Raw genomic sequence first — 55,699 nt, 5'->3', positions numbered from 1 at the left:
GCCGATCGCCAGCGGCTCGGTGGAGCCGTCGGGGTGACGCAGCATGACGAGCACGTTCTTGAGCGTGTCGGCCGCGGTCCACGGACGGTCGTCGCGCGGGAACGCCTCGTTGGCGTGGGCGACGAGCGTCTCGATCGTCGGGGTGTCGGGGGTGTCCTCGACGTGCGACGCCGGCAGCCCGTCGAACGGGATCGGGTCGGGCACGACCGTGGTGACGGCCTCGACGTTGGCCGCGTAGCCGCCGGGCGAACGCACGAAGGTGTCCTCGCCGTTCTCGGAGACGACCAGGAACTCCTCGCTGGCCGAGCCGCCCATCGCGCCGGAGTCGGCCTGGACGATCGCGTACTCGAAGCCGAGACGGTCGAACACGCGGATGTAGGCCGCGCGGTGCGCCTGGTAGGCCGCCTCGAGGCCCTCGTCGGTCACGTCGAAGGAGTACGAGTCCTTCATGATGAACTCACGGCCGCGCAGGATGCCGGCGCGCGGACGCGCCTCGTCGCGGTACTTGGTCTGGATCTGGTAGAGGATCGCGGGCAGGTCCTTGTACGAGCCGTACAGGTCCTTCACCAGCAGCGTGAACATCTCCTCGTGCGTGGGCCCGAGCAGCATGTCGTTGCCGCGACGGTCCTTGAGCCGGAAGAGGTTGTCGCCGTACTCGGTCCAGCGCTCGGTCGCCTCGTAGGGATCGCGCGGCAGCAGCGCGGGGAACCGCACCTCCTGGCCGCCGATCGCACCCATCTCCTCGCGGACGATCGCCTCGACCTTGGCCAGCACGCGCAGGCCGAGCGGCAACCACGAGTAGATGCCGGGGGCGACGCGACGGACGTAGCCGGCGCGGACGAGCAGCTTGTGGCTCGGCACCTCGGCATCGGCGGGATCGTCGCGCAGGGTACGGAGGAACAGCTGGCTCATGCGCATACGACGAGGTTATCCGTCCGGGCCGGCAACCCGGCGGGCACCCGACCCGTTCAGGGCGGCGCTGGAGCGCGCCAGGTTGAGCGCCGCACGGATCAAGGGCCACTGCAACGGCAGGCGGGCGAGGACCCCCGCCTTGAAGGCCGGCGAGGCACGGCGGCTGCCGACGACGTCGACCGCCATCTGCACGTTGGCGGGGAACACCGCCGCCAGCAGGCCGGCGGACGCGAGCGCCCCGACCCGCCGGGTCCGGGGCGCGAGCACGGCCGCGGCACACACCAGCTCGGCGACACCGGACACCAGCACGAGGTCACGGCGCCGCGGCAGGAAGCGGGGCACGATCCGCTCGAAGGTCTGGGGCCGGACGAGGTGGACGACCCCCGAGACGGCGAACGGGACGGCAACGAGCGCCAGATCGGTACGACGAGGCATCGTGACCTGCTTTCGGGAGGGGCGGTGCGAACCGTGGAGTGTCACAGCAGGATCGAGGCGAAGGTCTCGACCTCGCGGAAGCCGACCCGCTCGTAGGCACGTCGCGCCGGAGTGTTGTGCTCGTTGACGTAGAGCGTGACCGCCGGGGCGACCGAGCGGCGCACCTGCCGGACCACCGACGCCAACGCCGGGGCGGCGACGCCGGTCCCCCGCAGCTCCGGGTGCACCCACACGCCCTGCAGTTGGCAGCCGGTGTCGGTCGCGGCACCGACCTCGGTCTTGAACAGCACCGTGCCGTCCTCGATGATCGCGTAGGACCAGCCCATCGACACCAGCTGCGTCACCCGCGCGCGGTACCCGTGCGGGGAGCCGACGGACTCCGGGTGCACGCCGACCTCCTCGGTGAACATCGCCACGCAGGCGGGATAGAGGTCGTCGACCTGGTCCAGCCGCACGGGCTTGACCCGAGGGTCCAGCTGGACGTCACTGTCGTGCTTGAGCACCATGAACGGCTGAGCGGGACGGGGCGACCGCGCGGGTCCCCATTCGTCCTTGACGAGGTCCCACAGCGGCAGCACCGCGGCCGCCGGCCCGACCAGCGAGCTGGGCTTGTGTCCGTGGGACAGCAGGCGCGCCCCGAAGGCCTCGATCGCTGCGGGCGTGGCCTGCGCCGGGACGACGTTCGCGCCCACGTGCAACAGCGAGATCGCCACGCCGTCCTCGAAGTAGCCCCACAGCTCGGCACCGAACCACCGGCGGTCCAACCGAGTGGAGTCGACGCGGTGACGCACGAACATGTCGATCAACGGCTCGCGGTCGAGCACGTCGTGGACGATCTCCAGGTCCGCACGTCCCAACGGCCTCACATAGGAGGACGTCGCCGCTGACTGGTCACAGACCTCGGTCATGGCACGAGAGTACCCGCGGAGGCATCGGATCAGCGTCCGTCAGGACACCGAAACCGACGCGCCGCCGCCCTCGACCGGCTCCATCGTCTCGGCGATCCGCATCGCCTCTTCGATGAGGGTCTCGACGATCTGGCTCTCGGGCACGGTCTTGATGACCTCGCCCTTGACGAAGATCTGTCCCTTGCCGTTGCCGGACGCCACGCCGAGATCGGCCTCGCGGGCCTCGCCCGGTCCGTTGACGACGCAGCCCATGACGGCCACACGCAGCGGCACCTCGAGCCCGTCGAGTCCTGCGGTGACCTGCTCGGCGAGCGTGTAGACGTCGACCTGGGCGCGGCCGCACGACGGGCAGGAGACGATCTCGAGCTTGCGCGGGCGCAGGTTCAGCGACTGCAGGATCTGGATGCCGACCTTGACCTCCTCGACCGGAGGCGCCGACAGGGAGACGCGGATCGTGTCGCCGATGCCCTTGCTGAGCAGGGCGCCGAACGCCGTGGCGCTCTTGATGGTGCCCTGGAAGGCCGGGCCGGCCTCGGTCACGCCAAGGTGCAGCGGCCAGTCGCCCCGCTCCGAGAGCAGCTCGTAGGCGCGCACCATGACCACCGGGTCGTTGTGCTTGACCGAGATCTTGAAGTCGTGGAAGTCGTGCTCCTCGAACAGCGAGGCCTCCCAGACGGCCGACTCGACCAGCGCCTCGGGCGTGGCCTTGCCGTACTTCTCGAGCAGACGCTTGTCGAGCGAGCCCGCGTTGACGCCGATCCGCAGCGAGACGCCGGCGTCCTTGGCCGCCTTGGCGATCGCGCCGACCTGATCGTCGAACTTGCGGATGTTGCCCGGGTTGACGCGCACGGCCGCGCAGCCGGCGTCGATCGCGGCGAAGACGTACTTGGGCTGGAAGTGGATGTCGGCGATCACCGGGATCTGCGACTTGCGCGCGATCGCCGGCAACGCCTCGGCGTCGTCCTGGCTGGGGCACGCCACGCGCACGATGTCACAGCCGGCGGCGGTCAACTCGGCGATCTGCTGCAGCGTCGAGTTGATGTCGGAGGTCAGCGTCGTGGTCATCGACTGGACCGAGATCGGGGCGTCTCCACCGACGTCGACCGAGCCCACCTTGATCTTGCGCGTGGGGCGCCGGGGAGCCAGGACCGGCGGCGGCGCCTCGGGCATGCCGAGGTCGACCCCGCTCACGAGAGTCTCACCGGATTGACGATGTCCGCATAGATCAGAACCACACCCATGACTATAAGGACGAGCCCAACCACGTAGGCGACCGGCAGCATCTTGGCGACGTCCACGAACCCCGGATCCGGCTTCCCACGCAGACGGGCGAAGGTACGCCGGAGCTGCTCCCACAGGGCCCCCGCGATGTGCCCGCCGTCCAGCGGCAGCAACGGGATGAGGTTGAACAGCCACAGGAACAGGTTGAGGCTCGCCAGCAGGCTGATGATGCGCTGCGCGCGCTCCCCCCAGCTGGGGTCGTTGTACGTCACGAGCTCGCCGGCGACCCGGCTCGCGCCCACCACGCTGACGGGCCCGTCGGACTCGCGCTCGCCACCCAGGGCGGCCTTCACGACGCCCACCATGCGCGCGGGGAGGTGCACCAGGGCGTTCGCGGTGGCGCCGATCATCTCGCCCATCTGGTCGACGACGTAGACCGGTCCCTGGCGCTCGGTCGCGAACTCGGGCGCCACGCCCAGGAAGCCCACGTTCTCGACCCGCTGCGGATCGTCGACGGAGGCCCGCGCCAGCACCGAGGTGTTGACCGTGACCTCGTTGGCCGCTCCGTCGCGCTCGTAGCCGATCGTGGCCTCGCGGTCGCCATTGCGGCGGATCAGCGTGGTCAGCTCGTCCCAGTCGTCGAGCGGCTCGCCGTTGAAGGTGGTCAGGACGTCGCCGGGCTCCAGCCCGGCCTGACGCGCCGGCGTGATCGGATCCTCGTCCGTGCACGCCCGGCCCGCCTCGGCGTCGGTGATCGCGCAGTCCGAGACCTGGGCGACGGTCGTCGTGGGCGTCGGCACGCCGAACGCCATGAACGAGATCGCGAACAGGACCGTGGCGATGAGCAGGTTCACGGTCGGGCCGCCGGCCATCACGATGACCTTCTGCCACCAGGGCTTGCGGTAGAACAGGCGGTCCTCGTCGGCCGGGTCGACGTCGACGTACTCGGCGGCCCGCGCGTCCGTGGCCATCTGGGTGAACAGGCCCGTGTCCGACGAGCGGAGGACCAGGTGGCCGTCGTGATCGCGCTCCTCACGCTCGGGCGGGAGCATCCCGACGAGCTTGACGTAGCCGCCCAGCGGGATGGCCTTGAGGCCGTACTCGGTCTCGCCGCGCTTGACGGACCAGACGGTGCGGCCGAAGCCGACGAAGAACTGGGTGACCTTGACACCGAACTTCTTGGCCGGCCACATGTGCCCGACCTCGTGCAGGGCGATCGACAACGCGACACCGACGAGGAAGACGATGACTCCGAGGGCGTACATCATCGGCCCATCACCTCGGCTCGGGACGCGACGACGGTGCGGGCCCGCTCACGCGCGGCCGCGTCCGCCTCGAGGACCCGCTCGACCGTGAGGTCGCCGCTCGCCCAGTCGGGGTCGGCCAGGTGCTCGTCGACGATCTCGGCGACCGTGTCGACGATCCCGAGGAAGTCCAGGTCGCCGGCCACGAACGCATCGACACAGACCTCGTTCGCGGCATTGAACACCGCCGGTGCGGTGCGTCCGAAGGCACCGGCACGGCGGGCGACGCCGATCGCCGCGAAGGCGTCCTCGTCGAGCGGGAAGAACTCCCAGGCGGTCGCGGAGGTCCAGTCGCAGGGGGCGACGGCGCCGGGGAGCCGGCGCGGCCAGGACAGGCCCAGCGCGATCGGCAGCTTCATGTCGGGCGGGGACGCCTGCGCCATCGTGGAGCCGTCCACGAACTCGACCATCGAGTGCACGACGGACGTGGGGTGCACCACCACGTCGATCCGCTCGTACTCGATGCCGAACAGCAGGTGGGCCTCGATGACCTCGAGACCCTTGTTCACGAGCGTGGCCGAGTTGATGGTGATGACCGGGCCCATGTCCCACGTCGGGTGCGCCGCGGCCTGCTCGGGCGTGACGTCGCGCAGGTCCTCGCGGGCGAGGCCGCGGAACGGACCGCCACTGGCGGTCAGGACGAGGCGGCGCACGTCGTCGATCTCCTCGCCCCGCAGGGCCTGGGCCAGGGCGGAGTGCTCGGAGTCGACCGGGACCAGCTGCCCGGGCTTCGCGGCGTCCAGGACCAGGGAGCCGCCCATGATGAGCGACTCCTTGTTGGCCAGGGCCAGCGTGGCGCCGGACTCCAGTGCCGCGAGGGTGGGCAGCAGGCCGACGGCGCCGGTCATGCCGTTCAGGACGGTGTCGGCGGGGATCCGGGCGGCCTCGACGGCGGCGTCGGGCCCGGCCAGCAGGCGGGGCAGGCGGTACTCCCCCGCGGACCAGCCGCGGCGTTGCGCCTCGGCGTAGAGGGCCAACTGCACGTCCTGGGCGGCGGTGGCGTTGGCCACGGCGACGACCTCGACCCCGAACTCGAGCGCCTGGGACGCCAAGGTGGAGGGATCGGCGCCACCGGCGGCGATCGCCACGACGTCGAATCGGTCGCGATGGGCGCGCACGACGTCGAGCGCCTGCGTGCCGATCGAGCCGGTGGAGCCCAGGACGACCACGCGAGAACTCATGGGGTCCATTGTGGCACCGGGCCCCGAAGCGCGGACCCGGCCCGATGAAGTGCTCAGGTCAGCGTGCCGCCGTGCAGCAGCGTGGCCAGGACGTCGCCGAACCGGCGCTCCATCCGCTCGCCGTAGTCGCCGGAATCGTGGACCTCCGCGGCGGCCGGATCGACGCGCCCGGCGCGCAGGACGAGATCGAGCTCGTACTCCTCGCCACCGACGTTGATGACCGCCGGATCACCGGTGATGGTGAAGGAGGCCCGCTCATCGGGCTCGGCGCCCAGCCGGACGATCGCCAGCACGCTGACCACCCAGACGTGCCGGTCGGGCACGTCGAGGTGGACTGGTACCCCGGCACGCAGTCCCAGCTCGCGCAGCCCCCCGGCCAGCGATGCCGACTCGTGCAGCAGCTGGGCGTACGAGAGCGTTCCGGTGGGGGTCACCAGCGCCGAGTCGTCGGCGCGACCCCGGATGACGTTGAGGTCCAGCGCCCGGAAGGCCACGCTGTGGGGTCGTGCCATCAGTGTCCCCTGAAGATCGGCTCGCGCTTCTCGGCGCGGGCGGTGGCGGCTTCCTTGACGTCCTCACTGGCCCAGACGTCGGCGAAGCTCTGGGCGATGCGCTCGTCGTCCTGCGTCGAGCCGTTGAGCACGAGCTTGTTGTGCGCCAGGGTCAGCGGGGCCAGGCGGGCGATCTCCTGGGCCCACGCGATCGCGTCGTCGAGGGTGCCCGCCCGGTCGGCGAGCCCGCACGACAGTGCCTCGTCGTGACCGATGGTGTCGGCCGCCAGCATGACGCGGCGGGCGCGGCCGGTACCGGCGAGCTGCGCCAGGGTGCGGATCGTCCACGCGTCGACGGCCATGCCGTTGCGCGCGGTGGGGACCGCGAACCGGGCTCGCTCGTCGACCACCCGCAGGTCGCAGGCGATCGCGAGCTGCGTGCCGGCCCCGATCGCCGGCCCGTTGACCGCGGCGATGACGGGGACCGGCACCAGGGTCAGACCGTGGAGCATCTCGTAGAGCGCGGAGATGAACGCGTCGCCGTAGACCCCGTCCAGGTCGGCGCCGGCACAGAACGCGGTGCCCTCCCCCGTCACCACGATCACGCGGGCGCCGGACTGCACGGCGTCGGCCGCAGCCGCGTGCAGCGCCTGGCACAGCTCGAGGTTGAGGGCGTTGCGTCGGTCGGGACGCCGCAACGTCAGGACGACGACGTCGCCGTCGCGCGCGGTGGTCAGCAGGTCGGACATGCGATCCAACCTAGCGACCGACCACCGCGCGGACGGCGCTGCCTCACTTGACCTCGGTGCTCCGCACCCGCAGGAAGCCGAGCGTGCCGGGGATGACGATCCACAGCACGAGGGTGACCACCAGTCGCAGGTAGTCGACCGGGCCGACGTCGATCGGATCGCCGAGGAACGTCGTCCCGTCGCGCAGCATCATCAAGGCATAGTCGATGTTGATCCACGGCAGCAGGTCCTGCGCCCAGCCGAACAGTGCCATCAGGATCGGGTAGACCATGACCGGCAGGATCAGCGCCACGATGTAGAACACCGCGATCGCGGCAGGGGTGTTGAGCAGCAGCATCGCCAGCGCGAAGGCCATCCAGAAGAACAGCAACTGCGACGCGACAGTCCAGGCCAGGTCCCCGATCGGGACGTTCCAGACCACGTCGTGCGGCGTGATGATTCCGTAGATGACGTTGCCGAGGGCACCGAACGCCACGGCGATGACGATCGTGGCCAGCGCGAGCACGCTCACGGCGACGAACTTCGCCAAGATGACCCGCCCGCGGTTGGGCTGGAGCGTGAACGTCGTGAGGTGGGTGCGCTGGCTCCACTCGCTGCTGACGATCAGGATCGCGAACACCGGCAACAGGAGCGAGACCGGCAGCGCCATGATCTCGGCGAATCCGCCCGCGGTGATCGTGACGTCGTCGTTGAGTCCGATCACCAGCAGGGTCAGGGCCATGGCCAGCAGGATGAACACCCCGGTCAGGCCGAACAGCCAGATGCCGCCGCGGGTGTCGATCATCTTGCGGACCTCGACCTTGACCTCGCGGCCGAACGGGACGCCCGGACGCGAGAGGTCGATCGTGGGGTTGGTCGTGGTGGTGCTCATGCGAGGGCTCCTTCTGCGGCGATGACGTCGCGCTGGTCGTCGGCGGTCAGCTGCAGGAACTTGGCCTCCAGGCCGGCCCCGTCGGCCTCGCGCAGTTCGAGCAGGGGGACGCCGGCGGCGGCTGCCGCGAGACCGACCTCTTCGGGTGTCGCCGGCGAGGTGACGGCGTCGGATGTCTGGACCGCCTCGAGGCCCGCGGCCTGCATCGCGCGGATCAACGCGGCGTTGTCGCGCGCACGGACCCGTGAACCGGTGGTCCTCAGCAGGTCGTCCTTCGTCCCCATCGAGACGATGCGCCCGTGACCGATGAGGATCAGGTCGTCGGCGATGATCTGGATCTCGTGCAGCAGGTGCGACGAGAGCATGACGGTGCCGCCGCGGTTGGCGTACTCGCGCAGCAGTTGGCGCATCCAGTGGATCCCCGCCGGGTCGAGCCCGTTGGCGGGCTCGTCGAGGATCAGTACGCGCGGATCGCCCAGCAGCGCATGGGCGATGCCCAGGCGCTGACGCATGCCCAGCGAGTAGTTGCGCACGCGGCGCTTGGCCTCCTTGGGCGTGAGGCCGACCAGGGCGAGCATCTCGTCGACGCGGGCGCTCGGCAGGCCCATGGTCTGCGCGCCGATCGTCAGGACCTCGCGGCCCGTGCGACCGCCGTGCTGCGCGGAGGCGTCGAGCAGGACGCCCACCTGGCTCGCGGGGTTGGGGATGTCGGCGTAGTTGACGCCGCCGATCGTGGCGGTGCCGGACGACGGGCGGGTCAGCCCGGTGATCATCCGCATCGCGGTGGACTTGCCGGCCCCGTTCGGGCCGAGGAAGCCGGTGACACGACCGGGCTGGCAGACGAACGAGACGTCGTCCACGGCCCGGAAGTCGCCGTACGACTTCGAGAGGTTCTTGACTTCGATCATGGCTCCACCCTGCCCGATCAGGTGGCCGTCCGGCAGTCTCCGACACGCTCGGACTGTTAACCGAAGGTAGGGGGTCGGGTCGCCGAACGCTCGACGCGTCCGACCGGTCGGCGCGCCTATCCTGAGGCCGTGACGATGCCCGCGCCCCCGATCTCGCGGTGGGGCCACGCCTGGCGGATCGCCCTGGTCCTGTCCATCTCGCTCGTCGCGTGGGTGCCCCTGGCGGAGTACCAGTGGGACCGCGTGCGCTGGTGGTTCTGGCTGGACCTGGCCGTCGGCGTCCTCTCCTTCGTCGCGGTCTTCTGGCGGCGGCGGTTCCCCGTCGCGGTCGCCCTCACCACCAATGTCGCGGCGGGCTTCTGTCTGAGCGCGGGCGGCCCCGCCACGCTCGCCCTCTTCTCGCTGTCCACGCGCCGGCGGTGGCGCGAGATCCTCCCGGTCAGCGCGGTCAGCTTCGTCTCCGGCGCATGCTTCATCCTGTTCGCCGACCCGAACGCCGATCGACGCGAGCTGATCCTGGTCGACCTGGCGTTGATCACCACGATCATCGCGATCACGGTCGGCTGGGGCATGTACGTGGGCTCGCGGCGGGAGCTGCTGGCCACGCTGCGCGACCGGGCCGAGACCGCCGAGTCCGAGCAGGCGGCCCGCGTCGCGCAGGCGCGGATCGCCGAACGGGCACGCATCGCGCGCGAGATGCACGATGTCCTCGCCCACCGGATCTCCATCGTCACGATGCACGCCGGGGCCCTGTCCTACCGCGACGACCTCTCGGCCGAGGAGGTCAGGACGACGGCGGCCACGATCGAGCAGAGCTCGCGACTGGCGCTGGTCGAGCTGCGCGAGGTGCTGGGCGTCCTGCGCGAGGGAGCCGGCGACGCCGAGCCGGAGCCCCCGCAACCGACCGCCGCGGCGATCCCCGACCTGATCCAGCGATTCCGCGACGCGGGGATGAACCTCGCCGTGACGGGGTCGGTCCACCCCGTGGACATTCCGGCGCCCACCGGTCGCACCGCCTACCGCGTCGTGCAGGAAGGGCTCACCAACGCGGCCCGGCACGCACCGCGCACGCGGGTCGAGCTGACGATGTCCGGCGGGCCCGAGACCGGGCTCGCGATCGAGGTGATGAACCGGATTCCGGCAGGGACCCGGGCCTCGGACCCGCCGCCCGCGTCGGGTCTGGGTCTCATCGGCCTGACCGAGCGAGCGGCGCTGGCCGGCGGATCGCTGGAACGCACGACGACCGCGGACCGTCACGTCCTGAGGGTGTGGCTACCGTGGGCACCGTGATCCGCGTCCTCATCACCGACGACGATCCGCTCGTGCGGGCGGGCCTGAGCCTCATGCTCGGTGGAGCCGCGTCGCTCGAGGTCGTCGCCGAGGCCGCCGACGGGCGCGAGGCGGTGGCGGCCGTCCGCGAGCATGCGGTGGACGTCGTTCTCATGGACCTGCGGATGCCGGTCATGGACGGCATCGAGGCCACGCGGGCCATCGTGGCCTCGCCCGAACCACCCAAGGTGCTCGTCCTGACCACCTTCGACGCCGACGACTACGTCGTCCGCGCGCTGTCCGCGGGCGCCGCCGGCTTCCTGCTGAAGGACACTCCCCCGCCGCAGATCGTCGATGCGATCCAGAAGGTCGCGGACGGCGAGCCGATGCTCTCACCGACCGTCACCGAGAACCTCATCCGGCGCGTCACGGCCGACTCCACGGACACCCGGCGCAGCGGTGCGGCCCGACTCGTGGACACCCTCAGCGAGCGCGAGCTGGAGGTCGCCCGGGCCATCGGTCAGGGCAGCTCCAACGCCGAGATCGCCGCCGAGCTGTTCATGAGCGTCGCCACCGTCAAGGCCCACATCTCGCGCATCTTCACCAAGCTCGACGCCGGCAACCGCGTGCAGGTCGCGATCACCATGCACGAGGCCGGCCGGCTGTAGTCGCCCGACTTTCGGCCTCGCGCCGTCCCCCTGCCCGACTTTTGGAAAGCGTTTCACCCTTCCCGCCGGGAAAAGGGTGAAACGCGTTCCAAAAGTTCCGCGGGATGTCGCCGGTCCTACTCGGACGCCGCCAACTGGCCGCAGGCCGCGTCGATCTCGTCGCCGCGGGTGTCGCGGATCGTGGTGCTGATGCCCTTGGCCACGAGACGGCGGACGAACTCGTCCATGTCCTCATCGCGCGACCGGGTGAACTTCGAATCCGGGATCTCGTTGAGCGGGATCAGGTTGACGTGGACCCAGCCCCAGTCGCCGTACGAGTTGAGCACGTCGGCGAGCAGGTCCGCGCGCCAGGCCTGGTCGTTGATGTCGCGCATCATCGCGTACTCGATCGAGACGCGGCGCTTGGTGGTCTTGGCGTAGTTCCACGCCGCCTCGACGGTCTCGGCGACGCTGGAGCGGTTGTTGATCGGGACCAGCTCGTTGCGCAGCTCGTCGTCGGGCGCGTGCAGGCTGAGCGCGAGGGTGACGGGGATGCCCTCCTCGGCCAGCTGGCGCATGCGCGGCACGAGGCCGACGGTCGAGACCGTGATGTTGCGGGCGCTCATGCCCAGGCCGTCGGGCGCGGGGGCGACCATGCGGCGGACGGCGCCGATGACGGCCTTGTAGTTGGCCATCGGCTCACCCATCCCCATGAACACGACGTTCGAGAGGCGGCCCGGGCCGCCGGGCACGGCGCCGGACTCCATCTGGTGCGCGGCGTCGACGACCTGGTCGATGATCTCCGCCGTGCTCATGTTGCGCTGCAGACCGCCCTGGCCGGTGGCGCAGAACGGGCAGGCCATGCCACAACCGGCCTGGCTGGAGACGCAGATCGTCGCGCGGTCGGGGTAGCGCATGAGCACCGACTCGACGAGGGCGTTGTCGAACAGCCGCCACAGGGTCTTGCGGGTCGCGCCCTTGTCGGCCTCGAGCACGCGCACCTGGTCGAGAAGCTGCGGCAGCAGCGCCCCGACGATCGCGTCGCGCTCCTTCGCCGGCAGGTCCGTCATCAGCTCGGGGTCGCGCTCGTGGCGCGCGAAGTAGTGGTGCGCGACCTGCTTGACCCGGAACGGCTTGAGACCGAGCTCCTCGGCGGCGGCCTTGCGTTCGTCGCCCGAGAGGTCCGCCAGGTGTCGCGGCGGCTTGCCGCGCCCCCGGGCCGGAGCCATCACGAGAGGCAGCGGCTTGGGGTTGACTTCCGCCACATCGACCTCGTTCGCCATGACTCCAGTCTCCCAGACTGTCCCCACTGAGGACGAATCCGCGAGATCAGGCGACCTGGTACCGCGGCGACAGGGACGCGACGAACTCGAGCTTCTCGAGCACCGGCGCCGCGATCACGAAGGGGTACAGCGGCTCCTTGCCCATCGAGCGGTTGATCTGGTTCAGCGCGACCGACAGCGGGATCCAGACCCCGGCGACGAGATCACGGAACGAGCGGAACGCGCTCGGGTCGACCGTCGTGAGGCCCAGCGACTGCGCCGTGTCGATCGTGTCGGCGATGTGCAGGAAGTGGGCGAAGGTCTCGGCGAAGTCCTCCCACGGGTGCATCGTCGCGTAGGCGCTGATGTACCGGGCCCGCCACCCCGCGGGCGGGCCCTCGGCGTAGTGCCGGTCGAGCGCCTCGCCGTAGTCCTGACGCTCGTCGCCGAACAGCTCGCGCGCCCGATCCAGCAGCTCGTCGCGGACCAACAGCGCCTCGTAGTAGTGGCCGGTCTCGTGGCGGAAGTGGCCCAGCAGCGTGCGGTACGGCTCGTCGAGATCACGCCGCAAGCGCTCACGGTGCACGCTGTCGCCCTCGGCCAGGTCGATCGTGACGACCCCGTTCTGGTGTCCCGTCGTGACCGGCACGTTGGCGCTCGAGAGCAGGTCGAACGCCAGGCCGTTCTCGGGATCCTGGGCTCGCGTGACGATCGGCAGCTCGAGCGCGTCGAGCTCGACGATGAGGCGGCGCTTCGCGGACTCGGCCGCCGGAAAGGCCTTCATGCCTGCAGCGTCGGAGTCGGCGGGGCGGGTGCGGGTCAACGCGCAGTTGAAGCACAGGCTGCCCTTGGCCTGGGTGAGCCAGGTGCACGCCGACAGCTCGCGATTGCGGCACAGCCACCAGGTGTCGCCCTCGGCGTCCATGTAGCGGCCGTCGTCGTCGACCGGGACGATCGCCTTCTCCTCCCGGGAGAACCCGAGTGCCGATCCGCAGGAGACACACGTGGTGTTCTCGAAGTACAGGACATTGCCACACTGACGACACTCGAATGCACGCACGCCACCACCTTGTCGTCCCCGGACGGTGTCTGCCAGTCCGGGGACGGAGATCACACGAGGGGCGCGACGTCGACCTGGACGTCGAGCGTGGAGGACTTCGCGTCGGTGTAGATGATGCCCTTGACCGGCGGGACGTCCTTGTAGTCCCGACCCCACGCGACCGTGACGTACCGGTCGTTGACCCACTGGTCGTTCGTCGGGTCGAGGGCCAGCCACGTGCCGTCCGGCAGCCACACGGCCGCCCAGGCGTGGGAGGCGTCGGCCCCGACGATCCGCTCGCGACCGGGCGGCGGCGTGGTGGCGAGGTAACCGCTGACGTACCCCACCGCCAGACCGTGGGAGCGCAGGCAGGCCAGCGTCAGATGCGCGAAGTCCTGACAGACCCCGGCCCGCTGGGCGAACACGTCGTCAATCCGGCTGGTGACGGTGGTCGCGCCCTTGTCGTACGTGAAGTCGGCGTGGATCCGGTGCATCAGATCCGTGACCGCCTCGCCGACGGGCCGACCCGGGACGAGCGACGCGGCGGCGTAGTCGTGGGCCTGCCGTGTCTGGTCGACGAGGGTCGACGGCAGCGCGAGGTCGACGGCGCGCCAGGCCCCCTCGACGCCGGGCCGTTCGGCGGGCCGGGCCTGCTCCCACGGCGTGGCGAGGGCGGCCGGACTGTGCACCGGCAGGCTGACCTCGACCTCGCTCGTGGCGTCGACCACGAGCGTCCGGTGCGGCGAGGTCACCTGGAAGTAGGTGACGGTGTTGCCGTAGTAGTCGGCACTGCGACTCGTGTCGGCGGGGGTGGGCTCGATCCGCACGTCCACCGACTCGACCTGCTGGAACGCCGAGGTGCGAGGCACCACGTGCGCGATGCCGTAGCTGTTCGAGACGTCCTCGTCGTAGGTGTACGTGGTCCGGTGCCACACGCGGTACCTCATGCGTCCGTCCCGCCCGTCGAGAAGCCGAGGGACCGCGGCGTCGGGCCGGTGGCGAAGTGCACCTCGGCGACGGCGTCGGAGAGCCGCATCAGGTGCTGCGCCGTGGCCTGGGCGAACCGCACGAAGTTGGGCCGGGTCTCTCCGTCGAGATCCAGCAACGCCCCGACGTCGAGCCGGTCCAGCTCCGCCAGGAGATCGTCGACCAAACGCTCCGGGCGGGTCGACCCGCTCGACCCGGGCAGGGTGGCGAGGGACGCGTCGATGGCCAGCAGGTTGAACCGCAGCGAGCGCGGGTTGGTCTCGTCCAGCAGCAGCAGGTCCAGCACCGACGCGGCGCGCACGACGCCACGGTGGCGACGCCGATGCGTGACTGCACTCTCGGCCACCTGGAGCACCGCCTGGTGGACGTCCCGGTCGACGTCGAGGCCGCGACGCACCGACAAGGTCGGGCCGATGAGCTGGCACAGCTGCAGGCTGCGCTCGATGCCCCGGCCGATCTCCATGAGGTGCCAGCCCTCGTCACGGACCATGTTCCCGGTCACGCCGTGCAGGGACAGGATCGCCGTCAGCATCCGCCCCGCGCTCTCGCCGATCTGCCACCCGTGCGGGTTGGCGGCGAGCAGACCTCGCGCCCGGTCCATCGCGCCGAAGACCCGGAAGAGGTCGGGCGAGACCTGGTCACGCACGCTCTGGGCGATCTCCTTGAGACGCATGACCGTCTGGCCGACCGAGCCCGACCGGTGGGCGTCCAGCAGCAGGGACCGCAGATCCCCCTCGAAGTTCGCGGGGTCGTACGAGGACGGGCTCAGCGACCGCATCACCCCGGCCACGACCGCCAGCGTGCGTCCGCCGCTGGAGTGCGGTCGGCCCTGGAAGTCCTCGGCCAACTCGTGCGTGGCGATCGCGAGGCGCAGCAGGTCCTCGACCCGCTCGGCATAGCGGCCGAGCCAGAACAGGTCGTCGAGCACGCGCGGCACCGGCGTGACCGGAGCGCGGGCGTGGGTGACCGGCAGGACGTCCGGCAGGCCCTGGTCGGGCTCGTCGGGCGAGCCCTTCAGCACCCACACGTCCTTGCTGACCTCGATCTGGTCCGCGGACGAGCCGACCGGCGCCGCCGTGGCGAGCCCGCCGATCATCGGTCGGTAGCTGGAACCGTGGCGCAGCGTGAACGCGCGCAGGGTCAGCGCGTGGGGCTCGAGACGCCCCTGGTCGAGCGTCGGCGAGACGGACACGCCCACCGGCTCCTGCCCGACGTAACGGTAGGGCTCGGCCACGATCGCCTCCACCAGCCGCTCGCGCGACGACGTGTCGACGTCGAACGGCGGATCGATCCGCCGGACCGTCAACTCGTCCAGCCGGTCCAGCAACTGGTCGCGACCCTCGGGAGTGCCGGCCCAGACGGTCGGTACACCGGGCAGGCGCAGCGGCTCGTCGAGGAGCTGCTCGCACATCTCGGACATGAAGGGCATGAGGGCCGCGTTCTCGACGACGCCCGAGCCGAGTCCGTTGATGACGGTCACCGTCCCGCGGCGCACCGCCTCGGTGAGGCCGGTGACGCCCAGCTGGGACTCGCCGCGCAACTCGAGCGGATCGCTCCACTCCGCATCCACGCGGCGCAGGATCACGTCGACGCGCTCCAGGCGGCCGAGCACGCGCATCCACACCGCGCCGTCCCGGGCCACGAGGTCCGTGCCCTCGACCAACGGGAAGCCGAGGGTCGACGCGATGAAGGCCTGGTCGTAGGCCGTCTCGGAAGTCGGCCCGGGCGACAGGACGACGACGCGCGGATTCTCGACGGTGGGCGGGGCGGCCTGCATGAGCGACACCCGCAGCACCTGGAAGAACGGGGCCAGGCGGTGCAGGCCCGCCTCGCGGTACGCGACCGGCAGCACGCGCGAGAGCACCCGGCGGTTCTCCATCGCGAAGCCGATGCCCGACGGGGCCTGCGCGCGGTCGGCGAGGACCTGCCACTCCCCCGTCGGAGTACGGCCCAGATCGGTTCCGGTGATCACGAGCTGGCGTTGGTGCGCCGCCGTCGCCCGCGCGACGGCGCGCAGGAAGCCGCTGTGGCCGAACACGATGCCCGGCGGCAGCGTCCCGCGCGCGAGCAGCTCCTGCGGGCCGTAGAGGTCGACGAGGATCGCGTTGAGCAGCTCGGCGCGCTGCGCCAGGCCCTTCTCGAGCGTCGCCCATTCGTCGGCCGAGATGACCAGCGGGACGGGGTCGAGCCGCCAGGAGCGCTGTTGGCCACCCGGCGGCGTGTAGACGACGCCCTCGTCGGCCAGCAACCGCGCGATCTCGTCGCTTGCCCGGGTGAGCTCCGGCAGGGTCACGTCGACCGCCTCGGCCGCCAACCGCTTCCAGGCCGCGCGCAGAGTCCCGTCGGGACTGGCGACCTCGTCGTAGGGGGCGGCCGACTGGCCCAGCGTCGGCTGGATCACCGAGGCGGCGTAGTCGCGCAGGACGGTCATGGCCTCAGACCAGGAGGTACATCACCAGGTACGCGACGGGCGCGACGGCGATGAGCGAGTCGAGCCGGTCCATGAGTCCACCGTGGCCGGGGAGCAGGTCGCCCATGTCCTTGATCCCGACGTCGCGCTTGATGAGCGACTCGCACAGGTCGCCCAGCGTCGCGAAGCAGACGCCTGCGATGCCCAGCACCAGACCGGCCCACCACGGGCCCTCGAGCGCGAAGACCACGATCAGGATGCCCGCGGCGACGCTGGCCACCATGGAGCCCGCGAAGCCCTCCCACGACTTCTTCGGCGAGATGGTCGGAGCCATCGGGTGCTTGCCGAAGAGCACGCCGGCCGCGTAGCCGCCGATGTCGGAGGCGATCGTGACCAGGATGAACGCCACGACCCGCCAGGGGCCGTCGTCGGCGGTGAGCATCCGCAGGACGAACGTGCCCATGAGGAACAGGTACGACAGCAGGAAGATGCCCGCGGTCGCGTCGCGCACGAACCCGGCGCTGCCCGACCGCAGCCGCCAGGCCATCGTCGCGATGACCGTCAGGGCCATCACGGCCGTGGCGGTCTCCATGTCGTCGTAGTAGCCGACGACGAGCATCGTGACGCCGCCGGCCAGCACGGGCGGCAACGGCACGCGGATGCCCGCGGTGGCGAGCGCCCGGGAGAGCTCGAACGCCGCGACGACGAGCGCCACGACGACGACGATGCCGAACAGGTCCTTGAACCAGATCAGCGACAGCAGGACGACGGCGACGAGGGTGACGCCGACGGCGATCGCGGCCGGCAGGTCCCGACCGGCACGGCCGGTCTTCTTCTGCGCGGCCGGATCGGGTGTCGGGACGTCAGACGTCAAGGAGCTCTGCTTCCTTGGACTTCAGGGCCTCGTCGATGATGTCGACGTGCTTCTTGGTCAGCGCGTCGAGGCGCTTCTCGGCGCCGGTGACGTCGTCCTTGCTGATCTCGGAGTCCTTCTCGGCCTTGTCCATCGCCTGCTTGGCGCTGCGGCGCACGCCGCGGACCGCGATGCGGCCGTCCTCGGCCTTGGACTTGGCGAGCTTGATGTACTCCTTGCGGCGCTCCTCGGTCAGCTCGGGCAGCGTCACCCGCAGCACCTTGCCGTCGTCGGAGGGGTTGACGCCGAGGTCGGAGTCGCGGATGGCCTTCTCGATGGCGGACTTCGCCCCGAGGTCGTAGGGCGCGATGATCACGGTGCGCGCCTCGGGGACCTGGAAGCTGGCCAGCTGCTGCAGCGGCGTGGGCGTCCCGTAGTAGTCCGCCGTGATCTGCGCGAACATCGCGGGGTGCGCGCGGCCGGTCCGGATTCCCTCGAATTCGTCGCGAGTGTGCTCGACCGCCTTCTTCATCCGGGTCTCGGCATCGCGCAGTGTCTCGTCGATCACGTCATGCTCCGTTGCATCGTCGGGTGCCCACGCTCACGCGTGGACGAGTGTTCCGATCATCTCACCACGCAGGGCACGGGTCACCGCACCCTCGTCGTTCATGTTGAACACCATCATGGGCAGTTCGTTCTCCATGCACAGCGCGAAGGCGGCCGCGTCGACCACCTGCAGGTTGCGCTGGAGGGCTTCGTTGAAGGTGATGCTGTCGAAGCGCTGGGCCTCGGGGTTGCTGCGGGGGTCGGAGTCGTAGACCCCGTCGACGCCGTTCTTGCTCATCAGCACGACGTCGGCCTTGATCTCCAGGGCGCGCTGGGCCGAGACCGTGTCGGTCGAGAAGTACGGCATGCCGGCGCCAGCGCCGAAGATCACGACGCGGCCCTTCTCCATGTGCCGGATGGCGCGGCGCGGGATGTACGGCTCGGCGACCTGCGCCATGGCGATCGCGGACTGGACGCGCGTCTCGACGCCCTGCTTCTCGATGAAGTCCTGCAGCGCGAGCGCGTTCATGACGGTGCCCAGCATGCCGATGTAGTCGGCGCGGGCACGTTCCATGCCCCGCTGGCTGAGCTCGGCCCCGCGGAAGAAGTTGCCGCCACCGACGACGATCGCGACCTGCACGCCCTCGCGGACCGCCTGGGCGACCTGCTCGGCCGCGTCGTTGACGACGTCCGGGTCGATGCCCGTGGCTCCTCCACCGAAGACCTCACCGGAAAGTTTGAGAAGAACACGGCGAGCCATGGGTACGAGATTATCCGATGGCGTCCCCGCTGGTGCACGCAGCGTCGACTTCGGTGCCCGCGCACTGGAGTGACTGCCGAGAAGCCCGGGAAATGCACGAGGGCCCCGTGGATCGCTCCACGGGGCCCTCGTCGATCAGGTGCGGCTCAGGCGCCGACCTCGATGTGGCTGAAGCCCTTGATGGTGATGCCGGCTTCCTCCGCGACGGCCTTGACCGTCTTCTTGTTGTCGGTGACGCTCGCCTGGTCCAGCAGCACGTTCTCCTTGAAGAACCCGTTGACGCGACCCTCGACGATCTTGGGCAGAGCCTGCTCGGGCTTGCCCTCCTCCTTGGCCGTGGCCTCGGCGATCTCGCGCTCCTTGGCGACGGTCTCGGCGGGCACGTCCTCGCGGGTCAGCCAACGCGGGCGCATGGCCGCGATCTGCATCGCGATGCCGCGGGCGGCGTCCTCGTTGTCACCCTCGTACTCGACCAGCACGCCGACGGCCGGCGGCAGGTCGCTGGCACGACGGTGCATGTAGGTGGCGACCTGCCCCGACCGGGCGCTGACGCGACCGAGCTCGAGCTTCTCGCCGATGACGGCGGCCAGGGCGCTGATCGTCTCGGCGACCGTCTTGCCGTCGTCGAGGGTGAGGTTCGCGAACTCCGCGGCGTCGGCCGGCTTGGCGGCATCGGCCGCGGCAGCCAGGCGCTCGGCCAGGGCGATGAACTGGTCGTTCTTGGCGACGAAGTCCGTCTCGGAGTTCAGCTCGACGAGCGCCGAGCCCGAGTTCGCGACGAGACCCGACGAGGCCTCACGCTCGGCGCCGCGCTTGGCGGCCTTGGCGGCACCCGAGATCCGCAGGATCTCGACGGCCTTGTCGAAGTCGCCCTCGGCCTCGGTGAGGGCCTTCTTGGCGTCCATCATCCCGGCGCCCGTGGCGTCGCGGAGCTTCTTCACATCGGCAGCGGTGATTGCCATGTTTCGTCCTCGGTTCTGGTGACGCCGGCCCGACGGGTCACGTCGGGCCGGCAGATGGTCAGGGATGGCTCAGGACTGGGCGGGCGTCTCGGCCGCGGGGGCCTCGGCGGCCGGAGCCTCAGCAGCGTCGGCCGCGGGGGCCTCGGCAGCGGGGGCCTCAGCAGCAGGCGCCTCAGCGGCGTCGGCAGCAGGCGCCTCAGCAGCGTCGGCCGCGGGGGCCTCAGCGGCCTTCGAGGCGAGCAGCTCCTTCTCCCAGTCGGCCAGCGGCTCCTCGGCGCCGAGCTCCTGGCCCGGGGTCTCCTCGCCGGTCTTGGCGCCACCACGCGACATGAGGCCATCGGCCACGGCGTCGGCGATGACCCGCGTCAGCAGGCCGACCGAGCGGATCGCGTCGTCGTTGCCCGGGATCGGGTAGTCGACGTCATCGGGATCGCAGTTGGTGTCGAGGATCGCGACGATCGGGATGTTCAGCTTCTTGGCCTCGTCGACCGCGAGGTGCTCCTTCTTGGTGTCGACGATCCACACAGCGTTGGGCACGCGGCCCATGTCGCGGATGCCGCCCAGGGTGCGGTTGAGCTTGATGTACTCGCGACGCATCTGAAGGAGTTCCTTCTTCGTGCGGTTGGAGCCCGCGACGTCGTCGAAGTCGACCTCCTCGAGCTCCTTCATGCGCTGCAGACGCTGCGACATCGTCTGGTAGTTGGTCAGCATGCCGCCGAGCCAGCGCTGGTTGACGTAGGGCATGCCCACGCGCTTCGCCTGCTCCTCGACGGGCTCCTGCGCCTGGCGCTTGGTGCCGACGAACAGAATCGTGCCGCCGCGGGCGACCGTGCTCTTGACGAACTCGTACGCCGAGTCGATGTAGGACAGCGACTGCTGCAGATCGATGATGTAGATGCCGTTGCGCTCGGTCATGATGAATCGCTTCATCTTGGGGTTCCAACGACGGGTCTGGTGCCCGAAGTGAACGCCGCTCTCGAGCAGCTGACGCATGGTGACGACGGCCATGGCCGTACTTCCTTTCAAACCAAGTTGACGCACCGCCGGTCGACGATGCCCTGGTGTCCGACGCGGGCCACCCGACGAAATCAGGACCCGGGCCGCGCCCCGTTCGGTTCTCACGTCACGGGAGAGGACACGCGAATTTCCGCCCCGGAAGGCAGATGGGTCAAGTCTAGTGCACGGCCCACGTCCCGAGGAAATCGGCACCACCGGAGGGCGAAGCGCGGGCCGTCCACACCGGCCGGGGCCGTCGATCGGCCCGTCCACAGGGGTCGGCGGCCGGGTTCCGCCGGGGACTCCCGGGCGCTTGGCTCGTCCTCATGGCCCGACTCCGCCTGCTCCTGCTGACCGTCCTCGTGATGGCGATCGCGTCGCCCGCTCACGCCTCGCCGTGGCAGTGGCCCCTGGGCGACCACCGGATCGACCGCCCCTTCGACCCACCCGCGTCGGACTACGGAGCCGGACACCGCGGCGTCGACATCCCCGGCCGTGCCGGCCAGACCGTCCGGGCCGTGGCCGCCGGGCGCGTCACCTTCGCCGGTCGGGTGGCCGGGATCTGGACGATCACCGTCACCCACGGCGACGAACGGTCCACCTACCAGCCGGTCTCCCCCGCCGTTCGCGTCGGCGACGCCGTGACCGCCGGTCAGCCGTTGGGCCGGTTGCTGGGCGGCCACCCGTCGTGCCGACGGACCTGTCTGAACCTCGGCCGGCTGCGTGGCGAGCGATACCTCGATCCGGCCGACCTGCTGGCGACGTCCGGCTCCTACCGGTTGATCGATCCGGAGGGGACGCCGCCCGACCCACCGGACCTCGTCGGCGGCGACCTGCCCCTCGACGGCCCCGTGACCTCCGCCTACGGGATGCGCCTCCATCCGCTCACCGGCGTGCGCAAGCTCCACGACGGCGTCGACATCGGCGCGCCGTGCGGCACCCCCGTCCCGGCCGCGGGCGCCGGACAGGTCGGTCGTGCCGGCGCGAACGGCGCCTACGGCCTGCAGGTCGAGATCCGCCACGCGGCCGGCGCCGCCACCTCCTACTCGCACCTGTCGTCCCTCGCGGTGCGCGTCGGGGAGCGGATCGGGGCCGGCACCGTCGTCGGGCGGGTCGGCTCGACGGGCGCCTCGACCGGGTGCCACCTGCACTTCATGCGGCTCGTCGACGGACGGCCCGTCGACCCGCTGGGCCGTCCGGGTGCGGGTCAGGCGCGGGGGTGAGCCTGGGTGAAGGCCGCGCGCAGCCGGTCGGCGCTCACGTGGGTGTAGATCTGCGTCGTCCCCATCGAGGCGTGCCCCAGCAGCTCCTGCACGGACCGCAGGTCGGCTCCGCCCTCGAGCAGATGGGTGGCGGCCGTGTGGCGCAGGCCGTGCGGACCGACGTCGGGCGCGTCGGGCACGGCCGCGACCCGCTCGTGCACGATGCGGCGCACGACCCGCGCGTCGATCCGTCCGCCCCGCGCACCGAGGAAGAGCGCCGGTCCGCTCCCGGCCACGGCCAACGCGGGTCGTCCCCGCTCCAGCCACGCGGACAGGGCGTCGGCAGCGGGCACCCCGTACGGGACCATCCGCTCCTTGGCGCCCTTGCCCAGGACGCGCAGCACCCGGCGCGACGTGTCGAGGTCGTCGACGTCGGCTCCCACCAGCTCGCCCACCCGGACACCGGTCGCCCACAGCATCTCGATGATCGCGAGGTCCCGCAGACCGGTGGGACCGTCGTCCTCGACGGAGTCCACGATCGCGTCGACGACGGCGCGCATGTCGATCTGGTTCAGCGCGGGGGGCAGCGTGCGGTGGGCCTTCGGAGCGGCCAGGAGGGCCCCGGCATCACTCGTCGCGCGACCGGTGCGCTCGAGCCAGGCCGTGAAGACCCGGGCGGCCGTCGAGCGCCGGGCCATCGTGGTGCGCGCGCGACCCCGCGTCTGCAGGTTCGCCAGCCAGCTGCGCAGCGTCCGGATCGTGAGCTCGGCCGGGTCGGCCACGTGCAGCAAGGTCGCGTGCTCCGCCAGACTCGCGAGGTCGGTCAGGTAGGCGCGCACCGTGTGCTCCGACAGGTCGCGCTCCTCGCACAGGTGCCGCTCGTAGTCGGCCAGCGTGCGCGCCCAGGCCTCGGAGAAGTCACCCACGGACCCACTCTCGCATCGCCTCGGCCCGGATCCACGGACGTGGGTCGCGGCGGGCGGCGCCGCGCCCGCTACAGCTCGGTCCCGAGGTGCAACAGCATCCGCATCGTCTCCGCGTCGGCTGTCGACGATCACACCGGGTCCAGGCGGACCTCCGTGGCCTTGATGCTCAGCCAGACGTCGTCGCCGGGGGCGAGCTGCATCTCGGCCGCCGCAGCCGGGGTGACGTCCGCGATCCAGCCGGAGACCTCGATCCGGCACGTCGCACCTCGGGACTCGATCGCGCCGACCGTCCCCGGCAGGACGTTCCGCGGGCTGCCCGCCGGCCGCTCGCGGTGCACGGCCACGGCCGTCGGGGCGAAGGTCGCGGTGGCCCTCGCACCGACGGCCAGCGGTGTCACGGCGATGCCCGTCAGCTCCCGGCCGTCCGCCGCGCGCAGTCGGTCCGCGCTCGTCGCCACTCCCTCGACGAGGTTCACACCGGCCAGTGCCGCCCCGAACGCGCTGCGCGGGTGGAGCAGCACCTCACGCGTCGGCCCCTCGTGGACGATCCGGCCGGACTCGACCACGACCGCCCGATCGGCGAGCGACAGCGCATCCAGGGGATCGTGCGTCACCAGCACGGTGGTGGTGTCCTCCAGGACCATCCGCAACAGCCGCCGCAACGCGGGCACCGCCTCGACGTCGAGCGCGGCCAGCGGCTCGTCCAGCAGGACGACGTCCGGCTCGACCGCCAGGGCCCGGGCGATCGCCACGCGCTGGGCCTGTCCACCCGAGAGCTCGCGCGGGCGCCGATCGGCGAGCGCCGAACCGCCCACCCGGTCGAGCCAGGCGTCCCCGCGCACCGTCGCGTCCGCCAGCCCTCGGCTCCGCGGGCCGAACGCGACGTTCTCGCGCACGGTCAGATGAGGGAACAGCCGAGGCGCCTGACCCAGCAGCGCCACCGAGCGTCGGTGCGGAGGCACCCACACGCCCGTCGCGGCCAGCACCCGCTCCCCCGCCATCACGTGGCCGTCGGCCGGTCGCCACAGCCCGGCGATCGTCGCGAGCAACGTCGACTTCCCCGCTCCGTTCGGGCCGAGGACCGCCAGCGTCTCGCCGTCGGCCACGTCGATCTCCAGCGCCATCGCCCGTCCCGGGTCATCCACCCGGGCGGTGAGGCTCACCACGGGGACCGCCCCGGACGGTGCACCAGAGCGATCACCACGAGGGCCACCGCCACCAGCAGGAAGGACAGCGCGATCGCGGCATCGGGGTTCACCTCACGCTGCAGGTAGATCTCGGTGGGCAGCGCGCGGGTGACCCCCTGGAGGCTGCCGGCGAAGGTCACGGTCGCGCCGAACTCGCCCAGCGCACGGGCGAACGACAGCACGGTGCCGGCGATCAGTCCCGGCGCCACGAGTGGGAGCGAGACCCGGGTCAGCACCCGCGACGGCGCGGCTCCGAGGGTCGCGGCCACGTCGGCATAGCCGGGATCGACGGCACGCAGGGCGCCTTCGAGTGTCACCACCAGGAAGGGCAGGGAGACGAACGTCTGCGCCAGGACGACGGCGACGGTCGTGAAGGCGATCTCGATCCCGAAGGCCTCCAGGTGCTGACCCAGCCAGCCCCGGCGGCCGAACGTCGCCAGCAGCGCGATGCCCCCGACGACGGGCGGCAGCACCAGCGGCAGCAGCACGAGCGCCCGCACCACCGACGCCCAGCGCGCCGACGAGCGGGCCAGCGCCAGGGCGAGCGGCACACCGAGGACGACGCACAGCGCGGTGCTGGCCACCGCGGTGCGCAGGCTCAGCCCGAGGGCCGCGCGTGACTCCTCGGTCGTCACCAGCGAGAGGAAGTCGCGCCACTCGACGCGCAGCACCAGCCCTGCCACCGGAAGGACCAGCAGGGCGAGGCCGACCAGGGCCGGCACCATGACCCACGCGGGAACGTCGGTGCGCTTCACGGCGTCCCGAAACCTGCGGTGGTGAGCACCGTCCGGGCCTCGTCGCCGGACACGAAGTCGACGAACTCCGCAGCCAGCGCGGATCGGTCAGGCCCGCCCAGCGCAGCGACCGGATAGCGGTTCACCACCGCCGCGGCCCCGGGGACCTCGATGCTGCGCACCCGCTCACCCGCCGCCAGCGCATCGGTGCGGTAGACGAGGCCCGCGTCGGCCTGGCCGGCGGTGACCTTCCCCAGGACGTCGGAGACGGACTGCTCCTCGCTGACCGGGTCGACGCGCGTCCCGGTGGCCTCGAGCAGCCGCCGCGACGCCGCTCCGCACGGCACCTGCTCCGCGCACAGGACGAGCCTCACCCCCTCGTCGGAGAGGTCCTCGACCGACGTGATGCGGGCGGGGTCGTCCGCCGGCACCACGAGCACGAGGGTGTTGGTGGCGAAGACGACCGGGGACAGCTCGGCCACGCTGTCCTGCTGGACCCGCGCCATCGTGGGCTCGTCCGCCGACGCGAACACGTCCGCCGGCGCGCCGTCGAGGATCTGGGCGGCCAGGGCGGACGAGCCCGCGAAGGAGAGCCGCACGTCCACGCCCTCGTGCCGGTCCTCGAAGTCCCGGGCGATCTCGGCGAACGCCGGAGCCAGTGAGGCGGCGGCGAACACGGTGACCGTGCGGCTGTTCGTCTCGGCACTCCCCGCCCCACACGCGGCGGTCCCCCACAGCACGAGCGCCGCCGCGGCAGCCGCGAGTGCTCGCCTCACGGGGCTCCGCCGGGGGTCTCCAGCGCCACGTTCGTCGCCTTGACCACCGCGACCGCCACGACGCCGGGCTCGAGCCCCAGCTCGCGCACCGACTCGGTACTGACCAGCGAGACGACCCGGTGGGGACCACACTGCAGCTCGACCTGGGACATGACGCGGTCGCTGATCACCTCGGTGACGATCCCGACGAACCGGTTGCGTGCCGACCTGCGCACGGCGGTCGGGTCCGTGACGGACCGGCCCTCGGCCCGCACGTACTCCGCCAGGGCACGCCCGTCGACCACCGTGCGGCCCGAGGCGTCCTTGTCCGCGGGCAGTCGGCCGGCGGCGACGAGTCGGCGTACGGTGTCGGTGCTGACACCGAGGAAGTCCGCAGCATCTGAAATCCGCACCTGAGCCATGAAATCGATGTTATCGGCTCAGATGCGACATCGACAGGAGTCGAGATGAGCAGATCGGTCGACGAGCACGCCCGTGAGGTCGCGGCGATGATCTCGCGTGCCGCGCACCGGCGAGCGCAGGACCGACCCGTCGAGCAGCCCGTGACCGCCGCCCTCTCCGGCCGACTCGCGGCACCCGCCGTCTCCCGTCTCGACGTCCCCGGGTTCGACAACAGCCAGATGGACGGGTTCGCCGTGCATGCGGCCGACCTGGCGCGCGCGGGAGAGGCTCCGGTGGCTCTGCCGACCGTCGCGCACGTCGTCGCGGGCGATGCCGCTCCCCCGCGACTCGCTCCCGGCACCGTCGCACCGATCATGACCGGCGCGCCGCTGCCCCCGGGCGCGAACGCCGTCGTCCCGGTGGAGAGGACGCGGTCCGGTGAGTTCGGACCCGTCGACGGAGGCGCCCTCGTCGAGTTCACCGAGCCCGTCGCGTCCGGCACGTTCGTCCGAGGACGCGGCACCGACGTCCGGGAAGGCGAGGCCGTCCTGGAGGCCGGCACTCCCCTGCACCCCGCGGCTGTCGGCGCCCTGGTCGTGGCCGGCATCGACACTGTCGAGGTCGCCCCTGCCCTGAGACTGGCGATCGTCGCCACCGGCGCGGAACTGGTCAGCGGCGCAGTCCCGGACTCGAATTCGCGCGTCCTGCTCGCCCACGCCCACGAGCTCGGGCTGGAGGCGAGCGCACACCTCGTGCCGGACGACCCGGGAGAGCTCGAGGCGCTCCTGGACCGGTTGGCGCCGCAGACCGACCTCATCGTCACGACCGGCGGTGTCAGCGCCGGGACCCGCGAGGTGGTGCGTCAGGTGTTCGAGCCCCGTCCGGGCGCATGGTTCGACCACGTCGCGGTGCAGCCCGGCGGACCCCAGGGCCTGGCGGCGTGGCACCACGACGACCGGGTGGTGCCGGTCGTGTGCCTGCCGGGCAACCCGGTCAGCGTCCTGGTCTCGTTCGAGCTGTTCCTGCGCCCCCCTCTGGCCCGGGCGGCCGGCCGCATCGCCCAGCGCCCGTCCGGGACCGGGCCCTTGGCCGAGCCGCTCACGTCGCCGCCGGGCCGCCTGCAGGTCCGGCGCGGCCGGCTGCAGCCCGACGGCAGCGTGAGTCTCGTCGGTGCGGCAGGATCGCACCTGCCCGTCTCCTACGCGCGGGCCGAGCTGCTGGTCCTCGTGCCCGAGAACGTCACGGCATGCGACGCCGGGGATACCGTGGAGTGGTGGAGGATCGCATGAGTGAGGGAGCCGGCGACGCGGGACTGTCGCACTACCGCGCCGATGGCAGCGCGCACATGGTCGACGTGTCCGGCAAGGCCACGACGCGGCGCGAGGCCAGGGCCTCGGGACGGCTGCGTACGCGTGCCGACGTGGTCGCCCGGATCATGGCCGGCGACCTCCCGAAGGGCGAGGCACTCGCGACGGCCCGGATCGCGGGAATCCTCGCCGCCAAGCAGACGCCGTTCCTCGTGCCGATGTGCCATCCGCTGCCGCTCTCGGCGATCACGATCGACTTCCGCGCCCTGGCGGACGCCGTCCACATCGAGGCGACCGTCGCCACCACCGCGCCCACGGGCGTCGAGATGGAGGCGCTCACCGCGGTCAGCGTCGCCGCGCTGACCTTGTTCGACATGGTCAAGGCCGTCGACGCGACCGCCGTGATCGAGTCGGTCCGCGTCGAGTCCAAGTCGGGCGGCACGCACGACTGGGAACGCGATGACTGAGTCGGCCCGGCGTCGGCTCGGGGTCGTGGTCTCCTCGACGCGTGCCGCGGACGGCCGGCGCGAGGACCTCACGGGACCCCGGATCGCCGACTGGGGACTGGCCCACGGCTTCGACGTCACCGGGCCGCACGTGGTGCCGGACGGTCCCGAGGTCGAGGCCGTGCTGCGCCGACTCGTCGACGAGGGATGCGCTCTGGTGCTGACCACCGGCGGCACCGGCCTCACGGCGGACGACCACGCTCCGGAGGCGACCGCCGCGATCATCGACCGCCCCGCGCCGGGGATCGCCGAGGCGATCCGGGCCCGTGGCCTGCTCACGACGCCGCACGCCGCCCTCTCACGAGGCACGGCTGGCATCAGTGGAACGACCCTGGTGGTCAACCTCGCCGGGTCGACGGGGGCCGTGCGCGAGGGTCTCGAGGTGCTCGAGGGGTTCATCGACCACGCGCTGGAGCAACTCGGTCACGGCCGCGCGTCGGATCGACCGCTGCACACCTGAGGCGGTCGCCGTCGCTCAGGTGCGCTGCAGCAGCAGGACGCTGTCCCGGAGCACGACCTCGTCACCGTTCGGCGCGAACGCGCGCCGGTCACGGACCTCGGCGATCACCGTGCGCCAGGAGTCGGCCGGCAGGTCCAGCATCTGCAGATCGTCCGCCGGCGACGGGAAGTCCGCGGCGTCGACGGGTGCGTGCTCATGCTCGTGGTCATGGGCCCACGGCGGCGCCTCGGCATGGGCGATGACCAACAGGTGCCCGCCCTCGGCGACGCGACCCGCGGCGGACCGTAGGATCCGGGCCCGGTCCAGCCGGACCGGCGACTGCAGGAACGAGGCGGTCACGAGATCGAATCGTCGCGGCGAGGACCAGGTGTCGAGGTCCGCGGCGACCCACGTGACTCGCTCGCTCAGGCCGGCACGCTCGGCGGCCACCTCGGCCCGGGCCAGGGCCGTCGGCGAGATGTCGATGCCGGTGACGTCCCACCCCCGCTCGGCCAGCCACAGGGCGTCCCCGCCCTCTCCCGCACCGAGGTCCAGAGCCGTGCCCGGCGTCAGGTCGGCAGCGACCCGTGCCAGCGCGACGTTCACGTGACCGGACCAGACTCCGTCGCGGGAACTGTACGTCCGCTCCCAGTGGGCGAAGACCTCATCCGCCTCAGCGGGATCCATCGCCGACCATTCGTTCACGGGTATCAACCTACCCGCCCGGGTTCGGTGGGACCCGTGATGTCGCGAGACCATCCGGCCTCCGTGACCAACACCACGCCGTGCCCGCGCAACTCGCGCAGGGCCCGATGGACCGCGACGGGACTGAGACGCAGTGCCGAGGCGATCTGCCCGGCCGGCTGCGGTTCCGCCTCGAGCCGCACCCAGACCCGCCGCGCGGCCGGGCCCACGTGCGGCAGCCCGTCGTCGACCAGGCCGAACGTGTCGGCCACGACGTCGCGGCCCGAGGTGACGAGCAGCGCCTTGCCCTCGCGGATTGCCCGATGCGTCCCACAGGACGCCTGCGCCGTGATCGGTCCAGGGACCGCCATGGTCGTGCGTCCCAGCTGGTCGGCCCAGTGCAGCGTGTTGAGCGATCCGCTGCGCCCGGCCGCCTCCACGACCACCACCCCGACGCTCAGGGCCGCGATGATCCGGTTGCGTACGAGGAAGCGGTGCCGCTGCGGTTGCGCGCCGGGCGGGAACTCACTGATCACGAGGCCCTCCTCCGCGATGCGTCGCAGCAGTGCGGCGTGGGCGCGCGGGTAGTCGACGTCGACGCCGCAGGCCATCACCGCGACGGTGGGACCACCGCCGAGCAGGGCGCCGCGGTGGGCGCACGCATCGATCCCGAAGGCAGCGCCGCTGATGACGGCGTGACCCTGGTCGGCGCAGTCGGCGGCGATGTCGCTGGCGGCCTCGGCCCCGTACGTCGTGCACCCACGTGCCCCGACGACCGCGATCGGTGCCGAGGCGATCGACGTGAGGTCACCGCCGCCGCGAACCCACAGCCCCAACGGGGCCCCGGTGACCTGTCCGATGCCCTCGAGCTGGTCGAGGTCATCCAGGGCCACGGGCCATCCCGGCGAACCCGGGACGACCCACCGCGCCCCGACCACGTCGGCCCGGCGCAGGGCGGCGTCCGCCTGCCGCGGCGCGGCCGCCGCGCCGTCATGCCACCGGTCCGGGATCTCGGCGCCACCGCGCACGACTGACTGCCACAGCTCGAGGGGGTCGCATCGCTCGCGCCACGTCACGAGCCGGGGATCGCCCGCCTCAGCCACGAGCGAGAGCATCATCGCGGCGCGGGCGGGACTCCTGGTCACGCGGCCTCCAGGAGTCGCGCGACGTCTCCGCCGATCGGGCTGCCCCGGCGCAGGTCCAGCGCCGTCTGCACGTCGTCGATCGTCGGCCGGTCGTGGCCGCACAGGTCGGCGATGCTCCAGGCGAGCCGCAGGACCCGATCGGCTGAGCGCGGGGTGACCTTGTGCCCGCGCACCTGGTGCTCGAGCAACCGGGTTCCCTCCACCTCGGCCGGCCACCCCTTGCGCAGATCCACTCCGGGGACGGCCGCGTTGACGCGCCACGGGGTGCCCATCAGACGACGCCGCTGACGAGCGCGGGCCTCGGCGACCCGAGCCGCCAGGTCTGCCATCGCGGGACGGGCGCCGAGTCCGTGGACGAGCTCGCGCCGCGACGGCTCGACCAGGGTGCGGTGGATGTCGATCCGGTCGCGGATCGGCCCGGACAGGCGATCGGCGTACCGACGGCGGGTGGCCGCCGAGCACTCACACCGCTGCATAACCGATCCGGCGTGTCCGCACGGACACGGGTTGGTGGCCAGGACGAGTTGGAAGCGAGCCGGGAACACCGCCGTCTGAGCCGAGCGCGAGACCACGACCAGTCCGCTCTCGAGCGGCTGGCGCAGCGCCTCGAGCACGTTGATGGCGAACTCGGGAGCCTCGTCGAGGAACAGCACCCCGTGATGGGCCAACGACATGGCACCGGGGCGGACCACGCGACTCCCGCCGCCCACCACCGCTGCGGCGCTGGCCGTGTGGTGGGGCTCGAGGAACGGGGGCCGGATGAGCATGGGCACGTCCGACGGCAGCACGCCGGCCAGCGAGTGCAGCGCACTGACCTCGAGGGAGTCCTCCGGCTCGAGATCGGGCAGCAGCGCGGGCAAGCGCTGCGCCAGCATCGTCTTACCGACACCGGGCGGCCCCGTGAGGAGCAGGTGGTGGCCACCGCTGGCGGCGATGACCGTGGCCAGGCAGGCGTCGTCCTGACCGACCACATCGGTCAGGTCGAGCCGACCGGACGGGATCACCCGGCTCCAGGCGGCATCGGCGGACTCGTCCAAGGGCGGCACCGGCGGATCGTCCGGCTCCTCCTCGCCGCGCAGCATCGCGACGACCTGGCGCAGTGAGCGCACCCCGACCACCTCGATGGCGGGCACGAGACGTGCCTCGGCGAGGTTGGACTCGGGGACGAAGACCCGCTCGAAACCGGCCTCGGCCGCGGCGAGCGTGGCCGGCAGGACACCGCGGACCGCCCGCAGTCGTCCGTCGAGCGCCAACTCACCGAGGAACACGGTGCGCGCCAACCCCTCGGTCGGTACGACCGACTTGGCGACGAAGACCCCCAGACCCATCGCGAGGTCGTAGTGCGGACCGCTCTTGGGCAGGTTCGACGGCGCGAGGTTGATCGTGACGCGCGTGTCGGGCCACGCCGTCCCGGAGTTCACGACGGCGGAGCGCACCCGGTTGCGGGCCTCGCTGACGGTCGTGTCGGCCAGGCCCACCACGACGGTGGCGGAGAGGCCCGAGGCGATGTCCACCTCGACCTCGACGGGTCGACCCGCGAGGCCGTCGAGCGCGATCGATGCGATGGCCGCCATCAGGCCACCCCGGCGATGCGCTCGACCTGCGGTCCCCCGCTGCGCGGCACCCACACCGTCACGACGTCGATGCGGACGCCGTCCGGGTGGACCTGGTGCAGGTCCAGCCACCGCGAGAGCGAGCGCCGCAACTGGGTGAGCTTGCGATCGGTCACCGACTCGAGGGCCGTGCCGTGACTCGTGCTGGTCCGGGTCTTGACCTCGCACACCACGAGCGTGTCCCCGTCGCGGGCGACGATGTCGATCTCGCCGTGGTGGCAGGTCCAGTTGCGGGCCAGGATCACCATGCCGAGACCCCGGAGGTGGTCCGCGGCGATGCGTTCGCCGTAGGCACCGAGGGCTTGGTTGCGCGCGTAGGTCATGGGGCGAGCCTTCCGGCTCGGCGCGACCCCGAGAAGGCTCCGCGGAGGGCCTGTGGACACGCTGGACCCGGGCCACGGGACTGTGGACGGACCTCAGGGGTCGGAGGATTCCGCGACGACCTCACCGTCGCGGTAGCGCTCGGACAGGATCCGGTACGCCCGGGTCCCGAAGGCCGCCAGCGCCAGGAACACCATGACCAGGCCCGCGAACCAGAAGATCAGCGCGATCCCCCGTGCGTCGCCGTGGCCCACGAGCCACGCCCACTGCTGCGCTCCGGTGTCGGAGTCGAGGTGGGGAATGACCCAGAACTCGGCGATCGGCGCAACGAGGAACGACGTGACCGGAGCGGCGGCCGCCTCGAAGGCCTGCGCGAATCCGAAGACACGCCCCTGACTGCGGAACGGCACGACCCGCTGGATGATCGTCTGCTCGGCGGCCTCGACAGCCGGTACCAGCAGCAGGAACAGCCAGATGCCGCCGATGCACAGCCACGGCCACTCGCGCAGGGTGAACGTCGCGTTGATGACCCCCATCGCGACCAGCACCCACAGCATCGTGCGCAGCGGGTTGGCGCCCAGTCCCCACCGGGCGATCACCAGACCGCCGAGGATGAACCCGGTCGAGGCCAGTCCGAAGATGAGCCCCCACTGCTCGACGGTGAAGAGCGTGAGCCCGTACGGGTCCATGAGTGCCATGAAGACGCCCGAGACCAGGTTGTTGAAGGTGGTCAGGACGATGAGCGCGAACAGCCCTGGCACGAGCGCGATGGCCGCGAGCGCACCCCGCACGTCCACCGTCGGGACCGCGTCCGCCGCGAACTCGGGACGGTCCTCCGCGATCTGCACGAAGAACAGGTGCACCAGCGTCGCGATCGTCAGGACGTTGGCGATCAGCAGCGTCCACCCCATGCCCAGCTGACCGATCGCCAGCCCGCTGAAGACGCTGGTGACGATGAAGGCGATGCCCTGCACCGTGCCCACCAGCCCGTTGGCCCGGTCCCGGCGGTCCTGCGGGACCAGCAGGGTCACGAGGGTCGACAGTGCGATGTTGCGCATGCTCTCGACGACCGAGCCGAACAGCACGATGCCGGCGAACAGCCAGAACCACGGACCGGACATGTCGACGATGGCTCCGGGCCCGACCACCGCGTAGAGCGCCCCGGCCGCGGCGAAGGACGCCATGGTGACGAGGCTCGAGCCGACCAGCACGGCGCGCTTGCGATGGCGGTCGACCAACGTGCCGAAGAGCATCGCGAAGAGCGCCAGCATCAGCATGTAGGCGCCCCCGACGATGCCGGTGGCCAGGACCGACCGCGTCTCGAGGTAGACCCAGAAGGTCAGGGCGAACCACAGGAAGCTCGTCGTGACGTTGGCGACGAGGGTGTTCACCAGGACGTGGGCGAACGTCCGCGCGCCGTCGGGGGCCGCGGTGGGTGCTGACGACATGGCCGTCAGGAGGGAGGGAGCTTGACGTCGGAGTCCTGGAGCTCCTCGACGTTGACGTCCTTGAACGTCAGCACCTTGACGTTCTTGGCGAAGCGGGCCGGACGGTAGATGTCCCACACCCAGGCGTCGGCCATGGTCACCTCGAAGTAGGCGTCACCGGACTCCGACCGCACCTTCACGTCGACCGCGTTGCACAGGTAGAGGCGCCGGTCGGTCTCGACCACGTACTTGAAGATCGACACGACGTCGCGGTACTCGCGGTACAGCGAGAGCTCCATCTCGTTCTCGTACCGTTCCAGGTCCTCGGCGCTCATCCGGCCACCGCCTCTCGCGTCGTGTCGGTCATCGTGACGACCGCTTCGGGTCGTGGCTCGCATCCGGGCAACGACCAGGAGCGGCGATGGTGGACCGTCGGTCCGTGCTGCGCGAGCGCAGCGATGTGCTCGGGCGCCGAGTACCCCTTGTTCAGGTGCCAGCCGTACTCGGGGTGCTGGGCCGACAGCTCGACCATCATCGCGTCGCGCGTCGTCTTGGCCAGAATGCTGGCTGCCGCGACGGCGGCGCACCGCATGTCGGCCTTGATCATGGTGATGACCGGCGGCAGGTCGTCGATCAGGTCGGGCGGCCCGAAGAGGGCGGACTGGTCGGGAACGCTGAGGTAGTCGTGGTTGCCGTCCAGGAGCACCGCGTCGGGGCGCACGGTCAGCTGGGCCAGGGCACGGTGGCCGGCCAGTCGCATCGCGGCGATGATGCCGTACTCGTCGATCTCGGCGGGGCTGGCGTGACCGACACCGTGGACCGGTGCCCAGCGGCGGATCTTGGGGACCAGCGCCTCGCGGGCCTGCGGAGTGAGCAGCTTGCTGTCGCGGACGCCCTGCGGTGCGGTGCGGGTGTGCTCGGTCACGACGACCATGCCGATCGTGACCGGGCCGCAGAGTGCTCCGCGCCCGACCTCGTCGCTGCACGCCAGGGCCGTGCGACCCTCGCGCAGCAGCCGGCGCTCGACGCGCAGGGTCGGCGCCGAGGTCACGGAACCTCGTCGAACGCGTTCGAGTCCTTGATCAGTCCGAAGCGATTGAGCGGCCACACCCTCAACCATGCCTTGCCGACCACGTCGTCGTCGGGAATGAACCCTCCCCCGGGCTCACCGAGATGAGCACGGGAGTCGGCCGAGTTCCCGCGGTTGTCGCCCTGGACCCACAGGTAGCCCTTCGGCACCTTGACGTCGAAGGTCTGGTCGGCGTTCATCTCCTGGTCGGCCAGGTAGGGCTCGTCGACCGGCTCGCCGTTGACCGTGGTGCGTCCCTGCTCGTCGCAGCACACGACGCGATCGCCGCCGACGCCGATGACCCGCTTGATCAGGTGTCCACCGGACGGGAAGAGCCCCACGACCTCGAGGGCACGCTGCACGCCGTTGGACGACTCGTCGACATCGGGGCCCAGCCAGTTGCCCGGGTCGCGGAAGACGACGATGTCGCCCCGCTCGGGACCGCCGGACCAGTAGGACCACTTCTCGACCAGGAGCTTGTCGTCCTGGACCATCGTCGGGACCATCGAGTCCGACGGGATGTAGAACGCTTGGAAGAAGAAGGTCTTGACGATCAGCGCCAGGACCAGGGCCGTGGCGACCAGGAGGAGGGATTCCTGCCACAACGGCAGTTGACGTTTCTCCTCGGGCACCAGATGAGCCTACCGGCTGGGCGGAAGCGAACCGGGCAACGGGGGCCGCGTCACGGACGCGGTACGCGCTCGAACGCGTCGGTGCCCCCGACCCCTCCGAAGCGGTCCAGCGGCCAGACCCGCCACCACAGTCGGCCGACCACCAGATCGACAGGCACGAAGCCCTCGCCGGCGTCGTCGACGTGCAGGCGCGAGTCCTTGGAGTTCCCCCGGTTGTCCCCCTGGACCCAGAGCCGCCCGCGCGGAACAGTGACCTGGAACGTCCGCTCGGCGTTGTCCTGCGCATCGGCCAGGTAGGGCTCGTCGACCGGCTCCCCGTTGACCAGGGTGCGGCCCTCGGCGTCGCAGCACCGCACCTCGTCACCGGCGACGCCGATGACGCGCTTGACCAGGTGTCCGCCGGCCGGCGACAGACCGACCGCCTGCAGCGCTCGTTGCCACGGCGAGGGCGGATCGACGTCGGTGAGCCACTGCCCCGGGTCCTTGAACACGACGACGTCGCCGCGCTGGGGCTCCCCCGCCCAGTACGACCACTTCTGGACGACGATCTTGTCCTGCTCGGCCAGCGTCGGGACCATCGAGCTCGACGGAATGACGAACGCCTGGAAGAGCAACGCCTTCACGACCAGCGCGAGCACCAGGGTGGCCACGACGAAGAGCGGGACCTCGAGCCACCACGGCACACGTCGCCCGCGGGAGGTCTCGTCGGTCACGCCGAGATCCTAGCCAGCGAACGGCAACGACCCCGCTCCTGGACAGGAACGGGGTCGTCGCGGAGACGGGAGATCAGATCTCGCGCTTCTCCTTGATCTTGGCGGCCTTGCCGCGCAGGTTGCGCAGGTAGTACAGCTTGGCGCGACGGACGTCGCCGCGGCTGAAGATCTCGATCTTCTCGATCACGGGCGAGTGGAGCGGGAACGTACGCTCGACGCCGACGCCGAAGCTGACCTTGCGGACGGTGAAGGTACGGCCGATGCCCGAGCCCTGCACCTTGATGCAGACGCCCTGGAACATCTGGACGCGCGAGCGGTTGCCCTCGACGATGTTGACGTGCACCTTGAGGGTGTCGCCCGCCCGGAACTCGGGGATGTCGTCACGCTTGCTCTGCGCTGCGATCTGGTCGATGACGTTCGTCATGTTCTCTCCTCGCCGGTGCCACAAGTCACCTGGCGGATGTCGGTGTTGCTCGAAGAATTCGGGTGGTGCGCTGAGGAGACTCCCTCGTGGCAGAGTCGACCGGCACCAGCAGTCAATGATGCCACAGCGCCCCGCCCCCGAGGAAATCGGGGACGGGGCGCCGGTGACACGTGATCAGTCGAACTTGTAGGCGGCGCCGCCGTGCAGGATGTTGTCCAGACCGGCGACCTCCTCCTCCTCCGTGACGCGGAAGCCGACCGTGGCGTCGATGGCCTTGCCGAGGCCGAAGGCCACCGCGAAGGAGAACACCGCGACGAAGACGGCCGGGATGATCTGCGCGATCAGCTGGTCGAGGTCGCCGCCGGTGAACAGGCCCGTGTCCGTGGCGAAGAAGCCCAGGTACAGGCAGCCGATGAAGCCGGCCACCAGGTGCAGGCCGACCACGTCGAGCGAGTCGTCGTAGCCGAGCTTGTACTTGAGGTCGATCGCGAAGCAGCAGACCGCACCGGCGAACAGGCCCAGGACGATGGCCCAGAACGGCGTCAGGTTGGCGGCGGACGGCGTGATCGCGACCAGGCCGGCGACGATGCCCGAGGCGGCGCCGACGGCGGTCGGCTTCCCGTCCTTGAAGTGCTCGACGACGATGTAGCCCAAGATGCCCGCTGCCGGAGCGGCGATCGTGTTGAGGAAGATGATCGCGGCGGTGTTGACGTCGACGGCGGCACCGGTGTTGAAGCCGAACCAGCCGAACCACAGGATCGCAGCGCCGATGAGGACCAGCGGAACGTTGTGCGGCTCGGCGTCCGCCTTGCTGAAGCCGACCGTGCGCTTGCCGAGCACGAGCGCCAGGGCGAAGGCCGCGGCGCCGGCGCTGATGTGGACGACCGTGCCACCGGCCCAGTCGATCGGGACCGCGTCACCGATCTCGAGCGTGCCGATCCAACCGGTGAGTCCGTCGTCGTCGAAGCCCCACACCCAGCCCTGCGACGGGAAGTAGACGATCGTGGCCCACAGACCGGAGAAGAGCATCCACGGGAAGAACCGCGCGCGGTCGGCGACGGCACCCGAGATCAGCGCGGTCGTGATCACGGCGAAGGTCGAGCCGAAGGCCACACCGGCCAGACCGGACGCGCCGTCACTGGTCGCGAGGTCCTGCAGGGCGAAGTCCGAGAACGGGTTCGCCAGCCAGCCGTCGATGAGGTCGGACTCGCCGGCCGAGCCCATGTTGAAGCCGTAGAGGATCCACAGCACGAAGACCAAGCCCATGGCGCCGAAGCTCAGCATCATCATCGAGATGACGCTCTGGGCCTTGACGAGGCCGCCGTAGAAGAACGCCAGACCCGGCGTCATGAAGAGAACAAGGGCTGCGCAGATCAGCAGCCAAATCGTCCCGGGTTCCATATCAACCTCTTCGCAGTAGGTAACACGTGGAAAGCGCCGGGGCTCCCTTGCCGTGGCGCGTCACCGATACTGCTCACCTGCGATTACGTGACGGCACCTCAGCCGTTACGAGCGTGTTACCCGAGGTCGTCGCGTGTTAAATCGGGGCGACGTTGCTGCGTCCTGAGTTGCGACTGCTCACGCCGCCACGCAGCGATGCGGCCGTGATCGCCCGACAGGAGGATCTCGGGCACGTCCAGGCCGCGCCAGTGGGAGGGCTTGGTGTACACCGGGTACTCGAGCAGGCCGTCGGCGTGCGACTCCTCGGCCAGCGACTCGGGGTTGCCCATGAACCCCGGCAGCAGGCGCACGACGGCCTCGATGATGGCCAGTGCGGCCACCTCTCCCCCGTTGACGACGAAGTCGCCCAGGGAGATCTCACGGACCTGCCACCGCGTGGCGGCGTGGTCGATGACCCGCTGGTCGATGCCCTCGTACCGGCCACACGCGAACACGAGGTGCTCGGCGCCGGACAGCTGCACGGCATCGGCGTGGGTGAACGGGGCGCCCGACGGCGTGGGGACGATCAGCACGGCCTCGTCGGTGCACACGGCGTCGAGGGCTTCGCCCCACGGCTCGGGGCGCATGACCATGCCGGCGCCACCGCCGTACGGGGTGTCGTCGACGGTGCGGTGACGGTCGTGAGTCCAGTCGCGCAGGTCGTGGGCGCGGAAGTCGACCAGTCCGGAACGCCGCGCCTTGCCCGGCAGGGACAGGTCCAGCGGCGAGAAGTAGTCGGGGAAGATCGAGAGCGCGTCGATGCGCACTAGCGGACCTCGTCCGCTTCCTCGGGGTTCAACAACCCGGGACGGTCCTCGACCGTCACGGTGCCGGCCTCGAGATCGACCTCGGGCACGAGGGCCTCGACGAAGGGCACCTGGACGGTGCGTCCGTCCAGATCGAGCACCAGGGTGTCGTGGGCCGGCAGGTGCAGGACCTCGACGACCGTGCCGATCGTCTCGCCCGCGACGACGACCGACAGCCCCAGGAGCTGACGGTCGTAGTAGGCGTCCTCGTCCTCGGGGATCTCATCGGGGTCGACCTCGACCTCGAGGATCGCCCCGTGCAGGCCCTCGGCCGCGGTGCGGTCGGGGACCTCGGCGAACGTGACCAGCAGGCGGCCGGAGTGCTCGCGGCTGGCGGTGATCGTCAGCTCGCCACCACGACACAGGACCGACGAGCCCGGGGCGAAACGCCGGTCGGGCTCGTCGGTCCTGGGATCGACGGTGACGTCGCCACGGATCCCGTGGGCACGGCCGATACGGCCGACGACGACTCTCATCTCGGGTTCAGCTGCGCCGGTCGACGTCCACGAAGTCGATCCGCGCGCCGTCGGCACCGGCGATGGCCGATGCGACGGTGCGGATCGCCGTGGCCGTGCGGCCCTGGCGACCGATGACCTTGCCGAGGTCGTTCGGGTTGACCCGAACCTCGAACAGCTCGCCGCGTCGCGTCTGCTTGGGGCGGACGCTGACCTCGTCGGGGTTGTCGACGATGCCGGCGACGAGGTGCTCGACGACCTCCTGCATGGGTGCGGCCATGATCAGGCCTCGTCGGCCTTCGTGTCCGCGGCGGGGGTCTCCTCGGCCGGGGTCTCCTCGGCCTTGGTCTCCTCGGCGGGGGCGTCGTCAGCCTTGGCCTCGGACTTCTTGGCCTTGGTGGTGGCCGACTTCTTCGGCTCGGCGTGCAGGTCCTTCAGAGCAGCGTTGAAGAGCTCGGCCTTGTCGGCCTTCGGCTCGGGCTGCTTGAGGGTCGACTCGCCACCGATGTCACCGGTGAGCTTGAGGATCGCCGCGACGGCCTCGGTCGGCTGGGCGCCGACGCCGAGCCAGTACTGGGCGCGCTCGGTGTCGACGTTGATCGTCGACGGATCGGTCTTGGGGTTGTACGTGCCGATCTCCTCGATGACGCGACCGTCACGCTTGGTGCGGCTGTCGGCGACGACGATGCGGTAGAACGGCGTGCGGATCTTGCCCATCCGCTTGAGGCGAATCTTGACTGCCACGAGTGTGGTGTCTCCTTGGTGTGTTGAGCTGTGGTGACGGCGACCCGACATGTGGGGCATGCCCGGTCTTCATCGAGGGCCGGGGTCGGCGGGTGAGAGGGCCACACCGATTCCGGACGCAATCACTCATTCTGCCAGACAGGGCAGCCGTGATCCAATCCGGCTCACGCGCAGGCGGCCGGTGCCACCCGCGCGCCCCTCCTCACTGCTGCGCGAGGGCGACGATGTGGTCGATGACCTGGTCGAGCGTGAGGTCCGTGCCGTCCACGACGACGGCGTCGTCGGCCTGCGCCAGGGGCGAGGCGGCGCGGTTGGAGTCGATCGCGTCACGGCGGGCCAGGGCCTCGCGCATCGCATCGGCGTCCTCGACCCCGAGCTCGGCGGCACGCCGCTTCGCCCGGGCGACAGGGTCGGCCACGAGGTAGATCTTCAGGCCGGCGTCCGGCGCGACGACGGTGCCGATGTCGCGACCCTCGACGACGATGCCCCCGGTCGCCCGGGCGATCGCCTCGCGCTGCAGCGACACGAGGAGCTCGCGCACCTCGGGAACCGTCGCGACGGGGCTCACCGCCGAGGTGACCTCGTCCCCGCGGATGGGGCCGGACACGTCCACACCGTCGGCGGCGATCGTCGGGCCGGCAGGGTCCGTGCCCGAGGTCAGGACGACCTCGTGGGCCGCCGCAGCGACGGCATCGGCGTCGTGGACGTCCACCCCGCGCTGGAGCAGCGCCCAGGTCATGGCGCGGTACATCGCACCGGTGTCCAGGTACGCGTAGCCCAGCCGCGAGGCGACCCCGCGGGAGGTGCTGGACTTGCCGGACCCGGAGGGGCCGTCGATGGCGATGACGTCGGTCATGGATCTCCTCAGCGGAACGCGGCCCAGCCGCGTTCGATCAGTGCGGTGTGAAGTACGTCGGCGGCGGCGGCCTGCACCACGACCTCGACGACGCCGACGAGGCGCCCGAGCTCGTGATCGATGCGCATGTCCTCGATGTTGACGCCCGCGGCGCCGATGTCGGAGAACAGGCGCGACAGCTCGCCGGGGGTGTCGTCGATGGACACGAAGACGACCCCGAGGGCGGTCGGCTGCTCGCCGTGCTTGCCCGGGACGCGGCTCACGCCGTCACGGCCACGGTCGAGGTGCTCGGCGACGGATCCGTCCCCGGCACGCACGGCGGCCCGGAGGTCGTCGAGTCGAGCCGCGAGGTCGTCCAGGATGTCGCCGACCTGACCGGCGTTGCTGCCGATGATGTCGACCCACAGGCCACGGTCGCTGCCCGCGATGCGGATGACGTCACGCAGTCCTTGGCCCGCGAGGGCGAGGTCGTCGGTGGGCGCCTCGGTCAACAGACCGGCCGTCAGCGACGACACCAGGTGCGGCACGTGCGAGACGAGGGCGACGGCCCGGTCGTGCGACGCCGCGTCCATCCGGCGGACCACGGCACCGACCGACGTGGCGACGCGCTCGACGAGAGCCACGGCGTCGGGGTCGGTGCCCTCGGTGGGCACGACGGCCCAGGCGCGTCCCTCGAAGAGCAGACCCGACGCGGCCATCGGACCGGAGCGCTCCTTGCCGGCCATGGGGTGGCCGCCGACGAAGCGCGGGTCGGTGACCTCGGCGCAGATCGAGCCCTTCACGCTGGCGACGTCCGTGACGACGGCCTGCGGGAACTCGGCGAGCGCCGACCGGACCGTCTCGACGACCGCGGCCGGCGGAACGGCGACGACGACCAGCGCCGGGGACTCGACGGGATCGGGCGATCCGGCACCGACGGACGCCGCGATCTCGAGGTGGGACGCACTGGCGTCACGCAGGTGGACCGGCACGTCGAGGTCACGCAGCGCCAGTGCGACGGACGTGCCGATCAGGCCACAGCCGATGACGAGTACCGGGCCCGGGACGACGGCATCGGGCAAGGGGGCACTCATGCCTCCACGCTATCGAAGAGCGCTCCGAGCTCTTCGCGCGACAGGTCGCGCATGGCACCCGACCGAAGGTCGCCCAGTCGCAGCGGCCCGAACGCGGTGCGCGTCAGCTCGATCACCGGATGGCCGACGGCATCGAGCAGGCGCCGCACGATCCGGTTCTTGCCACTGTGCAGGTCGAGCTCGACCAGGCTCTTGCCGCGGCTGCGGTCACGGACCACGAAACGGTCGACGACGGTGACGCCGTCCTCGAGCTCGACGCCCGCGCGCAGCGTGCGCCCGATCGAGTTCGCGACCGTGCCGTCGACGAGCGCCACGTACGTCTTCGTGACCTCGAAGGACGGATGGGCCAGTCGGTGCGCCAGGTCGCCGTCGTTCGTCAGCAGCAGCAGGCCCGAGGTGTCCGTGTCGAGCCGACCGACGTGGAACAGCCGGTCGTCGCGGTCACCGAGCAGTCCGGTCAGGTCGGGCCGGCCCTGCTCGTCGGCCATCGAGCTGACGATCCCTCGCGGCTTGTTGAGCAGCACGTAGGCATGGTCCGACGGCGGCGGGATGCGCTTGCCGTCGACGCGCACGATGTCGGAGGTCGGGTCGACGCGCGCGCCGAGCTGGGTCACGACCTCGCCGTTGACCTCGACGCGCCCGGCCACCATGAGCTCCTCGCAACGGCGCCGGCTGGCGACCCCGGCGGCCGCCAGGACCTTCTGCAGACGGATTGGCTCAGCCACGGTCGCCGCCTTCGGTCGCGGCCGGCGCATCGGCGACGGCCGGCACCTGGTCCTCCGGCACGGCCTCGCGCTCGGCGGTCTCCTGCGCGACCCGCTCGAGCTCGCTGTCGAGGTCGGCCAGGTCGGGGAGCATCGGCGCCAACTCGGGCAGCTCGTCCAGGCTGCTGAGCCCCATGCGCTCGAGGAAGTAGTTCGTCGTGCCGTACAAGATCGCGCCCGACTCGCCGTCGTGGCCGAGCTCCGTGATGAGCCCCCGCGTCACGAGCGTGCGCACGACACCGTCGACGTTCACGCCACGGATCGCGGAGATCCGCGAGCGGCTGATCGGCTGGCGGTAGGCCACGACCGCGAGCGTCTCGAGCGCCGCCTGGCTGAGCTTGGCCTGCTGGCCCTCGAGCACGAACGCGGCGACGACGTCGGCGTACTCCTCGCGGCTGTAGAACCGCCACCCGCCGGCCAGCTCGCGCAGCTCGAAGCCCCGGCCCTGCTCGGTGTACTCGGCGGCGAGGTCGCGTAGCGCCAGCTCCACCTCGGCGGGCGGGTGCCCGACGGCCTGCGCCAGCACGAGGTGCTCCAGCGGCTCGTCGGCGATCATCAGCACGGCCTCGAGGGCGGGGCGCAGCTCGACCGGCGCTGGTTCGGGCTCGACCGGGTTCTGCACCGGCTCGTCCGGCTCGGTGAACCCCTGCTGCTCACTCTCGGTCATCGTCACTTCCGGTCGTCTCATCCACGGTCACTGTCTGCGTAGCCTGCTCGGTGTCCTCGTCCGCAGGCCCCGGCTCGTCGAACTCGTCCCCCACGTCGATGTCGCCGTCGTCCGAACCCGTCCACCGGACGGTCAACTCCCCCAGCGGGACGGCCTGCTCGAACGACAGCATGCCCTCGCGGAACAACTCCAGCAGCGCCAGGAACCGCGCCACCTTGGTCTGGCCGTCGGGCGCGTCCTGGGTGATCGCCCGGAAGGTCAGCGAGCGTTCGCGACGCAACCGGTCGACCACGAGGTGGGCCTGTTCCCGGACGCTGACCGACGGAGCGTGGAGGTGGGCCAGGTTGACCAGCGGCACCTGCTTGGGCGCCAGGGCGGCGGCGGCGAGGTCGGCGAGGTCCTGCGCCGTGGCGCGGATCTCGACCTCGGGCAGCAGCGTCGCGAAGCGCGGCTCGAGCGTGACGGCACGCGGGTGGCGCAGTTGCTGGTTCTCGAAGCGCTCGGCGAGGATCGCCGCCACTGTCTTGAACGCGCGGTACTGCATGAGCCGGGCGAAGAGCAGGTCGCGCGCCTCCAGCAGGGCGAGGTCCTCCTCGTCCTCGACCTCGGCCTGCGGCAGCAGCCGCGCGGTCTTCAGGTCCAGCAGGGTCGCGGCGATCAGCAGGAAGTTCGTCGTCTGCTCGAGGTCGTCCTCGAGCTCGCGGGTGTAAGCGATGAAGTCCGACGTCACGACCGACAGCGCGACCTCGGTGATGTCGAGCTGGTGCTTGGAGATCAACTGCAGGAGCAGGTCGAAGGGACCCTCGAAGTTGCCCAGGGTCACCGAGAAGCCGGCGTCGGGGGCGTCGGTGGACGCCGACTCTGCGACGGACACCGAGGAGCTCATTCCTCGCCGAGGCGACGGGCGAGCTCGCTGTCCGCCCCGCGGGTCTCGAGGTCGGCGAGCGCACCGGCGATCGCCGCACGCACCAGCCGGCCGCGGTCGACCTTGCGGCCCAGCACGGACCGCAGCTCCAGACGCGCCTGCTCGATCGCCAGGAGCTCGTCGCTGGTGAGGTAGACGGTCATCTTCTCGTCGTGCTTGACCCGGCCGCTGCCGGCCGGAGGCACGGCGGGCGGGTCCTGGTCGCGACGGCCACTGGGCACGGTGGGCCGGAACAGCTCGTCCGCCCCGGGCAGGTTCACGCGCCGGGACACCGCTGCAGCACCTCCTTGGCCAGCTGACGGTAGGCCTCGGCACCGGGCGAGGTGGGGGCGTACTCGGTGATCGGCTCGCCGGCGACGGTGGAGTCGGAGAACTTCACCGTGCGGCGGATGACGGTGTGGAACACGGCGTCGCCCCAGCCGTCGACGAGCGTCTGCAGGACCTCGCGGCCGTGCAGGGTGCGGCTGTCGAACATCGTGCCGAGCAGGCCGATGACCTTGAGGTCGAAGTTCGTGCGGTCGCGGACCTTCTCGATCGTCTCGTTGAGCAGCGCCACGCCGCGCAGGGCGAAGTACTCGCACTCCAGCGGCACGATCACGCCGTCGGACGCGGTGAGGGCGTTGACCGTCAACAGGCCGAGCGAGGGCTGGCAGTCGATCAGGATCACGTCGTAGTCGCCGCGGACGTCGCGCAGGGCACGCGCCAGGACCTGCTCGCGGCCGACCTCGGTGACCAGGCGCATCTCGGCCGCCGAGAGGTCGATGTTGGCCGGCACGAGGTCCAGGTTCTTGACGGACGTCTCCATGATGATCTCCTTCATGGAGAGCTCACGGTCCATCAGCACGTGGTAGATGCTCTGCTCGATCTCGTGGGCGTTGTAGCCCAGTCCGACCGTCAGGGAGCCCTGCGGATCGAAGTCGACGAGCAGGACGCGGCGGCCGGTCTCGGCCAGTGCGGCACCGAGGTTGATGGTCGTCGTGGTCTTGCCGACGCCACCCTTCTGGTTGCACATCGAGATGACGACGGCGGGGGCCTGAGTCGCTCGGGGGCCGGGCTCCGGGAGGTCGGGCATCGGGCGACCGGTGGGGCCGAGGGACGTGCTGGGCATAGCGGTCACTGTACCGCTCACCCCAGCGCCCGGGGATGGGACGCCGCGTACGTCTCGCGCAACTTGTCGATCGTCACCAGGGTGTAGATCTGCGTTGTCGTGACGGAGGCGTGACCGAGCAGTTCCTGCACGACCCGGACGTCGGCCCCGCCGTCGAGCAGGTGGGTGGCGAAGGAGTGACGCAACGTGTGCGGCGACACGTCGACCGTCAGGCCGGCACGGCGCGCGGCCTTCGTCAGCACGGTCCAGGCGCTCTGTCGCGAGAGTCGTCCGCCGCGCGCGTTGAGGAACATCGCCGGACCGCTGCCCGTCGCCGCGGTGAGGTGCGGACGCGCCTTCGTCAGGTACGCCTCGAGGGCGTCGCGCGCGAAGGACCCGAGCGGAACGATGCGCTGTTTCGAGCCCTTGCCCGTCAGAAGGACGGAGGACTGGTCGAGGTCGACGTCGTCCACGTCCAGGCCGACGGCCTCGGAGATCCGCGCTCCCGTCCCGTAGAGCACCTCCAGCAGGGCACGGTCGCGCAGCGCCAACGCGGTCCCGGGCTCCCCCGCCGCGACCAGGAGCGCCTCGACGTCCTCCAGCGGCAGGGCCTTCGGCAGCCGGGAGGCCGGTCGCGGCGGCCGGACCGCCGAGCTCACGTCGTTGGCGACGATCTGCTCGCGCAGGCAGAACTTGTGGAAGCCCCGGACCGCGACGATGGTGCGGGCGACGCTCGACGTGCCCAGCGGCGGGTGGTCCTCGTCGCCGGTGCGGAGCGCGGCGGCGAAGGCCATGACGTCCGCCTCGGTGATCGCGGCGGGATCGGTCAGTCCGCGGTCCAACAGGAACGCGGCGTAGCGACGCAGGTCGCGGCGGTACGAGGCGAGCGTGTTCTCGGCCAGTCCCCGCTCCACCCCGAGGTGGGACAGGTACTCGGCCACGACGCGCTCGACCGCCGCCTCGCTCACGTCCGGGCCACCGCCAAGATGGCGACGATCGTCTTGGCGTCGATGATCCGGCCGTCGAAGCAGGCTGCCACGGCCTCCTCGACGTCGACCCACCACTGCGCCATGTCGGCCTCCTCGGCCTCCCGCACGGTGCGATCCGCGTCGGGCACGGGCCGCAGGTCCGTGGCCCGGAAGACGGTGATGCGCTCGGTCGAGTACCCGACGGTGGGCGCGAGGGTCAGCAGCTCGTGCCACGTGTCGGCCAGCAGGTCGGTCTCCTCGGCCAGCTCCCGCGCGGCCGCCACCTGGGCCGACTCGCCCTCGACGTCCATGATCCCGGCCGGGATCTCGAGCAGCCGACCACCTTGCGCATGCCGGTACTGCTCGACCAGCAGGATGCGGCGCTGCTCATCGACCGCCGCGACGGCCACCGCGCTCTTGGGCCGGACCACGACGCGACCGTGACGCCCCTGATCGGGCGCCACGATCGTGTCGACCGTGAGTGTCAGGTAGTCGTTGTGGAACCCGACCTCGGACGCGGCGACGGGCCAGTGCGTCTCCGGCGGGCGCAACGACGTCGCGAGACGACCGGGCAGCCGCGGGTGAACCATCGACTCACTCACCGGCTGCGTCCCTCATACGTTCTCGACCGGCAGCCGCATCTCGAGCTTGCGCTTCAGCGCCGCCGCGATCAGGCCCGAGAACAGCGGGTGCGAGCGCGTCGGACGCGAGCGCAGCTCCGGGTGGGCCTGCGTGGCCACGTAGAACGGGTGCACCTCGCGCGGCAGCTCGACGAACTCGACCAGGGTCGAGTCCGGCGACGTGCCCGAGAAGACCATGCCGGCCTCCTCGAGGGGCTTGCGATACGCGTTGTTGACCTCGTAGCGGTGACGGTGCCGCTCCTCGACCTTGTCCGAGCCGTACAGCTCGCTGACGATGCTGCCGGCCTTGAGGCTGGCCGGGTACAGGCCCAGTCGCATGGTGCCGCCGAGATCGCCGGCGCCCTCGACGAACTCCTGCTGCTCGGCCATCGTGGCGATGACCGGGTGCTCGGTCGCGGGATCGAACTCCGACGAGCTCGCGTCCTCGATGCCGAGCTCGGTCCGTGCGTACTCGATGACCATGCACTGCAGGCCCAGGCAGAGCCCGAGCGTCGGGATCTGGTGGGTGCGGGCGTACGTCAGCGCGCCCAGCTTGCCCTCGATGCCGCGGATGCCGAAGCCGCCCGGCACACAGATGCCGTCGACGTCGCCGAGCTGCTCGGCGGCGCCGGCCTCGGTCGCGCACTCGTCCGACGGCACCCAGCGCAGGCGGACCTTCACGTCGTTGGCGAAGCCGCCGGCGCGCAGCGCCTCGGCCACCGACAGGTACGCGTCGGGCAGGTCGATGTACTTGCCGACCAGCGCGATCGTGATCTCCTCGGACGGGTCGTGGACCCGGCGCAGGAGGGAGTCCCACTCGGTCCAGTCGACGTCGCGGAAGGGCAGGTCGAGGCGGCGCACGACGTAGGCGTCGAGGCCTTCGGCGTGCAGCACCTTCGGGATGTCGTAGATCGACGGGGCGTCGATGGCCGTGACCACCGCGTCCTCGTCGACGTCGCACATCAGCGAGATCTTGCGCTTGACGCCGGCCGGCACGGGACGGTCCGAGCGGCACACGATGGCATCGGGCTGGATGCCGATCGAGCGCAGCGCTGCGACCGAGTGCTGGGTGGGCTTGGTCTTGAGCTCGCCCGCGGGGCCGATGTACGGGATCAACGAGACGTGCAGGAAGAAGACGTTGTTGCGGCCCACCTCCTGGCGGACCTGACGGGCCGACTCCAGGAACGGCTGGCTCTCGATGTCGCCGACCGTGCCGCCGATCTCGTGGATCACGACGTCGACGTCCGGGCCGCCCATCGAGAGCATCCGGTCCTTGATCTCGTTCGTGATGTGCGGGATGACCTGCACGGTGTCGCCGAGGTAGTCGCCGCGACGCTCACGGGCGATGACGTCGGAGTAGACCTGACCGGTCGTGACGTTCGCGCGGCCGACGAGGTCCTCGTCGAGGAAGCGCTCGTAGTGGCCGATGTCGAGGTCGGTCTCGGCACCGTCGTCGGTGACGAAGACCTCGCCGTGCTGGAACGGGTTCATCGTTCCGGGATCGACGTTGAGGTAGGGGTCGAGCTTCTGCATCGTGACGCGCAGGCCGCGCGACTTGAGCAAACGGCCGAGGCTCGACGCGGTCAAGCCCTTGCCGAGCGACGAGACGACACCGCCCGTGACGAAGACGTGCTTGGTGACGGTGTTAACTGCCAACGTGACTCCCGTGGTTCCGATTCGAGTGAGGAACCGGGCGGTGCCTGCGGCCGCACCCGTGGTCTGAGGAACCGTCCGTGAGGATCGATTCGACTCTGGGTTCCACGGAACTCCAGCCTACCATCGAGCGAGCACCGCGCGGACCGCGCACGCGGGACGCGCCGAGAGTGCTCAGTTCGGCACCGGGCCGTCTGCGGCCCGCGACGTGCCCCAGGCGCCCGATTGACCGGCCGCCTCACGCACCAGCGCCAAGATGGCGGACACGCGTCCCGTGCCGGTGTCGGTGACGTCGACGGTCGAGACGTTCGCGGCGGCGTCGCTGCCGCGGACCGCGTTGACCACACCGTTCTCGCCGGACGAGACGGGGCCGACCACGGCGACACCCTGGCTGCCGGCGTCCAGGCTCGTGACGAGGCTGGAGACGACGGTGCCCTCTCCCCCGGCCGACGCGCCGGACGGACCGGACACGACCAGCGCCAGCTGCGCGGAGCGGTCGGGATCCTGGTCGGGGTCGAGCAGTCCGCCCTCGACGAAGGCCGAGCGGATCGTGCGCGACGTCTCATCGAGCGCGCCGTCGCCCTTGGCGGCCAGATAGCCCCGGGCGATCGCGGTGCCGATCTTGTCGTACGCGCTCGAGGCGGTGGCCGCCTGCGGGTCCGACTGCGTCGCGACACCCTCGGCGAACTGGCGGTTGGAGGGCGAGAGCAGCTTGGCGGTCAGCTCGACCTGCCCGGTGACCTGCGCCCCGGAGGTCGTGAGGTTCTCGATCAACGAGTCGACCTCGTTGTCGCGCGCGCCGGGCGTGGTCAGCAGCAGCACGGTCCGGCCCTTGAGCTTGTCGCGCAGCAGACCCGGCGACGTCAGCGTGGCGTACCCCGCGTCGAAGCCCGCCAGGGCGGGACTCACCTCGGCCCGGTTCGAGTCGGAGGCGGTCGTCACGGCGTCGCTCTCGTCGAGCAGGCCCGCCCCCAGCGCGATGCCGGCGGCGAGTGCCAGCAGCACGGCGGCCAGGGAGATGACGTGGTAACGCAGAGTGATCACGAGAAGAGTCCTTCGATCCAGGAGGAGAAACGGTCGGTCACGGGCGCGAGCCACTCATGACCGAGAGGGGTGGTGGCGACGGCGACCGCGACCGCGAGGACACCCGCCAGCAGCAGCAGGAACGGCGTCAGCCAGCTCAACCGCTGGCGCGCGAACCAGGCGACGGCGTGGGCGTCGACCACCCGCGAGCCGGCGCGCAGACGCGCGATGAAGGTCCCGGCGGCGTCGGCGGTGTCGCCGTCGACGATGTCGACGAGTCGGGACGGGCGACCGACCTGCACGATGACCGCAGCCTCGTGGTGGTCCGCCAGCAGGACGGCGAGATTCTCAGGGGCGCCCGCAGCCGTGAACACGACCGGCTGGCGGCCGTGCGCCTCGAACAGCTCGGGACGGTCGAGGTGACCGGTGGCCGACACGATCACGACCTCCCCGGATCGCTCGATCATGCGTCCGGAGATGTCGTCCGCCCGGCCCACGACCAGATGGGGCCGCAGACCGGCGGCGATCAGGTGCTCGGCACCGGCGCCGACGCCGACCAGCACCGGATCGTGGTCATGGATGAAGGCGCGGATCGACTTGAGGTCCCGGGCCGCGTCCGGCGCATCCGCCACGATGACCACCGGACGGTCCTTGATGGTGGTGGCCACGGCCGGAATGCCAGCGCCCTCCAGCAGCATCGCGCGGTCGCGGCGCAACGTGTCGGCCGCGTTCGTCACGATCGAGTCGAGCTGGTGGGACAGGCCGGAGGACGCGGACTCCACCTGGTCGCGGACCCGGGACGGCGTCATCTCGATGCCGGTGGCGACGGTGTCCTCTCCCCGGAGCACCACCCCCTCGTCGATCCGCACGACGTCACCGCTGCGCAGCGTCTGCCACAGGCCCTCGCCCACCCGGTCCACCAGCAGGACGCCGGCGTCGACCAGCACCTGGGGCCCGAGGTTCGGGTACCGGCCGGACGACGACGGCGAGACGTTGAGGACCGCGGCGACGCCCCGGTCGACGAGCGACTGGGCGGTGTCGGCCTCGAGGTCGAGCTGGTCCAGCACCACGACGTCCCCCGAACGAACGGACGAGAGGTCCGCGGGTCCGCGACACAGTCGCGCCGGTCCGACGACGCCGGGCCCGTCGGGCACGGCAGGATTCCTGCGCTTCAAGATGGGCATGATGCCTTCCATGCAACCGGCGAACGATGAGAGTTCAACCTCGACACGCCGAGGGGTCGGGGAAAAGGTCGGGCTCAGGGTGTGCGGGCCAGGTCGAGCAGCTCGCGGGCGTGCTGCTGCGCGGCGGAGGAATCGTCCAGACCCGCCAGCATCCGAGCGAGCTCGTCGACGCGGCCGGACTGGTCGAGCCGGATCACGCTGCTGCTGGTGACCGTGCCGTCGTCGGACTTGCTGACGATGAAGTGCGCGTCGGCGAACGCCGCGACCTGCGGCAGGTGCGTGACGGCGATGACCTGCGCGTGTTGCGCCAGCCGCGCCAGCCGCCGGCCGACCTCCACGGCGGTGCGCCCGCCGATCCCGGCATCGACCTCGTCGAAGACCAGGGTGGGCACCGGGTCGCGACCGGCCAGGACGACCTCGATCGCGAGCATGAGCCGGGACAGCTCTCCACCACTGGCGGCCCGCGCCAGCGGCCGGGGCTCGGCCCCGCTGTTGGCGGCGAACCAGATGTCGACGTCGTCGGCCCCGTGGGGACCGGGCTCGCCGCGCACCACCCGCACCTCGAGTTGGGCCGAGGGCAGGGCCAGGTCGGCCAGCTCGGCGCCGACCTCGCGGGACAGCTGCTCGGCCGCGCTCGTCCTGGCCTCCGTCAGCTGCCGGGCGAGGTCCACGACGGTCTCCCGCGTGGTCCGGACGTCCTCCTCGAGGCGCTCGATCGCGGTGTCGTCCAGATCCAGCTCGAGGACCTCGGCACGGGCGCGCTCGGCCCACGCGATGACCTCGTCCAGACTCGGGCCGTACCGGCGCTGCAGGGCGGTCAACGCGGCGCGACGGTCCTGGACCGCGGCCAGGCCGCTGGGGTCCAGCTCGACGTCGGCGGCGTACGCGGCGAACTCCGAGGCGATGTCGGTCAGGTCGATGGAGGCGCGCTTGAGTCGCTCGGCCAGTGCCTCGATCCGCGGGTCGTTGCCGGTCACGGGATCGACCACCGACTGGGCCGCGGCGATCGCGGCGGCAGCGGAGTGCTCGTCCTCCGACAACACGGTCGACGCGCCCGCCGCGGCAGCGGCGAGCGACTCGGCGTGGGCGAGACGGTTCTCGCGCTGGACGAGCTCCTCGTCCTCCCCCGGCTGGGGGTCGACCGCGTCGATCTCGTCCAGGGCGTGCCGCAGGAGGTCCAGCCGCTGCAGGCGCTCGCCGGCGTGGGTGCGCAGGTCGGTCAACCGCGCCTGCAGCTCGCGCAGACGCTCGTACGCCGGGCGGTACCGCTCGAGCAGGTCGGCGACCGCACTGCCGGCGAACCGGTCGAGGGCTCCGCGCTGCTCCTGGGGCCGGACCAGACGCTGCTGGTCGGACTGGCCGTGCACGGCCACCAACGAGTCGGCGAGGCGCGACAGCAACGCCGCCGGGACGGTCGAACCACCGGCCAGCGCGCGGCTGCGGCCCTGACTTGTCAGGACGCGGGCGAGCACGAGCTCGTCGTCGTCGACGTGGCCGCCCGCCTCCTCGACGAGGGCCGCCACCTCAGGCGTCGCGAGGACCGACGCCTCGATGCGGGCGCGCTCCGCGCCGCGGCGGACGAGGGCCAGGTCGGCCCGCTCACCACGCAGCAGACCCAGCGCCGTCACGACCATGGTCTTGCCGGCACCGGTCTCGCCGGTGATGACCGTGAAGCCGGGACCGAGGTCGAGCTCGGCCTCCTCGATGACGCCGAGCGACTCGAGTCGGAGATAACGCCACATCAGCGGTCCTCCGCGGCCCGGCGAGCCGCACCGGACGATCCGCGCCAGCCGGCGACGGGGAGCTCGAACTTGCGCACGAGCCGGTCGGCGAAGGAGGCGGGATGGACACGAGCGAGCCGCACGGGCTCGACGCCGCGACGAACCTCGACCCGGGCGCCGATCGGCAGCTCGGCGGCGCGACGCCCGTCGCACCACAGGATCCCCGACGCCGCGTGTCCGACGACCTCGACCGCCAGCGTGGACTCGGGCGAGACCACCATCGGGCGGGCGAACAGGGCGTGGGCGCTGATCGGCACCATCAGCAGGGCCGACACCTCGGGCCACACGACCGGTCCCCCGGCGCTGAAGTTGTAGGCGGTGGAGCCCGTCGGCGTGGCGCACACGACACCGTCGCATCCCATCCGCGAGACGGGCCGGCCGTCGATCTCGACGACGACCTCGAGCATCCGCTCACGGGAGGCCTTCTCGACGGAGGCCTCGTTCAGGGCCCAGTTCGTGGCGACGATCTCGCCGTTGTGGAAGACCTGGACGTCGACGGTGAGTCGCTCCTCGACGGTCAGACCGCCGGCGATGACGTGGCGGGCGACGTCGGCCAGATCCTCCTCGTCGGCCTCGGCCAGGAAGCCGACGTGGCCGAGGTTCACGCCCAGGAGCGGCGTTCCCGTGCCGCGGCACAGCTCGGCGGCGCGCAGGATCGTGCCGTCCCCACCGAAGACGACCGCGAGCTCGCAGTCGGTGGCGGCACCCGGTGTCGCGGCCACGGCCACCAGGTCGACCGCCCCGGCCGCCTCGAGGTACGCGACCTCGTCGGTGAGCGCCCGCACCTCGATCCCGGCGGCCTGCAACGACCTCGCGAAGTCGGCGGCGAGCTTGGGAGCCCCGTCCCGCAGGACGTGGACCGCGAGCAGCACGCTCCTCATGATCCGCTTCCTTCCTTCTGGTTCCCGACCGACAACGGGCCCGCAGCGACCGCGGCGCGCGCCGCTGCCTCGTCCGGGGCCGGCGCGTCGGTCCTGAGCCAACAAAAGTACTCGACATTGCCGGCAGGACCGGGCAACGGACTGGGCGCGAGACCGCGGGTTCCCCAGCCGCCTGCCCAGGCGGCGGTGGTGACCCCGTGGACCGCGGACGCGTGCAGCTCCGGGTCGCGGACGACGCCGTTCTTGCCGAGGTTCTCGCGGCCGACCTCGAACTGGGGCTTGACCATCAGCACCATGTCGCCCTCGGGTCGGCACACCCGCATGAGGGCGGGCAGCACCAACGTGAGTGAGATGAAGGACAGGTCCGAGACGACCAGGTCGACCGGCCCGCCGATGAGCTCGGTGTCGATGGCACGGACGTTCGTCCGGTCGAAGACGTGGACCCGCGGATCGGACTGCAGCGCCCAGACCAGCTGGCCGTAGCCGACGTCGACCGCGACGACCTCGCTGACCCCGCGGCGCAGCAGCACGTCGGTGAATCCACCGGTGGACGCCCCGGCATCGAGCGCGCGCCGCCCCTCGACGCGCAGGCCCTGCGGCTCGAAGACCTCCAACGCCCCGAGGAGCTTGTGCGCTCCGCGCGAGGCCCAGCCGGGATCGTCGCCGTCACGGACGACGATCGCCTGGTCGGTGGTGACCTGGGTGGCCGGCTTGCTCGCGGCATTTCCGCCGACGAGCACCCGTCCCTGTTCGATGAGTCCCGCGGCCTGGTCGCGTGAGCGTGCCAGTCCGCGGCGCACCAGCTCGGCATCGAGCCGCACCCGGCGGCTCATCGACTCACCCTCGGTCCCCGGGGGTTCCGGCGAGGTGGTCGCGCAGCACCCGGTGGACGGCTTCGAACACCTGCGGGTGCTCGGCCACGTCGAGGTCGTCGAGCGCAGCCAGCAGTGCGACGGCCTCGTCGGTCGTGGCAGCGTCCGGACGGTCGTCGCCGGCCGGCGTGGGTTCGCTCATCATGCCCCGATTGTCGCATCGACGGTCACGGTGATCCCTGATTCGGCGCGCGCGGCCCAGCCGAGCGCCACCACCGCGCGGAGGGTCTCGGTGGGACCCCCGCTCGTCGCGACCCGCAGCACGCCGTCGGCGATCTCGGCCGATGCCGATCCACAGGTGGCTCGGTCACCTTCGACGACGACCTCGGGATGCGCGTCGTGCAGGGCGGACAGGTCACGACCCACGTAGTCGGGACGCTCGTCCTCGGCCGCGTTGACGACGTCGGCCAGCGAGTTGACGCCGGTGAGGACGAACAGGGAGGGAATCGATGCCCGGCGCGCACCACTGATGTCGGTGTCGAGCCGGTCCCCCACCATGAGCGGGGCCCCCGGCGAGATGCGTGCGATCGTCTCCTCGAACAGCGGCGCATACGGCTTGCCCGCGACGACGGGCTCGCGCCCCACGGCCAGTCCCACGGCATGGACGAGCGCGCCGTTGCCCGGCGCGATGCCCTCTGCGGTGGGGATGGTCAGGTCGGTGTTGCTGGCGTACCAGGGCAGTCCGGTCTCGATCGCGTAGGCGGCCTCGGCCAGATCACGCCACCCGAGCTGCGGCGCATATCCCTGGACGACCGCAGCCACCTCGGGGGCGTGACGATCATCGACCGGGACGAGGCCGCGCTCCTTCAGCGCGGTGCGCAGTCCTTCTCCGCCGATCGCGAACACGGTCGCGCCTGCGGGCAGGTCGTGCGCCATGACGCCCGCGATCGCCTGGGCCGAGGTCACGATGTCGTCGACGGTGACCGTGAGCCCGAGGTCTCGCAGGTGGTCCGCCACCGCGGAGGGCGGGCGGTTGGCGTTGTTGGTGAGGTAGGCCAACCGCGCTCCCTCGACCGACGTCAGTGCCTCGACGGCACCGGGAACGGCGTCACCACCGCGGTAGACCACCCCGTCGAGGTCGAGCAGGACCGCGTCATGGGACGCGATCAGAGGGCTGTCGGTCGCGGCCAAGGTCATGCGTTCGAGGCTACCGGGGACTCAGGCAGCCGGGTCAGCGACCCGAGGTCGACGTAGACGCGACTGGATACCCCGGAACCGTTGCGGGAGAAGAGCCGTCGGAGCTCGCCGCTGACCTCGACCCGGTCCCCCGGACCGAGCCGGGCGGCCTTGGCACGGAGCCGCGCCGTCCAGGCAGAACAGTCGAAGGTGTCGACGCTCTGGGACGAACGACGGCGTGCCGCCGCACTGCGATCGACGATCAGGCGGAAGGAGACGATCTCGTCCCCACTGGGCAGCGTCCGTCGTTCCGCCACGTCGGCGACACGGCCGCGCAGGAGGACGTGGTTGTCGGCATCGGTCATACAGCCAGACTGGCCGCGCCACGGCGACACCGACAGGGGCGGTGAGCCGGCTGTGAACGCCGCGCTCCTCGCGCGCCGGACCTGTGGACCGCGTCAGTTTTCGAGTTGGTTGATGCGGTCTTGGGCGTCGGTGAGTCCGTGGGTGTCGGTGCCGGCGACGCGGTGGAACCAGGTGATGGCTTCTTGGGTGCGTCCGGCTGCGGCGAGGGTGTCGGCGTAGGC

General features: G+C 71.1%; 63 protein-coding genes (1 of these 63 cut by a window edge). 6 read left to right on the top strand and 57 right to left on the bottom strand.

Features of this window, described 5'->3' with window-relative positions; translation table 11 throughout:
* The 10 genes in view from GL325_RS00315 to GL325_RS00270 are tightly spaced (at most 53 nt apart) and all read right to left on the bottom strand, a layout consistent with a single transcriptional unit that may run on beyond the window.
* Positions 1-918 carry the 5' portion of a proline--tRNA ligase gene (locus GL325_RS00315; protein WP_187768265.1) on the bottom strand. The gene continues 825 nt to the left of window position 1, outside the view, so only the first 918 of its 1,743 coding nucleotides appear in the window; the start codon lies at positions 916-918; the stop codon falls past the left edge of the window.
* Between the two features lie 9 nt (positions 919-927).
* Positions 928-1,347, bottom strand: a complete 420-nt coding sequence (locus GL325_RS00310) for a DoxX family protein (RefSeq protein WP_187768264.1) — start codon at positions 1,345-1,347, stop codon at positions 928-930.
* A gap of 41 nt (positions 1,348-1,388) precedes the next feature.
* Positions 1,389-2,255: a DUF4081 domain-containing GNAT family N-acetyltransferase gene (locus tag GL325_RS00305; protein ID WP_187768263.1), complete on the bottom strand. Its 867-nt coding sequence runs from the start codon at positions 2,253-2,255 to the stop codon at positions 1,389-1,391.
* Positions 2,256-2,294: 39 nt separating this feature from the next.
* Positions 2,295-3,425: a flavodoxin-dependent (E)-4-hydroxy-3-methylbut-2-enyl-diphosphate synthase gene (ispG, locus tag GL325_RS00300; RefSeq protein ID WP_154596115.1), complete on the bottom strand. Its 1,131-nt coding sequence runs from the start codon at positions 3,423-3,425 to the stop codon at positions 2,295-2,297.
* 17 nt (positions 3,426-3,442) lie between these two features.
* Complete coding sequence (locus GL325_RS00295; RefSeq protein WP_222865756.1) at positions 3,443-4,744, bottom strand: RIP metalloprotease; 1,302 nt, start codon at positions 4,742-4,744, stop codon at positions 3,443-3,445.
* Complete coding sequence (gene dxr / locus GL325_RS00290) at positions 4,741-5,961, bottom strand: 1-deoxy-D-xylulose-5-phosphate reductoisomerase (RefSeq protein ID WP_223110940.1); 1,221 nt, start codon at positions 5,959-5,961, stop codon at positions 4,741-4,743. Before dxr ends, GL325_RS00295 begins: the two co-directional genes overlap by 4 nt.
* A gap of 53 nt (positions 5,962-6,014) precedes the next feature.
* Positions 6,015-6,473, bottom strand: coding sequence for an AMP-binding protein (locus GL325_RS00285; protein WP_187768261.1), 459 nt, complete (start codon positions 6,471-6,473; stop codon positions 6,015-6,017).
* Positions 6,473-7,201, bottom strand: coding sequence for an enoyl-CoA hydratase (locus tag GL325_RS00280; protein ID WP_154594723.1), 729 nt, complete (start codon positions 7,199-7,201; stop codon positions 6,473-6,475). Before GL325_RS00280 ends, GL325_RS00285 begins: the two co-directional genes overlap by 1 nt.
* Positions 7,202-7,244: 43 nt before the next feature.
* Complete coding sequence (locus GL325_RS00275) at positions 7,245-8,072, bottom strand: ABC transporter permease subunit (protein ID WP_154594722.1); 828 nt, start codon at positions 8,070-8,072, stop codon at positions 7,245-7,247.
* Positions 8,069-8,980, bottom strand: a complete 912-nt coding sequence (locus GL325_RS00270; RefSeq protein WP_154594721.1) for an ABC transporter ATP-binding protein — start codon at positions 8,978-8,980, stop codon at positions 8,069-8,071. Before GL325_RS00270 ends, GL325_RS00275 begins: the two co-directional genes overlap by 4 nt.
* 135 nt (positions 8,981-9,115) lie before the next feature.
* Between GL325_RS00270 and GL325_RS00265 the strand changes: the two genes are divergently transcribed.
* Positions 9,116-10,270 (top strand): sensor histidine kinase, encoded by a 1,155-nt coding sequence (locus tag GL325_RS00265; RefSeq protein WP_223110982.1) that lies wholly within the window; start codon positions 9,116-9,118, stop codon positions 10,268-10,270.
* Positions 10,267-10,917 (top strand): response regulator transcription factor, encoded by a 651-nt coding sequence (locus GL325_RS00260; protein WP_222865758.1) that lies wholly within the window; start codon positions 10,267-10,269, stop codon positions 10,915-10,917. Before GL325_RS00265 ends, GL325_RS00260 begins: the two co-directional genes overlap by 4 nt.
* A gap of 116 nt (positions 10,918-11,033) precedes the next feature.
* Here the strand turns inward: GL325_RS00260 and rlmN are convergent, their stop codons facing one another.
* The 9 genes from rlmN to rpsB all read right to left on the bottom strand — a co-directional run bounded on the left by rlmN (position 11,034) and on the right by rpsB (position 20,723).
* Positions 11,034-12,179, bottom strand: a complete 1,146-nt coding sequence (rlmN, locus tag GL325_RS00255; protein ID WP_154594720.1) for a 23S rRNA (adenine(2503)-C(2))-methyltransferase RlmN — start codon at positions 12,177-12,179, stop codon at positions 11,034-11,036.
* A gap of 46 nt (positions 12,180-12,225) precedes the next feature.
* Positions 12,226-13,218, bottom strand: coding sequence for a putative zinc-binding metallopeptidase (locus GL325_RS00250; RefSeq protein ID WP_187768260.1), 993 nt, complete (start codon positions 13,216-13,218; stop codon positions 12,226-12,228).
* A 50-nt stretch (positions 13,219-13,268) separates the two neighbouring features.
* Positions 13,269-14,144, bottom strand: coding sequence for a transglutaminase family protein (locus tag GL325_RS00245; protein ID WP_154594719.1), 876 nt, complete (start codon positions 14,142-14,144; stop codon positions 13,269-13,271).
* Positions 14,141-16,615: a circularly permuted type 2 ATP-grasp protein gene (locus tag GL325_RS00240; RefSeq protein WP_187768259.1), complete on the bottom strand. Its 2,475-nt coding sequence runs from the start codon at positions 16,613-16,615 to the stop codon at positions 14,141-14,143. Before GL325_RS00240 ends, GL325_RS00245 begins: the two co-directional genes overlap by 4 nt.
* Positions 16,616-16,619: 4 nt before the next feature.
* The gene (locus tag GL325_RS00235; protein WP_154594717.1) at positions 16,620-17,468 is read right to left on the bottom strand and encodes a phosphatidate cytidylyltransferase; all 849 of its coding nucleotides are present in this window, start codon (positions 17,466-17,468) and stop codon (positions 16,620-16,622) included.
* Positions 17,458-17,979: a ribosome recycling factor gene (gene frr, locus GL325_RS00230; RefSeq protein WP_154596112.1), complete on the bottom strand. Its 522-nt coding sequence runs from the start codon at positions 17,977-17,979 to the stop codon at positions 17,458-17,460. Before frr ends, GL325_RS00235 begins: the two co-directional genes overlap by 11 nt.
* Before the next feature lie 69 nt (positions 17,980-18,048).
* Positions 18,049-18,753, bottom strand: coding sequence for a UMP kinase (gene pyrH / locus GL325_RS00225; protein WP_154594716.1), 705 nt, complete (start codon positions 18,751-18,753; stop codon positions 18,049-18,051).
* A gap of 146 nt (positions 18,754-18,899) precedes the next feature.
* Positions 18,900-19,715: a translation elongation factor Ts gene (tsf, locus tag GL325_RS00220; protein WP_154594715.1), complete on the bottom strand. Its 816-nt coding sequence runs from the start codon at positions 19,713-19,715 to the stop codon at positions 18,900-18,902.
* Between the two features lie 69 nt (positions 19,716-19,784).
* Positions 19,785-20,723 (bottom strand): 30S ribosomal protein S2, encoded by a 939-nt coding sequence (gene rpsB / locus GL325_RS00215; protein ID WP_187768258.1) that lies wholly within the window; start codon positions 20,721-20,723, stop codon positions 19,785-19,787.
* A 314-nt stretch (positions 20,724-21,037) separates the two neighbouring features.
* Between rpsB and GL325_RS00210 the strand changes: the two genes are divergently transcribed.
* Positions 21,038-21,934, top strand: a complete 897-nt coding sequence (locus tag GL325_RS00210) for a peptidoglycan DD-metalloendopeptidase family protein (RefSeq protein ID WP_187768257.1) — start codon at positions 21,038-21,040, stop codon at positions 21,932-21,934.
* Here GL325_RS00210 and GL325_RS00205 read toward each other — a convergent pair.
* From GL325_RS00205 to GL325_RS00185, 5 genes are all read right to left on the bottom strand, one after another.
* The gene (locus GL325_RS00205) at positions 21,919-22,839 is read right to left on the bottom strand and encodes a tyrosine recombinase XerC (protein ID WP_187411412.1); all 921 of its coding nucleotides are present in this window, start codon (positions 22,837-22,839) and stop codon (positions 21,919-21,921) included. The two genes, GL325_RS00210 and GL325_RS00205, sit on opposite strands and share 16 nt — an antisense overlap.
* A gap of 128 nt (positions 22,840-22,967) precedes the next feature.
* Complete coding sequence (locus GL325_RS00200) at positions 22,968-24,002, bottom strand: ABC transporter ATP-binding protein (protein WP_255955263.1); 1,035 nt, start codon at positions 24,000-24,002, stop codon at positions 22,968-22,970.
* The gene (locus GL325_RS00195; RefSeq protein WP_255955261.1) at positions 23,999-24,781 is read right to left on the bottom strand and encodes an ABC transporter permease; all 783 of its coding nucleotides are present in this window, start codon (positions 24,779-24,781) and stop codon (positions 23,999-24,001) included. Before GL325_RS00195 ends, GL325_RS00200 begins: the two co-directional genes overlap by 4 nt.
* Entirely contained in the window at positions 24,778-25,536 is a 759-nt protein-coding gene (modA, locus tag GL325_RS00190; RefSeq protein ID WP_187768256.1) for a molybdate ABC transporter substrate-binding protein, read from the bottom strand. Before modA ends, GL325_RS00195 begins: the two co-directional genes overlap by 4 nt.
* Complete coding sequence (locus GL325_RS00185; protein ID WP_187768255.1) at positions 25,533-25,937, bottom strand: molybdopterin-binding protein; 405 nt, start codon at positions 25,935-25,937, stop codon at positions 25,533-25,535. Before GL325_RS00185 ends, modA begins: the two co-directional genes overlap by 4 nt.
* A gap of 45 nt (positions 25,938-25,982) precedes the next feature.
* Here GL325_RS00185 and glp point away from each other — a divergent pair, with 45 nt between their 5' ends.
* The 3 genes from glp to GL325_RS00170 are packed head-to-tail and all read left to right on the top strand — an operon-like array spanning position 25,983 to position 28,190.
* The gene (gene glp, locus GL325_RS00180) at positions 25,983-27,206 is read left to right on the top strand and encodes a gephyrin-like molybdotransferase Glp (protein WP_187768254.1); all 1,224 of its coding nucleotides are present in this window, start codon (positions 25,983-25,985) and stop codon (positions 27,204-27,206) included.
* Entirely contained in the window at positions 27,203-27,691 is a 489-nt protein-coding gene (moaC, locus tag GL325_RS00175) for a cyclic pyranopterin monophosphate synthase MoaC (RefSeq protein ID WP_154594710.1), read from the top strand. The genes glp and moaC overlap by 4 nt, the downstream gene beginning before the upstream one ends.
* Positions 27,684-28,190: a molybdenum cofactor biosynthesis protein B gene (locus tag GL325_RS00170; RefSeq protein WP_187768253.1), complete on the top strand. Its 507-nt coding sequence runs from the start codon at positions 27,684-27,686 to the stop codon at positions 28,188-28,190. Before moaC ends, GL325_RS00170 begins: the two co-directional genes overlap by 8 nt.
* A gap of 15 nt (positions 28,191-28,205) precedes the next feature.
* On the opposite strand, the gene GL325_RS00165 is transcribed toward GL325_RS00170, so the two are convergent.
* The 33 genes from GL325_RS00165 to GL325_RS00005 all read right to left on the bottom strand — a co-directional run bounded on the left by GL325_RS00165 (position 28,206) and on the right by GL325_RS00005 (position 55,477).
* Entirely contained in the window at positions 28,206-28,874 is a 669-nt protein-coding gene (locus GL325_RS00165) for a bifunctional 2-polyprenyl-6-hydroxyphenol methylase/3-demethylubiquinol 3-O-methyltransferase UbiG (RefSeq protein WP_222865759.1), read from the bottom strand.
* A gap of 5 nt (positions 28,875-28,879) precedes the next feature.
* Positions 28,880-29,998 (bottom strand): DNA-processing protein DprA, encoded by a 1,119-nt coding sequence (gene dprA, locus GL325_RS00160; RefSeq protein ID WP_187768252.1) that lies wholly within the window; start codon positions 29,996-29,998, stop codon positions 28,880-28,882.
* Complete coding sequence (locus GL325_RS00155) at positions 29,995-31,572, bottom strand: YifB family Mg chelatase-like AAA ATPase (RefSeq protein WP_187768251.1); 1,578 nt, start codon at positions 31,570-31,572, stop codon at positions 29,995-29,997. The genes dprA and GL325_RS00155 overlap by 4 nt, the downstream gene beginning before the upstream one ends.
* Positions 31,572-31,934, bottom strand: a complete 363-nt coding sequence (locus GL325_RS00150) for a YraN family protein (protein ID WP_154594707.1) — start codon at positions 31,932-31,934, stop codon at positions 31,572-31,574. Before GL325_RS00150 ends, GL325_RS00155 begins: the two co-directional genes overlap by 1 nt.
* Positions 31,935-32,027: 93 nt before the next feature.
* Positions 32,028-33,380, bottom strand: a complete 1,353-nt coding sequence (locus GL325_RS00145; protein WP_187768250.1) for an MFS transporter — start codon at positions 33,378-33,380, stop codon at positions 32,028-32,030.
* A 5-nt stretch (positions 33,381-33,385) separates the two neighbouring features.
* Entirely contained in the window at positions 33,386-33,694 is a 309-nt protein-coding gene (locus GL325_RS00140; protein WP_154594705.1) for a DUF2469 domain-containing protein, read from the bottom strand.
* Complete coding sequence (locus tag GL325_RS00135) at positions 33,691-34,410, bottom strand: ribonuclease HII (RefSeq protein WP_255955256.1); 720 nt, start codon at positions 34,408-34,410, stop codon at positions 33,691-33,693. The genes GL325_RS00140 and GL325_RS00135 overlap by 4 nt, the downstream gene beginning before the upstream one ends.
* Entirely contained in the window at positions 34,407-35,060 is a 654-nt protein-coding gene (gene lepB, locus GL325_RS00130; RefSeq protein WP_255467025.1) for a signal peptidase I, read from the bottom strand. The genes GL325_RS00135 and lepB (GL325_RS00130) overlap by 4 nt, the downstream gene beginning before the upstream one ends.
* 50 nt (positions 35,061-35,110) lie before the next feature.
* Positions 35,111-35,773, bottom strand: coding sequence for a signal peptidase I (lepB, locus tag GL325_RS00125; RefSeq protein ID WP_187768248.1), 663 nt, complete (start codon positions 35,771-35,773; stop codon positions 35,111-35,113).
* Between the two features lie 73 nt (positions 35,774-35,846).
* Complete coding sequence (rplS, locus tag GL325_RS00120) at positions 35,847-36,197, bottom strand: 50S ribosomal protein L19 (RefSeq protein ID WP_154594702.1); 351 nt, start codon at positions 36,195-36,197, stop codon at positions 35,847-35,849.
* A gap of 174 nt (positions 36,198-36,371) precedes the next feature.
* Positions 36,372-37,598 (bottom strand): ammonium transporter, encoded by a 1,227-nt coding sequence (locus tag GL325_RS00115; RefSeq protein ID WP_154594701.1) that lies wholly within the window; start codon positions 37,596-37,598, stop codon positions 36,372-36,374.
* A gap of 116 nt (positions 37,599-37,714) precedes the next feature.
* Positions 37,715-38,404, bottom strand: coding sequence for a tRNA (guanosine(37)-N1)-methyltransferase TrmD (gene trmD / locus GL325_RS00110; RefSeq protein WP_187411415.1), 690 nt, complete (start codon positions 38,402-38,404; stop codon positions 37,715-37,717).
* The gene (rimM, locus tag GL325_RS00105; protein WP_154594700.1) at positions 38,404-38,919 is read right to left on the bottom strand and encodes a ribosome maturation factor RimM; all 516 of its coding nucleotides are present in this window, start codon (positions 38,917-38,919) and stop codon (positions 38,404-38,406) included. The genes trmD and rimM overlap by 1 nt, the downstream gene beginning before the upstream one ends.
* A 7-nt stretch (positions 38,920-38,926) precedes the next feature.
* On the bottom strand, positions 38,927-39,178 hold the full coding sequence (locus tag GL325_RS00100) for an RNA-binding protein (protein ID WP_154594699.1): 252 nt from the start codon (positions 39,176-39,178) through the stop codon (positions 38,927-38,929).
* 2 nt (positions 39,179-39,180) lie between these two features.
* Positions 39,181-39,642 carry a 30S ribosomal protein S16 gene (rpsP, locus tag GL325_RS00095; protein WP_187411416.1) on the bottom strand — a complete coding sequence of 154 codons (462 nt, stop codon included), beginning with the start codon at positions 39,640-39,642 and terminating at the stop codon, positions 39,181-39,183.
* A 202-nt stretch (positions 39,643-39,844) separates the two neighbouring features.
* Complete coding sequence (cmk, locus tag GL325_RS00090; protein ID WP_154594698.1) at positions 39,845-40,498, bottom strand: (d)CMP kinase; 654 nt, start codon at positions 40,496-40,498, stop codon at positions 39,845-39,847.
* An 8-nt stretch (positions 40,499-40,506) separates the two neighbouring features.
* Positions 40,507-41,571 carry a prephenate dehydrogenase gene (locus GL325_RS00085; protein ID WP_154594697.1) on the bottom strand — a complete coding sequence of 355 codons (1,065 nt, stop codon included), beginning with the start codon at positions 41,569-41,571 and terminating at the stop codon, positions 40,507-40,509.
* The gene (locus GL325_RS00080; RefSeq protein ID WP_255467026.1) at positions 41,568-42,296 is read right to left on the bottom strand and encodes a pseudouridine synthase; all 729 of its coding nucleotides are present in this window, start codon (positions 42,294-42,296) and stop codon (positions 41,568-41,570) included. The genes GL325_RS00085 and GL325_RS00080 overlap by 4 nt, the downstream gene beginning before the upstream one ends.
* Positions 42,289-43,002, bottom strand: a complete 714-nt coding sequence (gene scpB / locus GL325_RS00075) for an SMC-Scp complex subunit ScpB (protein WP_187768247.1) — start codon at positions 43,000-43,002, stop codon at positions 42,289-42,291. Before scpB ends, GL325_RS00080 begins: the two co-directional genes overlap by 8 nt.
* Positions 42,989-43,876 (bottom strand): ScpA family protein, encoded by an 888-nt coding sequence (locus GL325_RS00070; protein WP_374209339.1) that lies wholly within the window; start codon positions 43,874-43,876, stop codon positions 42,989-42,991. Before GL325_RS00070 ends, scpB begins: the two co-directional genes overlap by 14 nt.
* A gap of 8 nt (positions 43,877-43,884) precedes the next feature.
* Complete coding sequence (locus tag GL325_RS00065; RefSeq protein ID WP_373681473.1) at positions 43,885-44,148, bottom strand: hypothetical protein; 264 nt, start codon at positions 44,146-44,148, stop codon at positions 43,885-43,887.
* A gap of 35 nt (positions 44,149-44,183) precedes the next feature.
* Positions 44,184-45,035, bottom strand: a complete 852-nt coding sequence (locus tag GL325_RS00060; protein ID WP_154594693.1) for a ParA family protein — start codon at positions 45,033-45,035, stop codon at positions 44,184-44,186.
* Between the two features lie 17 nt (positions 45,036-45,052).
* Positions 45,053-45,982 carry a site-specific tyrosine recombinase XerD gene (gene xerD, locus GL325_RS00055; protein ID WP_255955249.1) on the bottom strand — a complete coding sequence of 310 codons (930 nt, stop codon included), beginning with the start codon at positions 45,980-45,982 and terminating at the stop codon, positions 45,053-45,055.
* A complete protein-coding gene (locus tag GL325_RS00050; protein WP_154594692.1) occupies positions 45,979-46,584 on the bottom strand; it encodes an NUDIX domain-containing protein in 606 nt (201 codons plus the stop codon). Before GL325_RS00050 ends, xerD begins: the two co-directional genes overlap by 4 nt.
* A 12-nt stretch (positions 46,585-46,596) precedes the next feature.
* Positions 46,597-48,258, bottom strand: coding sequence for a CTP synthase (locus tag GL325_RS00045; RefSeq protein WP_154594691.1), 1,662 nt, complete (start codon positions 48,256-48,258; stop codon positions 46,597-46,599).
* Between the two features lie 171 nt (positions 48,259-48,429).
* Entirely contained in the window at positions 48,430-49,299 is an 870-nt protein-coding gene (locus GL325_RS00040) for a copper transporter (RefSeq protein WP_187411418.1), read from the bottom strand.
* Entirely contained in the window at positions 49,296-50,462 is a 1,167-nt protein-coding gene (gene steA, locus GL325_RS00035; protein WP_154594689.1) for a putative cytokinetic ring protein SteA, read from the bottom strand. The genes GL325_RS00040 and steA overlap by 4 nt, the downstream gene beginning before the upstream one ends.
* Positions 50,463-50,536: 74 nt before the next feature.
* Complete coding sequence (recN, locus tag GL325_RS00030; RefSeq protein ID WP_187768245.1) at positions 50,537-52,204, bottom strand: DNA repair protein RecN; 1,668 nt, start codon at positions 52,202-52,204, stop codon at positions 50,537-50,539.
* On the bottom strand, positions 52,204-53,124 hold the full coding sequence (locus GL325_RS00025) for an NAD kinase (RefSeq protein ID WP_187768244.1): 921 nt from the start codon (positions 53,122-53,124) through the stop codon (positions 52,204-52,206). The genes recN and GL325_RS00025 overlap by 1 nt, the downstream gene beginning before the upstream one ends.
* Positions 53,121-53,957, bottom strand: coding sequence for a TlyA family RNA methyltransferase (locus GL325_RS00020; RefSeq protein ID WP_154594686.1), 837 nt, complete (start codon positions 53,955-53,957; stop codon positions 53,121-53,123). The genes GL325_RS00025 and GL325_RS00020 overlap by 4 nt, the downstream gene beginning before the upstream one ends.
* 4 nt (positions 53,958-53,961) lie before the next feature.
* On the bottom strand, positions 53,962-54,141 hold the full coding sequence (locus tag GL325_RS00015; RefSeq protein WP_154594685.1) for a hypothetical protein: 180 nt from the start codon (positions 54,139-54,141) through the stop codon (positions 53,962-53,964).
* The gene (locus GL325_RS00010) at positions 54,138-55,133 is read right to left on the bottom strand and encodes an HAD-IIA family hydrolase (protein ID WP_187768243.1); all 996 of its coding nucleotides are present in this window, start codon (positions 55,131-55,133) and stop codon (positions 54,138-54,140) included. The genes GL325_RS00015 and GL325_RS00010 overlap by 4 nt, the downstream gene beginning before the upstream one ends.
* Entirely contained in the window at positions 55,130-55,477 is a 348-nt protein-coding gene (locus GL325_RS00005) for a single-stranded DNA-binding protein (RefSeq protein ID WP_187768242.1), read from the bottom strand. Before GL325_RS00005 ends, GL325_RS00010 begins: the two co-directional genes overlap by 4 nt.
* Positions 55,478-55,699 lie beyond the last annotated feature (222 nt).

This window comes from Aeromicrobium sp. 636 (genome assembly GCF_024433585.1).
Lineage (GTDB): Bacteria > Actinomycetota > Actinomycetes > Propionibacteriales > Nocardioidaceae > Aeromicrobium > Aeromicrobium senzhongii.
This window is presented reverse-complemented; position numbering and strand designations above follow the sequence as displayed.

Coding starts and splice junctions, on each gene's coding strand:
- GL325_RS00310 (WP_187768264.1), bottom strand. CDS start 1,347: ATGCCTCGTCGTACCGATCTGGCGCTCGTTGCCGTCCCGTTCGCCGTC.
- GL325_RS00305 (WP_187768263.1), bottom strand. CDS start 2,255: ATGACCGAGGTCTGTGACCAGTCAGCGGCGACGTCCTCCTATGTGAGG.
- ispG (WP_154596115.1), bottom strand. CDS start 3,425: ATGCCCGAGGCGCCGCCGCCGGTCCTGGCTCCCCGGCGCCCCACGCGC.
- GL325_RS00295 (WP_222865756.1), bottom strand. CDS start 4,744: ATGATGTACGCCCTCGGAGTCATCGTCTTCCTCGTCGGTGTCGCGTTG.
- dxr (WP_223110940.1), bottom strand. CDS start 5,961: ATGAGTTCTCGCGTGGTCGTCCTGGGCTCCACCGGCTCGATCGGCACG.
- GL325_RS00285 (WP_187768261.1), bottom strand. CDS start 6,473: ATGGCACGACCCCACAGCGTGGCCTTCCGGGCGCTGGACCTCAACGTC.
- GL325_RS00280 (WP_154594723.1), bottom strand. CDS start 7,201: ATGTCCGACCTGCTGACCACCGCGCGCGACGGCGACGTCGTCGTCCTG.
- GL325_RS00275 (WP_154594722.1), bottom strand. CDS start 8,072: ATGAGCACCACCACGACCAACCCCACGATCGACCTCTCGCGTCCGGGC.
- GL325_RS00270 (WP_154594721.1), bottom strand. CDS start 8,980: ATGATCGAAGTCAAGAACCTCTCGAAGTCGTACGGCGACTTCCGGGCC.
- GL325_RS00265 (WP_223110982.1), top strand. CDS start 9,116: ATGCCCGCGCCCCCGATCTCGCGGTGGGGCCACGCCTGGCGGATCGCC.
- rlmN (WP_154594720.1), bottom strand. CDS start 12,179: ATGGCGAACGAGGTCGATGTGGCGGAAGTCAACCCCAAGCCGCTGCCT.
- GL325_RS00245 (WP_154594719.1), bottom strand. CDS start 14,144: ATGAGGTACCGCGTGTGGCACCGGACCACGTACACCTACGACGAGGAC.
- GL325_RS00240 (WP_187768259.1), bottom strand. CDS start 16,615: ATGACCGTCCTGCGCGACTACGCCGCCTCGGTGATCCAGCCGACGCTG.
- frr (WP_154596112.1), bottom strand. CDS start 17,979: ATGAAGAAGGCGGTCGAGCACACTCGCGACGAATTCGAGGGAATCCGG.
- pyrH (WP_154594716.1), bottom strand. CDS start 18,753: ATGGCTCGCCGTGTTCTTCTCAAACTTTCCGGTGAGGTCTTCGGTGGA.
- tsf (WP_154594715.1), bottom strand. CDS start 19,715: ATGGCAATCACCGCTGCCGATGTGAAGAAGCTCCGCGACGCCACGGGC.
- rpsB (WP_187768258.1), bottom strand. CDS start 20,723: ATGGCCGTCGTCACCATGCGTCAGCTGCTCGAGAGCGGCGTTCACTTC.
- GL325_RS00210 (WP_187768257.1), top strand. CDS start 21,038: ATGGCCCGACTCCGCCTGCTCCTGCTGACCGTCCTCGTGATGGCGATC.
- GL325_RS00185 (WP_187768255.1), bottom strand. CDS start 25,937: ATGGCTCAGGTGCGGATTTCAGATGCTGCGGACTTCCTCGGTGTCAGC.
- glp (WP_187768254.1), top strand. CDS start 25,983: ATGAGCAGATCGGTCGACGAGCACGCCCGTGAGGTCGCGGCGATGATC.
- moaC (WP_154594710.1), top strand. CDS start 27,203: ATGAGTGAGGGAGCCGGCGACGCGGGACTGTCGCACTACCGCGCCGAT.
- GL325_RS00170 (WP_187768253.1), top strand. CDS start 27,684: ATGACTGAGTCGGCCCGGCGTCGGCTCGGGGTCGTGGTCTCCTCGACG.
- GL325_RS00155 (WP_187768251.1), bottom strand. CDS start 31,572: ATGGCGGCCATCGCATCGATCGCGCTCGACGGCCTCGCGGGTCGACCC.
- GL325_RS00150 (WP_154594707.1), bottom strand. CDS start 31,934: ATGACCTACGCGCGCAACCAAGCCCTCGGTGCCTACGGCGAACGCATC.
- GL325_RS00145 (WP_187768250.1), bottom strand. CDS start 33,380: ATGTCGTCAGCACCCACCGCGGCCCCCGACGGCGCGCGGACGTTCGCC.
- GL325_RS00140 (WP_154594705.1), bottom strand. CDS start 33,694: ATGAGCGCCGAGGACCTGGAACGGTACGAGAACGAGATGGAGCTCTCG.
- rplS (WP_154594702.1), bottom strand. CDS start 36,197: ATGACGAACGTCATCGACCAGATCGCAGCGCAGAGCAAGCGTGACGAC.
- GL325_RS00115 (WP_154594701.1), bottom strand. CDS start 37,598: ATGGAACCCGGGACGATTTGGCTGCTGATCTGCGCAGCCCTTGTTCTC.
- rimM (WP_154594700.1), bottom strand. CDS start 38,919: ATGAGAGTCGTCGTCGGCCGTATCGGCCGTGCCCACGGGATCCGTGGC.
- GL325_RS00100 (WP_154594699.1), bottom strand. CDS start 39,178: ATGGCCGCACCCATGCAGGAGGTCGTCGAGCACCTCGTCGCCGGCATC.
- cmk (WP_154594698.1), bottom strand. CDS start 40,498: ATGACCGACGTCATCGCCATCGACGGCCCCTCCGGGTCCGGCAAGTCC.
- GL325_RS00085 (WP_154594697.1), bottom strand. CDS start 41,571: ATGAGTGCCCCCTTGCCCGATGCCGTCGTCCCGGGCCCGGTACTCGTC.
- scpB (WP_187768247.1), bottom strand. CDS start 43,002: ATGACCGAGAGTGAGCAGCAGGGGTTCACCGAGCCGGACGAGCCGGTG.
- GL325_RS00060 (WP_154594693.1), bottom strand. CDS start 45,035: ATGCCCAGCACGTCCCTCGGCCCCACCGGTCGCCCGATGCCCGACCTC.
- steA (WP_154594689.1), bottom strand. CDS start 50,462: ATGCCCATCTTGAAGCGCAGGAATCCTGCCGTGCCCGACGGGCCCGGC.
- recN (WP_187768245.1), bottom strand. CDS start 52,204: ATGTGGCGTTATCTCCGACTCGAGTCGCTCGGCGTCATCGAGGAGGCC.
- GL325_RS00025 (WP_187768244.1), bottom strand. CDS start 53,124: ATGAGGAGCGTGCTGCTCGCGGTCCACGTCCTGCGGGACGGGGCTCCC.
- GL325_RS00020 (WP_154594686.1), bottom strand. CDS start 53,957: ATGAGCCGCCGGGTGCGGCTCGATGCCGAGCTGGTGCGCCGCGGACTG.
- GL325_RS00015 (WP_154594685.1), bottom strand. CDS start 54,141: ATGATGAGCGAACCCACGCCGGCCGGCGACGACCGTCCGGACGCTGCC.
- GL325_RS00010 (WP_187768243.1), bottom strand. CDS start 55,133: ATGACCTTGGCCGCGACCGACAGCCCTCTGATCGCGTCCCATGACGCG.
- GL325_RS00005 (WP_187768242.1), bottom strand. CDS start 55,477: ATGACCGATGCCGACAACCACGTCCTCCTGCGCGGCCGTGTCGCCGAC.